Source organism: Salinivibrio sp. ML290 (assembly GCF_001995695.1).
Lineage (GTDB): Bacteria > Pseudomonadota > Gammaproteobacteria > Enterobacterales > Vibrionaceae > Salinivibrio > Salinivibrio siamensis.
Genome location: NZ_MUEY01000001.1, coordinates 57,672 through 113,739, shown reverse-complemented (window position 1 = coordinate 113,739; position 56,068 = coordinate 57,672). Strand labels below are relative to the sequence as shown.

The window sequence follows — 56,068 nt, the reverse complement described above, 5'->3', positions numbered from 1 at the left end:
ATGCATGCGCCCATGAAGCGACAATGCCATGTAAGCGACTATTGGCAAGACTATGCTTTGCCATTACCACCAAGCTAGGACCTGGCGACATCGCCCCTAGCATACAAACCAACGCGAGCGACGCCCAAATGGTAAGTGTCATCTGTGTATCCTTCTTATTTATTCGCCAATCGCGGCATAATGCCCTGCAGTTAATGACAGCAGATCATCCGGTGAGAGTTCGATTTCCAGTCCACGCCGCCCAGCACTGACGCAAATGGTCTCAAACTGCTGTGCGGAGCTGTCGACAAATGTCGGTAACCGCTTTTTCTGGCCTAGGGGGCTGATCCCGCCCACCAGATAGCCTGTTGTGCGCTGTGCCACTTGCGGATCGGCCATGGTCGCTTTCTTGCCACCCGCCGCTTTGGCAGCGGCTTTTAGATTGAGGCTGCCCTTCACCGGGACAACCGCCACCGCCAACTGCTTGCTGTCACCATTAATACAAAACAACAGTGTTTTGAATACCCGAGCAGGGTCTTGCCCTAACGCTTGGACAGCTTCTTCTCCAAAATTAAGGTTATTGGGATCGTGCTGGTACTGGTGAACTTCAAACGCAATGCTTTGTTTTTCTGCTAATTTGATTGCAGGCGTCATCGTCTTCCCACTTGTTTGTAAACCAGCCACTAATAATTACATAAAAAAAGCGGCACCGCATCGGTACCGCTTTTTATTCTGACAATCTTGCAGCCGTTTATTTGTAAACGATCTCGCCTTGTGGCGCATAGTCGTTGACATCGATTGGGCTGTTGTCTTCCAGATAGTCTTTCAGTACTTCTGCATCAACAAAGCCGGTATTGACGTTACCAGGGTGGTTAGTCAGTTTTGGATAGCCATCGCCGCCCGCAGCATTAAAGCTTGGCACGGTGAAGCGATAGGTTTTATCCATATCAATTGGCTCACCGCCAATCTTCACGTCATGGACTTTACCGTCTTCAACGACCATCGACAGACCCGCAAATTGCGCATAGGCACCCGAATCAACTGGCTTGGTTCCTACCACATTCAGGTAATCCATCACTTCTTTACCACTCATGTCGGTATAGGTGACCATATTGCCAAATGGCTGCACTTTGAGCACGTCTTTGTAGGTGATGTCGCCGGCAATGATTGAATCACGCACACCGCCTGAGTTCATGACCGCAAAGTCGGCTTTGGCGCGCTCCATGTGAGCGGTTGCAATCAGACGACCTAAGTTAGTCTGCTGGAAGCGCACAATGTTGCGATCGCCCACTAACTTGCCGTTGCTCTCGGCAATTTTCACGCTTAGTTTCTCTTGGCCTTTGTCTTGGTAAGGCTTCAAGAAATCATACAGCGCTTGGTCTTTTTCAATTTCATCTTGAATAAAGACGCGTTTTTTCTCGCCATCAACCTTAATTTTCTTCTTCAGGTTAACCGGGATCAGGTCATAGCTAACCAGGCTAAGGTCGCCGTTTTGGAATTCAAATTCCGCTTTACCGACGTACTTACCCCACTCGTGGGCTTGCATAATCCACGCGCCATTTTGTTGGTCCGGCGTACAGGCATCACCAGGCTCGAAGCTCTTGTTATACATGTTCGGGCCTTCCATACACACCGGCTCTTGTGAGTGGCCGCCGATGATAAGGTCTAGATCACCCTCATCCATGTAACGTGCTAGCGCCACATCGCCTGGGGCGTTAACACCACTTTTACCGTCTGCGTAGTGACCCATGTGGGTCGCCGCAATAATGATGTCAGGCTTCTCGGTTTCTTTGAGCTTGGCGATCACTTTTTTCGCTTCCGCTTTCGGGTCTCGGAAATCGAGCGAGCCAATGTATTCTGGGTTACCGATTTTGGCCGTGTCTTCGGTGGTCAGACCCACAACCGCAATTTTCAACCCATTGCGCTCAAACATCTCGTAAGCCTGATACTTACGCTCACCGGTTTCTTTGTCGTAAATGTTGGCAGAAAGCATCGGGAAGTCGGCCCACTGCATTTGCTGTTCAAGCACGCTAAGCGGGTTATCGAACTCATGGTTACCGATAGCCATCGCATCGTAACCAATTTGGGTCATCCCTTTAAAATCAGGCTCCGCTTGCAGCAAGTCTGACTCTGGTACACCGGTATTGATGTCGCCGCCCGACAGTAGCAGTACTTGGCTGCCTTCCGCTTTGGCTTCTGCACGCAGATCATCAATCAAGGTTTTACGTGCTGCCATGCCGTATTCGCCATAGCGGTTGTGCCAGAAACGACCGTGGTGATCGTTAGTATGAAGAATGGTGAGTTTATACGTGGTATCTGGCGCCCAGCCTTGCTCTTGTGTCTCTGAACCAGAGTTGGCACAGCCTGCCAATGATGCAATTAACGCAGCGCTGACCGCTGCCTTTAAACAAAGACGTTCCTTCATGATCATAGACCTTTTTAGCGATGGGTAAACCACCATCGACATCATTGTCGGTGGTTATAAAACGCTATCTAGTCTAAAAGAATTGATGCTATGGTGCTGAGTGATTTCATATTTTTGTTGCTGCGATCACCTTACAACGCCTAGCTAAGGCGACTTTGGTGATCGAGACAAAATTTCTAGAGCCTGCACTCTAGACGGTTCAAAAACGGCGCAGCCTTTGCTTACCTCTCTAGGCAAGAAAAGGCTGCACCGTTAGGTGCCCACAACCGCAATTAAGCGCGACGCACTTGCCACCATCGGCGACTAATCACCGCAATCACTGCGGACGCTGCGAGGAAGAAACAGTAGTAAGAGTGACTAACAATCACCAACGGCGACAAACCAAAGCTGGCACCAAGGAGCAAGATTTGTGCGCCATAAGGGATCAGGCCTTGTACCACGCAAGAAAAGATATCCAGCAAGCTGGCACTGCGTTTGGCCGGCACCGCGTGCTCACTGGCAATGTTTTTCGCCACTTGCCCAGAGACCACAATCGCGACCGTGTTGTTGGCGGTACACAAGTTGGAAAAAGACACCAACAAGGCAATACCAAATTCACTCGCACGGGAGTGATGCGATCCACGTTTTTTCTCAAAGCGGGCGATCACTCGATTGACAGCTTGGGTCAAAAAGCTCAGCCCGCCTTGGCAGCGCATCAGCTCGGCAATTCCGCCAATCATCAGCGACAGGACAAAGATTTCTTGCATGCTGGCAAAGCCTGCTTTGACCTCTTGGCTGAAAGTCAGCAGCGTGAAGTCTGGGGTGCTCATTAACCCCACACACAGCGCCAATGCAATCCCAGCGGTGAGCACCACAAACACGTTTAATCCCGCCAGCGCCAATACAATGATCGACAAATAGGGTAATACCGCCAGATAGTTAATACTCTCTGGTGCGTCAACGGGTGCGCTTTGGTTGTTAAACACAAACAGAATAATCGCGGCAACCGCGGCGGGAATGGCTATCCCCACGTTCTCTTTGAATTTGTCACGCATGCTACAGCCTTGTGAGCGCGTTGCAGCGATGGTGGTGTCAGAGATAAAAGAAAGGTTATCACCAAACATCGCCCCGCTTAGCAGCACACCGGCCATTACGGCTGGTGCCTGCCCCGTGGCTGTCGCCATGTTCAATGCAAACGGTGCTAATGCGGCAATGGTGCCCATTGAGGTGCCCATTGCCGTTGAGATGAAAGCGGCAATCACAAATAGCCCGGGTAAGATTAAGCTTTCTGGGATCAGGGTCAGTCCGAGGTTAACCGTGGCCTCTACCCCACCCGTGGCATCGGCAACCGCGGAAAAGGCGCCAGCGAGCAAATAAATCAAGCACATGGCAATAATGTCGCCGTGCCCCATACCGCGAATAAATTGTTCAATGGCGGTGTTCAGACGCTCACGGCTCAAGCCAATGGCCAAAATCACTGCTGGCAGAATAGCAACGTGCGCAGGAAGCTGATAAAACGCGTAGTCCGCACCTTCTAGGGTAAAATACACGCCCGCCCCGATAAAAAGGGTTAAAAATAAAAGTAGGGGGAGGAGTGCGAGCGCTGAGGGTCGCGGTGTGGTGTTTGCTGATGTTGTCATGGCAGTTTTTGTAATACCTCTTTTAAAACTGTGATCAAGGTTACAGACCTCTAGCCGTCCAGTCAACAAATGGACGTCTAAACATCTAAATATCTTGATTGCTTGTCTAGATTGCTGACGGGTTGCTCAGTTAATAACTCTGAATTCGTGCTTGGGTGCACGCGACCACCTCGTCATGCCTGCCATATCGTGTGTCCGCAGGTACAAAAAAAGCTGCCATTTCGGCAGCTTTAGTATCGGTATCGATCGACCGTCAATTAGCGAATATCGATCTCTTCAAAGTTTTTAATCACATCATCCAGCGCTTTCATTTGTGCCAGGAACGGCTCAAGCTTGTCCAGTGGCAGCGCTGACGGCCCATCACAACGCGCATTGTCTGGGTCTGGGTGCGCTTCGATAAACAAACCGGCAATTTTGGTGCCTAAACCCGCACGAGCTAGATCAACCGTTTGCTGACGGCGTCCACCCGATGCCGCGCCTTGTGGATCACGGCATTGCAGCGCATGGGTGACATCAAAGATGATCGGGCTGCCGTTAGAGGCTTTTTTCATCACATCAAAGCCGAGCATATCCACCACCAAGTTATCGTAACCGTGGCAGCTACCACGCTCACACAAGATCACCTTCTCGTTACCGCACTCGGCAAACTTATCGACGATGTTGCCCACTTGTCCAGGGCTCATAAACTGGGGTTTTTTAACGTTGATCACCGCATCCGTTTTGGCCATGGCCTCAACCAAGTCAGTCTGACGTGCGAGGAAGGCCGGCAGTTGGATCACATCTGCCACTTCCGCTACGGGTGCCGCTTGATATTGCTCGTGGATGTCAGTAATCACTTTGACGCCGAAGGTGCTTTTTAGCTCTTCAAAGATCTTAAGCCCCTCTTCCATGCCTGGGCCACGGTAAGAGTGCACTGACGAGCGGTTCGCTTTGTCGAATGAAGCTTTAAACACATAGGGAATGCCAAGCTTGTCGGTGACCTTGACGTAATGCTCACATATTTGCATGGCCAAATCGCGTGACTCCAGCACATTCATGCCAGCAAACAAGGTAAACGGGCGATCATTGGCAACCGGTGTATCGCCAATGTGGACGGTTTTTTGCGTCATACAGGTATCCTTAGTCATGCGTCATCACGCATCAATGTAACGTCGGTTGCTCTTCGTTAAGCGCTTTTACTTGCATTTTTAGCAGCTCTGCTGCCGGGTCATCCGGGCATTGCTCAATAAAATACTCGTAATCAGTCGCCGCCACACGATCGCAATCCAATTGTTGGAAAATATAGCCGCGGTCGCGAATTTCGTAAGGATCATCAGGGCTAAAGGTCAGCGCCAGCTCACTACAACGCAGCGCCATGGCATACTTTTCTTCCCTTAACAAAGCACTTTTCGCCACGGTCAGCCAACGGCCGATGATGGTGGGGTTGTCACTGGACTGCAAGTGCGACGCTTCAAGCTCGGCAAGTGGCCCTTGGCTCCCTTTGAGCCAGCCACGCAAAATACGCTCGTTAACACGCTCGCCGTTAAACGGGTTGATGAAAACGGGGGCGTCCTCTAATTCATCAATACGCAGTACGAGCTGGCTGGGAAACGCCATTGGTTTAACGGGCAACGACAAGCGCTCGCACAGGTATAAGAAGACGGCGCCCAATGAGGCTGGGATCCCAGTTTTACGCTCTAACACCTTATTAATAAAAACATTGTCAGATGAAAAGTACTGCTCAATGTCTCCTTTAAATTGCCACTGGTGATAAAACAGACGACACAGGCCATCTAGGCGTAACGCCATATCAGGCTCGGCACCAAGCTGATGCTCTGCTTCGTCGGCAAGACGGTCCAGTGACGCTTTCACTTGATGCACATCGACAGACGGGTCGATGGCATGGTTGAGGGTTGCAGCCCCTTCAGCCAGTGTCAGCGCGTCTAGTTGTTGATCGGTTAATGGCATCATGCTTATCCCATTAAGTGAGGAACTTTCATAAGGGCAAGGTTAGCCGCAGCATACGCCCACCCCAGCGCACCCAAGAAGGCCACGGTGCGGAATAACTTGCCTCGGCTGTAGTGTAAGGCGACAAAGCCCAAAGCAATGTAAGCTAAGACACAGGTCAGCTTTTCAGTCAGCCACGCGCCAGATTCGGTGAAGGGAATAAACCCGGTCACAAAAATCAGCGCAACACCGGTGCTTAGTAATAGGGTATCGACCACGTGCGGGGTGACCTTAACCCATTTTTTATTCATCATCTCACTGCCACGCATCACCCAGATAAATCGGATCACGAATAACGAAAGGCTTAACACCACGGTCAATAAGTGGGTGTGCTTGAGGGCCATGTAGATCATAACGATTCCTGCTTCCTATCAGTGTCAGTTAAAGTCGCTGTGCCAAGGTGACTCTATCGAGCCCAGCGTAGTCTTGTTGTGTTTTGGCATCGGGCCAGCCGGCGTCTTTCCATGCCGCCCGGACCGCTTCGCCTTGATTGTAACCATGCTCGACCATCAACCAGCCCCCATCGACCAGGTACGTGGACGCAATTTTACCGATATGACGAATCGCGGCTAAGCCACTTTCTTCGGCTACCAAGGCACTGGCAGGCTCAAAGCGGACATCGCCTTGCTGAAGGTGTGGATCATCGCCATCAATGTACGGTGGGTTACTCACAATCACGTCAAACCGATTCATATCACTGAGTGCGCTGAACCAGTCGCTTTGAATAAAATGTGCGTTTGAGAGGTGGTTGTCGTGCGCATTTCGGCTTGCCAAGGCCACCGCTTCAGGCATCAAGTCAACCCCCACGACAGTGATATCGGGGCGCTCGCTGGCAATGGCTAAGGCCACGGCGCCCGTCCCTGTACCTAAATCCAGTACACGACAAGGCGTCGGAGGTAGCACGGCCAGCGCTTGCTCCACCAGCAGCTCGGTTTCCGGGCGCGGGATCAAGGTCGCCGGTGAGACACTCAGTCGTAGCGTCCAAAAATCGCGATAACCCAAAATATACGCCACGGGCTCACCTTGGAGGCGACGAGCAAACAACTGACGAAATTGCGCCAATTGTGCTGCAGTGAGTTTGCGCTCTGGCCAGGTGTAAAGGTAACTGCTTGGCTGTCCTAACACATGGCAGAGCAACGCCCTGACGTCGACGCCTGCAGAGCCGCCCGATAAGGCGGTCAGCTCTGTGGTGCTATCGGCCAGTAATGCGCTGATCGTTGCTGTCATTACTGCTGCTCAGACAAAGCGGCAAGTTGGTCGGCTTGGTGCTCTTGAATCACCGGGTCGACCAAGCTATCCAGGTCACCTTGCATCACATCGTCGAGGCGATACAAAGTCAGGTTGATTCGGTGATCCGACACCCGCCCTTGCGGATAGTTGTAGGTGCGAATCCGGTCTGAGCGGTCGCCCGAACCCAGCAGATTACGACGGGTTGACGCCTCTTCTGCGGCGCGTTTTTCTTCTTCCGCTTTAATCAAGCGTGCTGCCAATACCGACATCGCTTTGGCGCGGTTTTTGTGCTGTGAGCGCTCATCCTGACATTCCACCACAGTGCCAGTCGGCAAGTGAGTAATACGAATCGCAGAATCTGTGGTGTTGACGTGCTGACCACCGGCACCGGATGCACGGAAGGTGTCAACTTTCAGATCGGCTGGATTAATCTCTGGCGCTTCCGCTTCTGGGATTTCTGGCAAAATCGCTACAGTACAGGCCGAGGTATGCACGCGCCCTTGTGACTCAGTGGCTGGCACGCGTTGTACACGATGGCCGCCAGATTCAAACTTCAGCACACCATACGCGCCTTCACCGGCAACACGGGCAATCACTTCTTTAAAGCCGCCGTGCTCCCCTTCACTGGCACTAATAATTTCCAGTTTCCAGCCGCGTTGCTCAGCATAACGGCTATACATGCGGAATAAATCCCCAGCAAAAATCCCAGCTTCATCTCCACCGGCACCGGCACGAATTTCCAGGAAGCAGTTGCGGTCATCGTTCGGATCTTTTGGCAGCAGCAGGATCTGGAGCTGATCGGTCAGTGATGCAATGGTTTGTTCAGCCTGCGCCACTTCTTCTTGCGCCATTTCACGCATCTCTGCGTCATCTTCGTTGGCCATCTCTTTTGCAGCCGCTAAGTCTTCTTGCGCTTGCTTGAACTCAGTGAAGCACTTGATCACCTCTTCCAGCTGCGAATACTCTTTCGACAACGCGCGGAATTTGTTCTGATCATTAATGATGTCTGGGGTGCCGAGCAGGTGCTGGACTTCTTCGTAACGCTCAGATAGCGACTCTAGCTTGGCTAATATTGATGCTTTCATATGTCTCTTCGTTAGTTGTCACTGTCCAGCCCCAGACAAACACGCATCACCGCCAGTTTATCTGGTTCACCATTTTGTGCAGCTTGCTGCATCGCCTGCGTGGGGGGGTGGATCAGTTTATTGGTCAGACGGTTACTCAGCTGGCGTAATACGCTTTCTGCGTCAGCGCCATTGGCTAGAGCCTGAATACTTTGCTCCAATTCCGCCTGTTTAATGTGTTCAGACTGTGTACGATACTGCTTGATACTGTCTACCGCTTCGCGTGAGCGCAGCCAGCGCATAAAATCAGCACTCTCTTCGGTCACAATCACTTCGGCTTGAATCGCCGCTAACTTTCGCTGCTCGCGGTTGTGCTCCACAATCGACTGTAAGTCATCCACGCTGTATAGGTACGCGTCAGCAAGATTGCCTACAGCCTCATCAATATCACGCGGGACAGCTATATCAATCAGCAACATGGGTTGGTGACGCCGCTGTTTCAAGGCTTTTTCTACCATCGCCTTTTCAATCAATGGCATAGGCGCCGCCGTCGAGCTAATCACAATGTCAGCGTGGCAGAGTTGCTCTTCAAGGGCATCGAGCCCCGACACTTTCGCGTCAAATTGCTCGGCAAGTGCCTGCGCGCGTGATTGTGTGCGGTTAGCAAAAATAATCTGACTGCATTGGTGCTCTTTTAAATGCCTGGCCACCAGTTCAATGGTCTCGCCAGCGCCCACGAGCAAGGTGGTTACGTCGGATAACGACTCAAAAATCTGGCGCGCCAATGTGCAAGCAGCAAAGGCCACTGACACCGCATTGCCGCCAATCTCGGTCTCGGTACGGATCCGCTTCGCCACCGCAAAGGCTTTATGAAACAATTTCTCCAATGAGCCAGAAATCATTCCCGCGTCACCGGCACTGGCGTACGCTTGCTTCACTTGCCCCAGTATTTGCGGCTCGCCTAACACCAAGGAGTCTAACCCGCACGCCACCCGCATCAAGTGCTTCACCGCAGATTGCTCTTCATGGTAATAAATGCTGGCCATTAGGCTGTCGCTACTGAGCTGATGAAAGCGCGTTAGCCATTCAACCAATACCCCGACACCCGGCTGGTTTAACTCAGCATAAATCTCAGTACGGTTGCAGGTTGAAACGATCACGCAACTGCGCACCTGCGGATGCTCGGAAAGCTGCCCTAACGCCTGCTCAAGTTGTTGCGGCGAAAAGGCGACCTTTTCCCGCAGCTCGACGGGGGCCGTTTTGTGATTAATTCCGAGAACTAACAGGCTCATGAAGCGTTGTTACCGACAGCACCAGTAAGGATTGGAGCGGAGGATTTTACTTGATGCCCCCCGCGAATTAAAGCGAACATTGTATCGCAGCATTTTCGTGGCACGGAAATGTGAAGCCTCGCGAGATCGATGTAAAGGTGTACAACCACAAACATTCCTTTCTTTCCTCCACACAACCAAGCGCTTGACTGGCTTCTCTCCATCCGGCGCTTGTGGCAAAGTAGCGTTACACAACGATTGGGGTCGACTAACGWCAACAACCGGTCGGTTGACGAAAACAAAAAGGATACTCGGTTTGATGTTCTCCTCTGTACGCGTGAGCGTCTTGGCACTGTTTTTAGCGCTACTCGCGGGGTGTGCCACCGCGCCAGCCCCGACCACGGAATGGCAAAGCCATCACGATGCCCTTGCGTCGATAGATAGCTACACGGCACGCGGAAAGGTCGCATTTATTGCCCCTAGCACGCGCTTTTCCGCCAATCTCTATTGGCAACATACCCCCGAGCAGTCTCAACTGCGCCTGACCAATTTTCTCGGGACTACCTTGCTGTCGTTAACCATGAATGAACAAGGTGCGGTCTTGATTGATGACCAAGGTAAGCGCTATCAAGATACCGATCCGGCCCGTTTGGTCGCCTATTTGACTGGTGCACACTTGCCTATCGACGCGCTTGCGCCTTGGCTCATTGGACTACCACGCGCACAAGATGGTTTTTCGCTGGGGCCAGACAACCGTGTCGCGATCCTCAAAGGGTCGCAAGGCTGGGACATTGACTATCAAGATTACCGTGCTGATACGCAGCCTGCGCTACCCACACGTATTACCCTGACCCGAGACCAGCAAACCGTTAAGTTGATGATTTCTGATTGGACGCTCGATAATGACTAAACCCACCTTTTGGCCCGCGCCAGCCAAACTTAACTTATTTCTCTACATCACTGGCCGTCGTGACAATGGCTATCATGAGCTGCAAACCCTGTTTCAGTTTCTCGACCATGGCGACACGCTGACTATTACGCCAAACACAAGTGGTAAGATCAGCCTCAGCCCCGCAATAGAGGGAGTCAGTGAACATGACAACTTGATTGTCAAAGCCGCGAAAACGTTGCAGCAGCATACCGGGTGCCAACAAGGTGCGCACATCGATGTAGAAAAACGCCTTCCTATGGGCGGCGGTCTGGGCGGTGGATCATCCGATGCCGCCACCACGTTAGTCGCGCTCAATCATTTGTGGCAAACCCAACTCAGCCAACAAACGCTGGCGCAACTGGGCCTGACGCTGGGCGCTGATGTACCGATTTTCATTTATGGCCAGGCGGCAGTGGCTGAAGGCATTGGAGAAGTCTTTACGCCGGTCACGCCACACGAGAAATACTACTTGGTGGTAAAACCTGACGTGTCTATTTCCACCGCTGCAATTTTTACTCACCCTCAGTTGCAACGAAACACGCCAAAGCGCACAGTTTCTGCGCTAATGGCACAAAAATACGAAAACGATTGCGAAAAGATAGCCCGTAAACAATTCCCCGAGGTTGATAAGGCTGTTTCGTGGCTGCTAGAATACGCGCCGTCTAGGATGACTGGGACAGGCGCGTGCGTGTTTGCCGAGTTTGACACCGCACAAGATGCCCAGGCCACACTCGACACTATGCCTAACTGGCTGACAGGGTTTGTTGCACGTGGGTTGAATCGTTCACCCCTACTTGATGCGCTGCAGCAACAAACCGTCGGTCAGTGACTACTAAATGGATGCAACCCGAGGTTTCCACCGTGCCTGATATGAAGCTGTTCGCTGGTAACGCGACACCCGTTCTCGCCCAACGTATCGCAAACCGTCTTTACATGTCACTGGGTGACGCCACTGTAGGCCGTTTTTCTGACGGTGAAGTGTGCGTTCAGATTAACGAGAATGTGCGCGGTAGTGACGTGTTCGTCCTCCAGTCCACCTGCGCCCCGACCAATGACAACTTAATGGAACTGGTCGTGATGATAGACGCGTTTCGACGTGCATCGGCTGGCCGCATAACCGCTGTGATCCCTTACTTTGGTTATGCCCGTCAAGACCGCCGCGTCCGCTCCTCTCGTGTTCCTATCACCGCAAAAGTCATTGCAGATTTCCTTTCTAACGTGGGTGTTGACCGCGTCCTTACCGTCGATCTCCACGCTGAACAAATCCAAGGCTTCTTCGACGTGCCTGTCGATAACATCTTTGGTACCCCTGTTCTGCTTGAAGACATGCTGGCGAAGAACCTGGAAGATCCCGTGGTTGTGTCTCCTGACATTGGCGGCGTGGTGCGCGCACGCGCCACTGCGAAACTACTGGATGACACTGACATCGCGATTATCGACAAGCGCCGTCCACGTGCCAACGTCTCACAAGTTATGCACTTGATTGGCGATGTTGAAGGGCGTGACTGCATCATCGTTGATGACATGATTGATACCGGTGGCACCCTGTGTAAAGCCGCCGAAGCACTGAAAAATCGTGGCGCTAAGCGCGTCTTCGCGTACGCGACTCACCCCGTTTTCTCTGGCGATGCTCCGAAGAATATCGCTGAGTCTGTGATTGATGAAATCGTGGTGACTGACTCTACTCCACTGAGCGCCGAGATCCAGGCCACAGGCCGCGTATCGCAATTAACGCTCTCTGGCATGCTGGCCGAAGCGATTCGCCGCATCAGCAACGAAGAGTCTATCTCTGCGATGTTTAACTCGTAAGTTAGCCACCAGGCATTGAGTTAACCACAGCAACAGCGCCTAAGCGCCCTGCCCTTGTGCAGGGTGTTTTTTTATCTGCCATTTGCCGGTGCTGGCTCGACCCTTTAGTCACAACAATGGTAGGATATGTCGCCTTTTTGCGTGGGCGCGATGCTCACCGGCTACGATGAGTAGACAGATAGCGAGAAACGTCGTGAGTAATCAGATCCGCTTACTAGTTGGATTGGCCAATCCAGGGCCAGAATATGCCCAAACACGCCATAACGCGGGCGCTTGGGTCGTGCAAGAGCTTGCGCGGATCCACAATGCGCCGTTGAAAGAAGAAAAAAAATTCTTTGGTTTGACGGGCCGTATCAATGTCCACGGACACGATCTGCGCTTGTTGATCCCAACCACGTACATGAATTTGTCCGGGAAAGCCGTGCAAGCACTGGCGAATTTTTACAATATTCCCGTCGACGCCATCATGGTGGCGCACGACGAACTAGACTTACCACCCGGTGTGGCCAAGTTTAAACAAGGTGGTGGGCACGGTGGCCATAATGGCCTGCGTGACATCATCAGCAAACTGGCAAATGATAAATCATTTTATCGACTCCGGATTGGTGTTGGCCATCCGGGTCACAAGGATAAGGTGGCGGGATATGTGCTTACCAAAGCCCCCGCCAATGAGCAAAGCCTGTTAGAACAGGCCACTGACGAGGCTGTTCGCAGCCTTGAAATACTGCTCAAAGACGATCTTGCTAAAGCGCAAAATCGTTTACATACCTTCAAAGCACAGTAATTTTGATTAAAGGGTTACCATCTCATGGGTTTTAAATGTGGCATCGTGGGCCTACCAAACGTAGGTAAATCCACACTATTTAACGCACTGACCAAAGCGGGCATTGACGCCGCTAACTTTCCATTTTGTACCATCGAGCCAAACACAGGCGTGGTGCCTGTGCCTGACTTACGCTTGGATGCGTTAGCCAAGATTGTGAACCCACAAAAAGTGCTACCGACCACCATGGAGTTTGTCGATATCGCCGGCTTGGTCGCGGGTGCATCACGCGGTGAAGGCCTGGGTAACAAATTCCTGGCTAACATCCGTGAAACCGACGCCATTGGCCATGTGGTGCGCTGTTTTGAGAATGACAATATCGTCCATGTGTCGGGCAAAGTCGACCCTGCTGATGACATTGCCGTGATTAACACCGAACTGGCGCTCGCCGATTTAGAAAGCTGTGAGCGCGCAATGCAGCGCAACGCTAAAAAAGCCAAAGGCGGCGATAAAGACGCCAAGTTTGAGCTGACGGTATTGGAAAAACTGCTGCCCGTGCTGGAAGAAGGCAACATGTTGCGCTCGGTCGAGTTGAGCAAAGAAGAAGCAGCCGCAGTGCAGTATCTTAACTTCTTGACGCTCAAACCCACCATGTACATTGCCAACGTTAACGACGATGGCTTTGAAAACAACCCTTACCTCGACAAAGTACGTGAGATTGCCGCGCAAGAAGGTGCCACTGTGGTAGCCGTGTGTGCGGAAATTGAGGGCGAAATTGCCGAGCTGGACGCTGAAGAAGCGGCCGCGTTCCTGGATGAAATGGGCCTTGAAGAGCCAGGCCTTAATCGCGTTATTCGCGCCGGTTACGAGCTGCTTACCTTGCATACCTATTTCACCGCAGGGGTGAAAGAAGTGCGCGCCTGGACAGTGCCGATTGGCTCTACCGCGCCACAAGCGGCAGGTAAAATCCACACCGACTTTGAAAAAGGCTTTATCCGCGCCGAAGTCGTTGGCTATGATGATTACATTGCTAACAATGGCGAAAGCGGTGCCAAAGATGCAGGTAAGTGGCGTCTTGAAGGCAAAGAGTACATTGTTAAAGACGGCGATGTCATTCACTTCCGTTTCAACGTTTAACGCGCAAGCGTTAAGCGCCATGGGTGTGTTGTCGAGACCCCACCCTGATGATCTTGAGCCAGCCTACGGGCTGGCTTTTTTGTCTTACAGCTGACCTCACCACTGTCCAGAGCAAGCCTTGTACGCATACTGTTGGCAAAATCAGCACAAACTGGTGAATATTGCAGCCAACGAGATGAAAATCATAAAAAAATGGGTAGCCATACTTGACGCTCAGGCTCTCGATCCGCATAATCCGTTCCGTCTTAAGGCTTTTGCCTTATAGCGTGGCTACGTAGCTCAGTTGGTTAGAGCACATCACTCATAATGATGGGGTCACAGGTTCGAATCCCGTCGTAGCCACCATGTATTTTTGTAATTTGGCAGCGTTTTTATTGCCGAGTTACCCACCTTTTGCGGAGGTGGCGGAATTGGTAGACGCGCTAGCTTCAGGTGCTAGTGTCCGAAAGGACGTGAGGGTTCAAGTCCCTCTCTCCGCACCAAGTTAGGCAACGCCTACTGGGGTATCGCCAAGCGGTAAGGCAACGGGTTTTGATCTCGTCATTCCCAGGTTCGAATCCTGGTACCCCAGCCATATTAAAAAGCCCACATCATGTGGGCTTTTTTGCGTTTAAAGGCTCATGTTGACCGCATCCACTACACCACGATCCCCAGCTTGGCCAGTTCTGCGCGACCTTGCTGTGCATCGGTAAAGGGGATGCCCGCCATGCCGAGTGCTTTCGCGCCTTCGACGTTCGCAACCCTGTCATCCAAAAACACACAAGAAGCTGGGTCGAGGTGGTAATCATCCAACAAGCATTGATAAATAGCAGGTTCGGGTTTTAAGTACCCTACTTCGGCTGACACAATCGCACCATCAAACAGTGACCAAAATGCGTAGTGCTGTTTTAAGAACGCCACGATTTCACGCACATTATCGGTTAACGCATAAACCCCGTATCCGGCCTCTTTGGCCGAGCGAAGCAAATCGACACTGCCGTAAAGACAAATTTGAGTCTGTTTAATGTAATAAAACAATGCCTCAAGTTGCGCGGGGCTAAGCGCCGTGTCATCGGCAAAACGCTGCTTGGCTTGCGCCTCGGTGAGCGTGCCACGATTCAGCGCTTGCCAAGTGTCACTCTGAAACACTTGGTTGGCATAAACGTCCGTACCCGCTGCTTCCCCTAAGGTTAAGCGGATAATTTCTTCTGGTGACCAACGCACGATCACATTGCCAATATCAAAAATAATATTCTGGTAGCCAGTCATTTCACCTCCTTGTCGCGAAGACTAGAGCCCAAGTGCATATTTCAACACCTGCTTTTTCACTGGGCCACTGTGTTCAGCCAGTTTAAACACCGCATTACGTGCCAGTTTTAAAGGCGTCACTTGGTTACTGAACGCGGTATAAAACACATCCATTCCGGTTTGCATCATCATGTTATCCGTACGGCGTGCTTTTTCGTATGCCTTTAACGTTGACGCCGCTTGCCATTGTGCGCCTGCATCCGCACACGCATCCAGCAATGCGGCGACGTCTTTAAAGCCTAAGTTCACGCCTTGCCCTGCCAGCGGGTTAATGGTGTGGGCGGCATCACCAATTACCACAACCCCATTGCGATGGTACTGCTGCGCATGACGGCGTGTCAGCGGGAATGCCCCCCAATTGATGGGAGTGACGTCGCCCACTTCCGGTGGGAAATGGCTCACGATCTCGGCTTTGAGCTGTTCGGCATTGAGCTGGCACAACTGTTGAATACGCGCTGGGCTGTCGTACCACACTAGCGAGGCATTGTGGCCACAAAGCGGCAACAGCGAGCGCGGCCCGGTGGGGAAAAACTGCTGCCAGGTAATGTCTTGTTGGGGGGCGGCCGTTTCAACATGGATGAGCATGCAGTGCTGGCGATAATCCCAGCTGGTAAGGCCGATTTGCGCGTAATCTCTCACTTTGGAGTGGGCACCGTCTGCGCCGATAAGCCAAGGAGCACTCAAGGTGTCACCACTCTCTAATTGGACTTGATGCAGCTCGCCCGCCTGCGTCATACCCGTGATCGAGGCCGGTGAGACGAGATGCAAATTGTCAAAACGAGCAAACTGCTGCCACAGGCCGAGTTGAATCAAGCGGTTCTCGACCATATATCCTAATTGTGGCAAGTCGAGTTGGTCGGCACTGAAACATACTCGGCTGTCTTCCGCTTCCCAGGTTTCTAGGCGGCGGTAGGGGCAAACACGCATGGTTTCAACACTCGCCCACGCACCGAGATCCTTGAGCAGGCTCACCGATGCCTGAGAAATCGCGGACACTCGCAGGTCCATCGGTTGTGAAGGTTCAAAAGGCTCTGGGGGCTGGCGCTCGATTAACGCCACCTGGCGGCCTTGGCGAGCAAGCCCGAGTGCGGCCGCGGCGCCAACCATGCCACCACCGACTATAATAACTTCAAATTGATTCATGACCGTCTCTTTGTGCCGTTGATGCAAGCATTCTACTGAAGGTAAACGAGAATTCGATATCAATCCGATCAAAGTGAGGGCAAATTCGCTTTTCCGAGTTGGCCTTTGTCGCATCCGCTCAAACGTTTAGCCGGATCGACACGATTTCTCCGAGCCTGTGATCTGGTCAGCGATATTGGAAAGCAGTACAATACGCGGCTTGCCAAGCTGATTGACTGATTAAAAACCATACAGCTTGAAAGGGTAATGTCGTCCATAAGATTAACAATGAGCGTGAAGTTACATGGCTAAGAAACTGCTGATCAAAACCTGGGGTTGCCAAATGAATGAGTATGACTCATCCAAAATGGCAGATCTGCTCAATTCTGCCGGTGGCTATGAGCTGACCGAACAACCAGAAGACGCAGATGTTCTCCTTCTCAATACTTGCTCGATTCGAGAAAAGGCACAAGAAAAGGTATTCCATCAACTCGGGCGTTGGAAAACCCTCAAAGATAAAAACCCAGAGCTGGTGATCGGTGTCGGTGGCTGTGTGGCAACCCAAGAAGGCGACCATATTCGTGAGCGTGCGCCTTTTGTAGATGTGATTTTTGGCCCACAGACCTTGCACCGTCTGCCAGAGATGATCAAGCAGTCACGCTCGGATCATGCGCCAGTGATGGACATTACGTTCCCAGAGATCGAAAAATTCGATCGTCTGCCAGAGCCCCGCGCAGAAGGACCAACCGCCTTCGTCTCGATCATGGAAGGCTGTTCAAAATACTGTACGTTCTGCGTAGTCCCTTACACCCGTGGCGAAGAAGTCAGCCGCCCGCTGGATGACGTATTGTTCGAAATTGCACAGCTGGCCGAACAAGGTGTGCGTGAAGTTAACCTGTTGGGACAAAACGTGAACGCCTACCGTGGCGACACCCATGACGGTGATGTATGCACGTTTGCGGAGCTGCTGCGTTATGTCGCGGCCATTGATGGTATTGACCGTATCCGTTACACCACCAGCCATCCGGTTGAATTTACCGATGATATTATTGAGGTGTATCGTGATACCCCTGAGGTTGCAAGCTTCTTGCACCTGCCGGTACAAAGCGGCTCAGATCGGATTTTGACCATGATGAAACGCCCGCACACGGCGATTGAGTACAAATCAAAAATCCGTAAGTTGCGTCAGGCGCGTCCTGATATCACTATCAGTTCTGACTTTATCGTCGGCTTTCCTGGCGAAACCGAGCAAGATTTTGAAGCGACCATGAAATTGATTAAAGATGTCGATTTCGATATGAGCTTTAGCTTTGTTTACTCATCTCGTCCAGGCACACCGGCTGCCGATATGCCTGACGATACGCCAGAGCAAGTGAAAAAAGAGCGCTTGTACCGCTTGCAACAACAAGTGAATAGCCAAGCCATGCGCTACTCGCGCATGATGCTAGATACCGAACAACGTATCTTGGTTGAAGGCCCATCACGCAAAAACCTGATGGAGTTGCGTGGTCGTACCGAGAACAACCGAGTGGTCAACTTTGAAGGCTCTGTCGATTTGATTGGCCAATTTGTTGACGTCAAAATAACTGAAGTGATGCCAAACTCGCTGCGCGGCGAGCTGGTTCGTACCGAAAAAGATATGGACTTGCGGGTCGCCGTCTCGCCAACCGAAATCATGGCGAAGACGCGCAATGAAAACGAGCTTGGTGTTGGTGTTTTCACGCCATAACGCGTTCATCAATTCAACGGCGCCGGATAGCCGGCGCCGAAAGCGAGGATAATCTTGTCTAAAATCATCTCTCTTGACCTGAACCTAGAACCTGCCGACAACACCCGTCTTGCCAACTTATGTGGCCCGTTTGACGATAATATCAAACAGCTTGAGCGCCGCTTGGGGGTGGAAATTAGTCACCGCCATAATGCATTTACTGTGATGGGTAAGCCCCATACAGCCAATGCCGCGGTTGATATTTTAAAACGCTTATACGTTGACACCGCCCCGGTGCGAGGCAGCTCTCCAGACATTGAACCAGAAGCGATTCATTTGGCGATCAAAGAGTCGGGGGTGTTGGAGCAAAACACCGAGTCGAGCATTCCTTACGGTAAAGAAATCAACATTAAGACCAAAAAAGGGGTGATAAAACCGCGCACGCCCAACCAAGCGCAGTACATCGCCAATATGGTCAATCATGATATCACCTTTGGTATTGGCCCAGCGGGGACGGGTAAAACCTATCTTGCTGTCGCCGCCGCGGTGGATGCACTTGAGCGTCAAGAGATCCGTCGTATCTTGCTCACGCGCCCAGCGGTTGAAGCCGGCGAAAAGCTGGGCTTTTTGCCCGGTGATTTAAGCCAAAAGGTCGACCCCTATTTACGTCCACTTTACGATGCACTGTTTGAAATGCTCGGCTTTGAGCGGGTCGAGAAACTGATCGATCGTAACGTGATCGAGGTGGCACCTCTGGCTTATATGCGTGGCCGAACCTTGAACGATGCCTTTATTATCTTGGATGAGAGCCAGAACACCACGGTCGAGCAGATGAAAATGTTCTTGACGCGGATTGGCTTCAATTCACGTGCCGTGATCACCGGTGACGTGACCCAGGTCGACTTACCGAGAAATGCACGCTCAGGCCTGCGCCATGCGATTGAGGTGCTCGCCGACGTTAACGAAATTAGCTTCCACTTTTTCCAAGCGGATGATGTCGTCCGCCACCATGTGGTGACGCGCATCGTCCAAGCCTATGATAAGTGGGAAGCGGAAGACGCCAAAGCGCGAAAAGAAGCAGAGGCTCGTCGTCGAGAAGCACGTGAAGCTCAGCAAGTTGCAGCGCAACCTGCCGTGCCAGGCTCACAGGAGCCGTCATGAGCTACTATGTCGATGTGCAAATTGCCTGTGAGAACGAACAAGGCTTGCCCGGTGACGATCAGCTCCAAGCTTGGTTTGAGCAGGCAGTGCGTGCCGCTCGCCCTCAAGCGGAAGTGACGATTCGTATTGTCGACGAAGGTGAGAGCCAAAGCCTAAATCGCGACTATCGCGGCAAAGATAAGCCTACAAACGTGTTATCTTTTCCGTTTGATGCCCCTCCTGGGGTGGAAATTGATTTGCTTGGTGATCTCATCGTGTGCCGTCAAGTTGTTGAACAAGAAGCCCAACAACAAGGCAAAGCACTGATGGATCATTGGGCACATATGGTTGTTCATGGTAGCTTACACTTACTGGGTTACGACCATATTGAGGATGATGAAGCCGAGCAAATGGAGGCATTGGAGCGAGAGCTTCTCGCCGCCATGGGGGTCAGTGACCCTTATGCTAACGACTTCATCGAGCGTTAACTAACTGAATGAAACTGAATGAACGACGATAATTCGCAAAACTCAGACGGTCCGAGTAGGAAGACCTTCTTCGAGCGGCTGGGTCAGTTTTTCCAAGCTGATCCAAAAGACAGACAAGAGCTGGTGGACGTGTTCCGAGACTCAGAGCAAAACGCCCTGATCGATCACGACACACGGGACATGCTGGAAGGTGTGATGCAAATCTCTGACATGCGTGTGAGAGATATCATGATACCCCGCTCGCAGATGGTAATCGTTGAACGATCGCAGTCATTGGAAGCGATCATTAATATTATTATTGATGCCCAACACTCTCGTTATCCTGTGATCAGTGATGACAAAGACCATGTTGAGGGCATTTTGCTTGCGAAAGATTTGTTGCGCTACCTGCGCCCAGATGCCGAAGACTTTGACATCGAAAAAGTGTTACGCCCTGTTGTGGTGGTACCTGAGAGTAAACGGGTTGACCGTCTACTCAAAGAGTTCCAAGAAGAGCGCTACCACATGGCGATTGTCATTGACGAGTTCGGGGGCGTGTCAGGGGTAGTGACCATTGAAGATATCTTAGAAGAGATCGTCGGTGAAATCGAAGACGAGTACGACGACGAAGAGGAGCAGGAAATCCGCCAGCTCAGCCGTCATACGTTCTCGGTCAAAGCCCTGACGACCTTGGAAGACTTTAATGAACACTTTGGCGCTCAGTTCCAAGACGATGTGGTCGATACCATCGGTGGTCTGGTAATGACCAGCTTTGGCCATCTCCCTGATCGCGGTGAAGAAGTCGATATTGGTGATTATCACTTTAAAGTGACGGCCGCCGATAGTCGTCGTATCATTCAGCTACAAGTCACCGTCCCAGACAGTAGCGAAACAAACAGTGAAAACGCCTAACCGTTTACGCCAAAGCGGGCAGTCATTACTGGCTGCCGCTTTTGGTGCCAGCGCCACCCTCGCCTTTTCTCCCTTCTCGTACTGGCCATTGATGCTGGTTGCCTTGTGGGGCTTATTCACCCTGCTACAAAACGCCTCGCCCAAGCGCAGTGCGTGGTTGGGATTTTGCTGGGGGCTGGGCCAATTTACTACCGGCGTTAGCTGGGTTTACGTGAGCATTGACCATTTTGGTGGCATGCCGGCCATTGCTGGCTTGTCATTAATGGGCCTGCTGATTGCCTATCTCTCCCTCTATCCGGCATTGTTCGGCGCATTGGTCAACAAACTGCCCAGTCGCCAGCCGGGTATTAAGTGGTTAATCCTCGCACCCGCCTTATGGCTTGTGATTGATTGGCTTAGAGGCTGGGTATTTACCGGCTTTCCTTGGCTTTGGCCTGGCTACAGCCAAATCGACAGTCCACTGGCTGGCATTGCCCCTGTGCTCGGCGTGCAGGGGATCACGCTTGTCTTGGCTATACTGGCTGGCCTACTCGCGCTCATCACACCTCGCTGGGGCCAGTGGCAAGGACAAGCACGCTATGGTGCCGTCGCCGCCGGGTTAGGGCTTATCGCGGTTAGCTATGGCCTCGGTACGATTCAATGGGTCACAAAAACCGACCAACAGCAGCAGATTTCGTTAATTCAAGGCAATGTGCCGCAAGCGCTGAAATGGCGTCCCGATCAGCGCTGGCCAACGCTGATGAAGTACCTAGATTTAACCCGCCAGCATTGGGACAGTGATGTCATTATTTGGCCAGAAGCCGCCGTCCCAGCCCTGGAGCGCGAACTGCCTCGCTTTTTCTCTCAGCTTGATCAAGCCGCCAAGCATAACCAAACCACGGTGATCACAGGCGCGCTCGACCAAAATGAACAGGGCGCGTACTTTAACAATGTACTGGCACTGGGTGCAGGGACCCCCGAGTATCGCTATCCGGCCCCCACCCAGTACAGCAAACATCATTTGCTACCGTTTGGCGAGTTTGTGCCATTTGAGGCACTATTACGCCCGCTCGCCCCGCTGTTTAACCTGCCGATGTCGTCATTTTCACCGGGCGAGCCGGTTCAACCTGCCCTGCCCGCCAACGGCTGGGACTATATCACCGCGCTTTGCTATGAAATTGCCTTTCCCGCGCAGATCCGCGACAACTTGAATGCCGACAGTGACGCCATCATTACACTGTCGAATGACGCATGGTTTGGTCGCTCGATTGGCCCTTGGCAACACCTTGAAATTGCACGCATGCGCGCACTCGAGTTTGGCTTGCCAGTGATACGCGCGACCAATAACGGTGTGACAGCCTTGATGGACGAGCACGGCCAGATTCAAACTACCTTGCCGCAATTTGAAACCCAGGTGCTCACCACGCAAGTCACCCGCACCCGAGGGGAAACGCCTTACCGCCAATGGGGCAATGCCCCGCTATGGCTTTGGATACTGATAAGCGGGTGTATCGGTTTCATTGCGTGGCGTCGCGATCCCAGCCGGCAAGCGAAAATATCGACAAACCTCTGACATTATCCGCGAGAAACTGACGTAACCTGATTGCGCTTTTGGTCATTTTCATTGACGCCATAAGGAGATCAAACATGTTACGTCTTTCTCATCACTGGTTAGCATTGGTCATTGTCGCATTGACGGCATTAACCGGTTGTGCGGCTAGCTCGCAGCAAGATCAGGTTCGTCAAGCCAACCTCGCGCGCGAACAATTTAAGCAGTACCCACAAACACAGCCCTTTTTTGATAACGCCTACGGCTATGCCGTCTTCCCTTCTGTCGGCAAAGGGGGTTTTTGGGTAGGCGGTGCCTATGGTAAGGGCGTCGTTTATCGTCAAGGCTCCCCAGTGAGTGCCGCGGAGCTCAAACAGGTATCGGTCGGGCTGACCTTTGGTGGTCAAGCGTTCAGTGAAATTGTTTTCTTTAAAGACAAAACAGCGTATGACCGCTTTATGCAAGGGCAAGTGGAGCTCGGCGCGCAAGCATCTGCCACCGCATTGACCGAGGGGGCATCGGCGCAAACTGGTACCTCTGGCACCTCAGCCTCCGCCAGTAACCGTCAGTCGAAAGCTTATTACGTCAATGGCCTGACTGTCTTTACCCATGCAAAGGGAGGACTGATGGTAGAAGCTGCCCTCGCCGGTCAACAGTTTAGTCCTGCCAACTGGTAGTCACTGACGCGTACAGAGCGTAAACGCCTCATCTGCCCATCAAAAAGGCTAGCCGTGTTGGCTAGCCTTTTTTAGATTGGGTTGTCACTGCACCGTTACGGCTGCCAAACAAACCACAGACGCTTTTCCGCCGACGGTTGTGGGTCGGGAACAAGCGTTTGTGTGCTATCGCTCTCCCCCTGTTCGCCCGCCCTCTCACCTTGTTCCAGCTCATCAGCCGGAAGTGTGGTATGTTGCGCATCGCTGGCAGTTGGCGATGTGTTCGCCGTATAAGCCTCTTGCTCCTGAGAAGTCATTAAACGCACTTCTCGGTTGGCAGTTAGCTCTTTAATCAGTGCTTGCTGTGACGCGGCCAACTGCGCATCGAATACCAGGGTGTCATCATTAAGCTTGCGTAAATGTACACCTTGTACCGCATTTAAGTTTGCCAGTGTTTTCTCGAGTGCGACATAATCATTGCCGTTATTAATACCACCGACCGCGATCACGACAGACGCACTGTCATCGTTTTGGTCGAGGATCACACCGGTTTGCTGCGCGTAATAATCAGCAAGTGAATGAATCATTGCGGCTGCGTCACGCGCCTGACCACGGGTTTGATTAGTTTGCATTTGGTTTGCTTCAGGGAAAAGCTGCCAACGAATGCCTTGGTCAGTCAGTTTGGCAATCACGATACCGTCTGGCTGGTAACGCTCACTGGCCTCTTCAACCGGCTGAATAAACCCGCCCCACAAATCACTGCTCGAAATCGCCATCAAATCATCAAAATCGCCCACAGGGATCAGAACAGGCAACCCACGCAATGCCGCCGCTTGGCGCAGCTTATCAATCACGGGACGCTCACTTTGCTCCCAAATAATTTGTCGCTCAAGGCCGCGGTCATCCACCAGCCACACCAGTACCGACGGGCGTGGGCTTCCCCACAAAGGTAGCCCCGCTTGACGCAAGATTTCCCGTACTTGTTGACTGTCAAACCCAACTTCTAACGTACGCGTCGGTGCTTCACCTGCCGTATCACTCTCGCCGTACCCAAGCTGGGTAATCAAGCTATCTACCTCTTGTAGCGCTTGTTTAACTGCCGGATTGTCGGACAGATTCCGCTGACCGGATACCTTGGTCAGTACCGCGCTTAACCCTTGTTTTTTGGCTGCTTGTTGCGAGGTTTGCGCGCCATTCTCGAGCGGAATGCTGGCGTGATAAAGATCGTTTGCCAGCGCACTTGGCAACCATAGACAGGCAATTAAGGCCAACACAAATCGATTCATAGTCTTTCCACATGGATAAATGGGCGTGGAGCGATCATAAGCTGACAGCTCTAGGTTCAGCAATCCTCATTTGTAAAAAAGATAGGGCAAACGCGATAAAGTGATAGTCGTCGCTGCAAAAAGGCGTATTTCACAATTACCCCTTGCCTATGAAATCCGTTACATCATTTATTTGCTACCGGTCTCACATTTAAAAACATGACAGGAATCACAGAAACGCTTTGTGCTAGCATTGCGCGATTTTTTTTGGAGGTGAGATCATGATGCAAGTTTTACAAGGGGCACAAATGCTGTTCGTCGCATTTGGAGCCTTGGTGTTGGTGCCGCTGTTAACCGGGCTTGACCCCAACGTCGCCCTCTTCGGGGCCGGGATAGGTACGCTAATCTTTCAAGTTATTACCCGCCGCTCTGTTCCTATTTTTCTCGCCTCTTCATTCGCCTTCATTGCCCCCATTCTGTACGGCGTTAACAATTTCGGTATTCCTGCCACCATGGGTGGACTGATGGCCGCCGGGGTTATCTACCTCATTATGGGAGGCATTATTCGCCTCAAAGGTGTCGACATTATTCACAAGCTACTTCCACCCGTGGTGGTTGGCCCTGTGATTATGGTGATTGGGCTTGGTTTGGCCCCCACCGCCGTCAATATGGCGCTAGGTAAAAGTGGCGACGGCAGTGAGCAACTCATCGCCGGTGATATCGCTATCTGGATTTCCCTGCTTTCATTACTGACCACCATCGCGGTCAGCGTCTTCGCCAAAGGCTTTTTCAAGCTGGTTCCGATTATGGCTGGCATTGCAATTGGCTATGTGGCGAGCCTAGTGATGGGGATTGTCGACTTTACTCAGGTGACAAACGCCAGCTGGTTGATGATGCCTGCCTTTACCTTGCCAGAATTTAACATCAACGCCATTTTATTTATGATCCCCGTGGCGATAGCGCCCGCGGTGGAGCATGTGGGCGATATGCTGGCCATTTCCAACGTCACTCGCAAAGACTACCTTAAAAAGCCCGGCCTTCATCGCACCATGGCAGGTGACGGCGCGGCCACTATCGCCGCATCAATGTTTGGTGCCCCGCCCAATACCACCTACAGTGAGGTCACCGGGGCGGTGATGCTTACCAAAGCATTTAATCCTAAGATTATGACCTACGCGGCGATCACTGCCATCGTGCTCGCCTTTGTGGGTAAACTGGGGGCACTGCTATTAACCATTCCTTTGCCGGTGATGGGCGGTATCATGATCCTACTGTTTGGCTCTATCGCCACCGTGGGCCTCAATACCTTGATTCGCAATCAAGTTGATCTCCACGACTCGCGCAACCTCGCGATTGTCGGCGTCACCTTGGTCTTTGGGATTGGCGGGATGGCCTTCGGCATTGGTGATTTCAGCTTACAAGGCATCAGCTTGTGTGGTTTAGTGGCCATCGTGCTCAATCTTGTCCTACCGCGAAAAATGGGCGAGAACCATATTGTTGATAGTGCGCAGATGGAAGAAGAGTCACATTAAGACAGGCGATGACAAACTAAAAAAGGGCGCCGCAGCGCCCTTTTTTGATTATGCCGCGGTGTCGCGACTTTTTAGCTTTGTGCGGCTCGAGCTTCAACCACTTTGATGGCTTGATCGATACGCGCCACCACACGGTCTTTACCAATCAGGTGCATCACCGCATCCACCGACGGAGATTGACCGCCGCCTGTAACCGCAACACGCAATGGCATCCCGACTTTGCCCATGCCCACGTCTAGCTCTGCACAGGTATCCGCAATCACCGCTTTCAGAGCATCAACCGTCCACTCGTCCAGCGCTTCAATCTTGCCTTTTGCCACTTGCAGTGGTTCAAGCGCCACTGGGCGAAGGTGTTTCTTGGCGGCGGTTGCCTCAATCTCATCAAAGTCTTGATAGAAATAACGGCTTTGCTCGGCCAGCTCAACCAGAGTGTCACAACGCTCACCCACCAGCTGGATAACCTGGGTCAAAGCAGGTCCTGTCGAGGCATCTATGCCTTGCTGATCCAGGTGCCATTGCAAGTGTAACGCGACCTCAGCTGGATCACCGTTTTTGATGTAATGGTTGTTCAGCCAACGCAACTTCTCCGTATTGAAGGCAGAGGCTGATTTACTGATCGCCTCTAGGGAGAAGAAATCAATCATTTCTTCCATCGAGAAGATTTCTTGGTCGCCGTGAGACCAGCCCAAGCGCACTAAGTAGTTACGCAGTGCTTGTGGCAAGAAACCTTGATCGCGATATTGCATCACACTCACCGCACCATGACGCTTAGACAGCTTGGCACCATCGTCGCCAAGGATCATCGAGCAGTGAGCAAACTCAGGCACAGGCGCGCCCAAGGCTTCATAAATATTGATTTGACGCGGGGTGTTGTTAATGTGGTCTTCCCCACGCACAACTTGGGTGATCCCCATATCCCAATCATCAACCACCACACAGAAGTTGTAGGTTGGGCTACCGTCAGTGCGGCGGATGATCAAATCATCCAGTTCGCTGTTGGCGATTTCAATCCGACCGCGGATCTTATCGTCAAACACCACCTTGCCCTCTTTGGGGTTGCGGAAACGAATGACGTGTGGGTCGTCAGCGTTTGCTTGGCTGTTGGCCGCAATCACCTTGGGGTGATTGGCATCATAACGTGCTTTTAGGCCATTCGATTTCTGCTCTTCGCGAATCTCTTCTAGCAGCTCTTTGGGGGCATAACACTTGTAGGCTTTGTCTTCTGCCAACAGCTGATCGACTAGCGCGTTGTAGCGGTCAAAGCGTTTCGTTTGGTAGTACGGCCCTTCATCCCAATTAAGGCCCAGCCATTCCATACCTTCTAAAATGGCATCAATCGCTTCTTGGGTTGAACGTTCAATATCTGTATCTTCAATACGCAATACAAATTGACCACCTTGGCTGCGTGCTGCAAGCCAAGAATAAAGTGCTGTACGCGCGCCACCAACATGCAAAAAGCCGGTTGGGCTGGGGGCAAAGCGGGTTTTAATCGTCATTAGGATCCCTATCCCAGTGCTGAGAATAATATGTAACGGTTAGTTTACCAGTACAGGTAAATTCCACAATCAGGCCATGCCCAGACACGGTACATGGCCATATAAACTATTGCGCCTGTGCGCGGTTATTCGCTTACACGGCGAAGCGCACAGCGTGATGGGTACAAGCTACTGATTGAGCATGGCAATCATCTGATCTTCATCGAGCACAGTAACGCCCAAATCTTGCGCTTTGGTCAGTTTGGAGCCTGCCGCCTCTCCCGCCACTAACATGTCGGTTTTTGCCGAAACACTGCCGGTTACTTTTGCGCCCAACGCCTGTAGCGCCGCTTTGGCATCACTGCGAGACATTTGCGATAAGGTGCCAGTCAGGACAATGGTTTTACCGGCTAACGGTTGCGCATCTGGCTCAGAGGGCGCACTGATTTCCGGCCAGTGGATCCCCGTATCCAGCAAGGCTTCTAGTACACTTTGGTTGTGCGGCTCGGCAAAGAAGCGGACGATGTGACCCGCGACGATCGCACCGACATCCGGCACGTTAATGAGTGCGTCTTCATCGGCCGCGCGCAACGCCTCAAGGGTGTGAAAATGCAAAGCGAGATTTTGCGCAGTTGCCTCGCCTACCTCACGAATCCCCAAGGCATAAATAAAGCGTGGCAAGGTGGTGGCTTTGGCTTTTTCCAATGCATCAACCAAGTTTTGGGCTGACTTTGGCCCCATTCTATCTAGCAGCGTCACCCGACCTGGCGTCAAGGTAAAGAGATCAGCAGGGGTTTCTATCAGCTCTTTTTCGATTAGCTGCTCGACGATTTTATCGCCCAAACCGTCAATATCCATTGCCTTACGTGACGCAAAGTGTTTGATCGCTTCTTTGCGCTGCGCCAGACAAATCAAACCACCGGTGCACCGTGCCACTGCCTCTCCCTCGATGCGAGTGACCGCTGAATCACAAACGGGGCACGCATCGGGAAACACAATCGGTTTCGCCTGCTCAGGGCGTCGGCTTTCCACCACACCCACCACTTGCGGGATCACATCACCGGCACGGCGGATCACCACGGTGTCACCAATATGAACGCCTAACCGTTCGATTTCATCACCGTTGTGCAAGGTGGCATTACTGACCGTGACGCCGCCCACGAACACAGGCTCAAGCTTGGCAACGGGCGTAATCGCCCCGGTACGGCCCACTTGGAATTCCACATCGTTAAGGGTGGTGATTTCTTCTTGCGCCGGGAATTTGTAAGCAATGGCCCAACGCGGTGCCCGCGCCACAAAACCTAATCGTTCTTGGCTGGTAATGCTATCAACCTTGATCACCACCCCATCAATTTCGTAGGGCAGCGCATCACGACGCGCCATAATGTCTTGGTAATAGGCTTTCACGCCGTCTAGCCCTTCCACCCGTTTCACTTCCGGACTGAGCGCTAGGCCCCATTTTTTCAGCTTTTGTAAGCGCTCACTTTGCCCTTGGCCAAACGGGGTCGACATGACACCCACCGCATAGGCATAGAAACTCAATGGTCGGTTGGCGGCAATTTTGGGGTCAAGTTGACGCAGGCTGCCTGCCGCCGCATTGCGCGGATTGGCAAAGGTTTTATCGCCTCGTTTCAATGCCGCTTCGTTGAGTGCTTCAAAGCCCGCTTTCGGCATGAAGACTTCACCGCGCACTTCGAGCCGCGTTGGCCAATCCCCTTTTTGTAGCGTGAGGGGAACATTGCGAATGGTTTTGACGTTGTGGGTGATGTTCTCGCCGGTAGTGCCATCTCCCCGCGTCGCCGCTTGCACCAGCTCACCGTTTTCATAAATCAGGCTCACCGCTAAGCCATCGAGCTTGGGTTCACAGGTGTAGGTCACCGCTTGCTCAGCGTCTAGCGATAGGCGCTCTTTCAAACGACGTTCAAACGCATCCAAATCAGCGGGTTCAAAGGCATTATCAAGTGACAGCATCGCCAGCTCGTGAGTCACGGTTTCAAATGCACTCAGGGGCGCGCCCCCTACCCGTTGGCTTGGCGAGTCACTGGTTACCCATTCGGGATGCTCGGCCTCGATGGCCAATAGGGTTTGCATCAGGCGGTCGTATTCAGCGTCGGGCAGCTCTGGGCTGTCTTCTACATAGTAGCGATAGGCATGATAGTTGAGCTGATACTTTAAATCATCGAGTTGTTGTTTGCTGTAAGCCATGTTTGATTCGTCGTCTGAGCAGAGTCGGTTGCGGGCAAGTATATCTATAAATCACATACAGCGGGAGCCATGTCCCGCTGTATGCTTAAACCGTGGTCGCGTTAGCGCAGGCTATTTGGCCATGAAGGCTTTGACGCGCTCGCGATATTCATCCAATCGTGATGGCGTCATCATCGTGCGTGAGTCATCCAGCACTAATCCACCTAACTCATCCGCGATTTGCTGGGCCGTTTGCAGCATAAGCTTAAAATTTTGCTCTGGCTCACCGTAACACGGCAGCGTCATAAAAAAGCTAATGCCAGGCGTTTCAAAGCTTTCGCTATGACTGACATCGAACGTACCGGGTTTGACCATATTGGCCACACTGAACAAGACTTTTCCGCTCCCCGATAGATCAGAGTGACGGTGATAAATGCCCATATCACCAAAACGGAGGCCATATTGCTCAAGGGTCGGGATCAGCTCAAGACCACTGAACACGTCGCTATTGTTCGCATGCACATGCAACACAAGTACTTCGGTCTCATCCGCGGGTTCATCTGCCTTTGGTGGTTCATCACTGGGTTGCGGTTCGCCCTGTTCAGCCGTCTCTGTATCACCTTGATGCACGCTTGGCGCAGGGTCTGATGGCTCATCATCGGCCACCGTAGCGTGTGCCTGCGGCGCCTCTGGTTCTTCGTGAGCTTGACCGGTTACGTGCGGAGTGGCGGCTGAAAGCGAAGGCTCATCATCAGTCGCAGACATTGAAGGATACAGGGTCTGTTCAGATTCAGACACGGTGCCAGTTTGCCCTGCGAACAAGGGATCCACATCAGGTTTATCACCAAAGTTCATCGCGGGCTCTTGGCGCGCAGGCTTATCGCTCTCGCTTTTAGCGCGACTGACAACTCTGACGGCACCAATACCATCTTGGTCAAACTTTTGTTCGTCACTGTCGTCATCCAGTTTTCCCAACGGCTTTTCACCAAACTTGGTCGTCTTTTCTTTCTTGTTTGTCCAGAGGCCATGCAAAAGCAAAGCTGCGATTGCTAGTGCTCCCAACACAATCAGTACAAGGCGCAATTCCTGCATCATCGATTCTCAAATCTATCTATGTTCAGCGTTTTGATTCGCTTATGTCACAACGCCAACCAGTTTGCAAAGGTTTGTGTGATCATAAGCGGGGCCCGTTGGCTGACGCAATGCGTTAATGGTCAACTTAGTTAACTGTATCAAAAGTTGGGGAGAATTTAACGAATCAAGACACACAAATCGTTAAACTTTCCCATTATTGGGTCGTTGTCATCGCAAGGATTCCCCCCGTAATATAGCGCACACCGTTATTTTTGTATCGACCGCATGCATGCGGATTGTTGTGACCTACATTGTTCTCAAGGAGATATCATGGCGAATAATGCTCGCCCCCGTCCCCAAAGTGGTGCTGGCTACCTGTTCCAAGGCTTTTCTCTGATGATGGCCCCCGGCTTACGCCGGTTTGTGATCATTCCTATTTTGATCAATGTGTTGCTGCTTGGCGGCGCGTTTATCTATTTGCTTTCACAAGTTGGTGACTGGATCGATCATTGGATGGCCAGCTTACCTGAGTGGTTGTCCTGGCTCTCTTTTTTGATTTGGCCTTTGGTGGTGGTTGCTATCTTGGTCGTGTTCTCCTATGTGTTCAGCACATTGGCCAACTGGATAGCGGCGCCGTTCAATGGTCTATTGGCCGAACACGTGGAGGCAAAGCTGTCGGGAACGCGTGCGCCTGATGATGGCTTGGCTGGCATCCTTAAAGATATCCCGCGGGTGATGAAACGAGAATGGCAAAAACTCGCTTACTACATCCCCAGAGCAATAGGTTTTTTGTTACTGCTGTGGATACCAGCGGTCGGACAAACTGTGGGGCCAGTGATCTGGTTTTTGTTTAGCGCGTGGATGATGGCGATTCAATACTGTGATTACCCGTTTGACAATCACAAGGTGTCGTTTCCCGCCATGCGCCAGACCTTAAATCAACAGCGGGGCGCATCGCTTGGCTTTGGCGCCGTGGTGATGCTATTTACCATGACCCCTTTTCTCAATCTACTGGTGATGCCTGCGGCCGTATGCGGCGCGACCGCCATGTGGGTGGATAAGCACAAAGCGTCATTGGGACGCAATTAGTCTGTGATCGTCTACGCGAACGTTCACATCATCGGTGTGGGCTTTTTTCGGTTAACCAATCAGTTATTGGTTAATGTCACAATAAGATATAACCAACCGATCCTTTCAAAACCAAGCAGCAGAGATATGCTTGGAGTGTGATTAAAATCGGTGTCATGAAGGAACGATACAATGGGCAAGATTTACGAAGACAATACACAAACCATCGGAAACACACCGCTAGTTCGCCTAAACCGCGTGGCGAAGCCAAACGTGTTAGCCAAAGTTGAAGCACGCAACCCAAGCTTCAGCGTCAAGTGCCGTATCGGCGCCAATATGATCTGGGACGCAGAGAAAAAAGGCACCCTCAAACCCGGTATCGAATTGATTGAGCCAACCAGTGGTAACACGGGGATCGCACTCGCCTATGTCGCGGCGGCACGTGGTTATAAGCTGACCCTTACCATGCCGGAGTCAATGAGCCTTGAGCGCCGTAAACTGCTTAAAGCCATGGGCGCAAAGCTGGTGCTCACCGAAGCGCCAAAAGGCATGAAAGGGGCGATTGCCAAAGCCGAAGAAATCATGGCAGCAGAGCCAGGCAAATACCTGATGCTGCAACAGTTTGATAACCCCGCCAACCCTGAGATCCATGAAAAAACCACAGGGCCTGAAATCTGGGAAGACACCGACGGTGAAATCGATGTATTTGTTGCCGGTGTTGGCACAGGTGGCACCCTAACCGGTGTTAGCCGCTACATCAAAAACACCAAAGGCAAAGCCATCACCACGGTCGCGGTCGAACCTGCTGAATCGCCAGTGATTGCACAAACGATCGCGGGCCAAGACGTGCAGCCTGCCCCTCACAAAATTCAAGGTATTGGCGCGGGCTTTGTGCCAAAAAACTTGGATGTCACGCTTGTTGACCAGGTGGTCTCTGTCAGCTCAGACGAAGCCATTGCGATGGCTCGCCGTTTGATGGAAGAAGAAGGCATCTTGGGCGGGATTTCTTCAGGTGCAGCCGYGGTTGCGGCAAACAAAATTGCTGAGCTTCCCGAGTTCGCAAATAAGAAGATCGTCACAATTTTGCCAAGTGCAGCAGAGCGTTATCTCAGCTCGCCACTGTTTGCTGGGATGTTCACCGAGCTGGAAACCGAGCAGTAACAGCAGGTTAGCCAACCAGCCTCCATAACCCCCTATTCGCAAAGGCCCAAATTGGGCCTTTTTTGTTTGATTTTTATATTAAGCTTTAGTAAAACACGTCTGCCTTTTTATTTTCCGCATCAAAATAAAAGCCCTCGCGCCTAATGAGTGGAAGGTCAAAAATGGCAAAAAGATGACACGAAATTGACATGGATTAAGCTATCGGGTCGATTTCTTGGTTAGGTTAGCGTCAACGGATAGCGAAGTCGCCCGTTAGCGGTTAAGCTAACCTTATATTTAATACATAGATTTAAAAAAATAGAGAAACGGGGTGAATCATGTATCAGAAGCAAGTTGAGATTACTGCAGAAAACGGCCTACACACTCGTCCAGCGGCGCAGTTCGTCAAAGAAGCGAAAAGCTACGACGCTGACATCACTGTTGAATCTAACGGTAAGAGCGCGAGCGCAAAAAGCCTATTTAAACTTCAAACCCTTGGCTTGACCAAAGGCACTAAGGTGACTATCTCTGCTGAAGGTGCGCAAGCACAACAGGCCGTTGATCACCTAGTAAAACTGATGGACGAGCTGGAGTAATCCGGCTCTTTTTCTATCGGTTTTAAGTTGGATAAACGTAAGGTAAAGCTATGATTTCAGGCATCCTGGCATCACCTGGTATTGCTTTTGGTAAAGCACTGCTGCTGCAAGAAGAAGACGTTGTCATCAATAAAGATAAGATTGCTGCGTCTCAAATCGACAAAGAAATTCAGCGCGTATTGGATGCTCGCGAACAGTCTAAGACGCAACTTGAAGCGATCAAAGACAAAGCAAGGGAGACCTTTGGCGAAGAGAAAGAAGCTATCTTCGAAGGTCACATCATGCTGCTTGAAGATGAAGAGCTCGAAGAAGAGATCGTCAGCTTCATTAAGTCAAACCTAGCAACCGCTGATCACGCAATCTACAGCGTTATCGAAGAACAAGCGGTGACGCTTGAGTCACTCGACGACGATTATCTGAAAGAGCGTGCCGCGGATATCCGTGATATCGGTTCACGCTTCGTCAAAAACGCACTTGGCATCAACATGGTGTCGTTGAGCGCTATCAACGAAGAAGTGATCCTGGTTGCAAACGATCTGACGCCTTCAGAAACAGCACAGGTTGACCTGAATTATGTGCTTGGTTTCATCACCGACATTGGTGGTCGCACTTCACACTCTTCAATCATGGCGCGCTCGCTTGAGCTACCAGCGATTGTAGGCACCAATGATGCAACCAGCAAAGTAAAAAACGGCGACATGCTGGTGCTTGATGCGATTAACAACCAAATCGTTATCAACCCATCAGACCAAGAGCTCAGCAAGTTCAAAGCGATTCGCGATCAACATATCGCCGAAAAAGCGGAACTGGCTAAGCTTAAAGATCTGCCAGCCATCACGCTGGACGGTCACCAAGTCGAAGTGTGCGGTAACGTGGGTACAGTCAAAGACTGTGACGGCGTGAACCGTAACGGCGGTGAAGGTGTCGGTCTTTATCGCACCGAGTTCCTGTTTATGGATCGCGACTCGCTTCCTACCGAAGAAGAGCAATACCAAGCTTATAAAGCGGTAGCGAAAGCGATTGATGGTCACCCAGTGATCATCCGCACCATGGATATCGGCGGTGACAAAGATCTGCCTTATATGGACTTGCCGGAAGAAATGAACCCATTCTTGGGTTGGCGTGCAGTCCGTATTAGCCTCGATCGTCGCGAAATTCTCCGCGATCAGCTTCGTGCCATTCTTCGCGCATCGGCACACGGTAAAATCCGTGTGATGTTCCCGATGATTATTTCTGTGGAAGAAATCCGAGAGCTGAAAGAAGCGATCGAGACCTATAAAGCAGAATTGCGCCAAGAAGGTCACGACTTCGACGCTGATCTGGAAATCGGTGTGATGGTTGAGACGCCAGCCGCGGCTGCGATCGCTCACCACCTCGCAAAAGAAGTGGAATTCTTCAGCATTGGCACCAACGATTTGACCCAGTACACCTTGGCGGTCGATCGTGGTAACGAGCTGATTTCGCACCTGTATAACCCACTGTCTCCTGCTGTATTGACGGTTATCAAGCAAGTGATTGATGCCTCACATGCGGAAGGTAAATGGACGGGTATGTGCGGAGAGCTTGCAGGTGACGAGAAAGCAACGTTACTATTGATGGGAATGGGTTTGGATGAGTTTAGTATGAGTGCCATCTCTATCCCTCGCATCAAGAAGATTATCCGTAATGCCAACTTTGCTGATGTGAAAGCGATGGCCGACAAAGCACTCACTCTGCCAACTGCGGCAGAAATCGAGGCCTATGTCGAAAAATTTATTGCGGAAAAAACCGCTTGCTAATATACAATCAGCAAAGAATCACTGCTTAGGAGCAACACTATGGGTCTGTTCGACAAACTGAAGAAGTTGGTGTCTGAAGACAGCAACGACGCTAGTGCCATTGAAATTATCGCCCCATTGTCGGGTGAGATCGTCAACATCGAAGACGTGCCTGACGTTGTGTTTGCTGAGAAAATCGTCGGTGATGGTGTTGCGATTAAACCATCGGGCGACAAGATGGTTGCGCCAGTAAACGGCACAATCGGTAAGATTTTCGAAACCAACCACGCTTTTTCAATTGAGTCTGATGACGGCGTAGAGCTGTTCGTGCACTTTGGCATCGACACTGTCGAGCTGAAAGGCGAAGGCTTTAAGCGCATTGCGGAAGAAGGTCAAACGGTGAAAGCCGGTGATACCGTGATCGAATTTGATTTAGGCATGCTCGAAGAGAAAGCCAAATCAACGCTAACGCCGGTTGTTATCTCTAACATGGACGAAATCAAAGAGCTGACTAAGCTCTCTGGTGCCGTCACTGTGGGTGAAACATCTGTATTGCGCGTTACTAAGTAATTAGGTTTACTTAGTGAGGAAAAAACGCAGCCTCGTGCTGCGTTTTTTTATGCCCGGCGTTGCCCAGTCTATGTGAACTGATAAAAAAAGCGCTTTACGCGCTGGCTTCTCAGCCAATAAAGGCTCGCCCACACTAACCAAAGCCCGTGCAAGGCAAGCAACCAATCAAACCGTCCCCCCGTCATCGTGAGCGTATGCACCACTTGATAGGCTTCCCACGTCCACAATAGCCACACCCACCAATAACCTAAATGCCAATGCTGTGTTAACCATTCAGGCGCCTTGTCGCAGTTCCCCACCAACAGTAATAGCCCAAGCGGCACCAGGCCAATCCCTAAACTGAGATAAAACGCAGCGGTGTCCGGATAAACCAGCGCAAGCAGCTCGCTGCCCTGCTCTCGGCTGACACCGGCCATCGCCAGTAGCCACCATGCGCGACTTAACAGTAGCAGGCACAGTACGGCGATCTGGGGGGCCTTGATATACCCTTTGTCGTCGAAATGATGAAACGTGTCCATAAGATTTTTGATTGAGAAGTCACGCATTTACCATGGCGACATGCGATAAAAACTGCAAGCGCAAAAGCAAAATTTGTTATCCTAGGGACGAGCCATTTATTTAGCGTTACATGGAGCCCTCATGGCCAAAACAAAAGCCAAAGCAACGATTTCGCCAGAGACGCAACAAGACGCCATGCGCGTTGCCAAAGCCACGCAAAAGCCTGGACAAACCAAGGCTCAGACGAAACTGATCGCTCAAGGGATTGAGAAAGGGATTGCGCAGTACAAAAAAGAACAAAAAGCAAAGGCGCGGGCGCAGGACAAAGCGCGCAAGAAACAGCAAAAACCGACACCGGCTGTCGACCAACTCAGCGAGCCTGCCTCTTCACCGCAGCCTACTGCACAAGATAAAGGGCACAGCCGTTTACCTTGGCTTTTACTCGTCGTAAGCTGGATAGGGTTTATTGGTTACACGCTCGTGGGGGCATAATGGGAAAAAATCTGCTCGGCCTCATTGTACTTTTTACACTGTTCGGCTGCTCGAAAGGAGGCCCCATGGCAAAACAACCGCCTGTCACTGCCTGTGGTGACAGCCCTAATTGTGTTTCAACAGAAGACACGCGCGCGACATTTCAGTTAGCGCCCTTACCGCTGGCTAACACCGATGTTGCCTTGGCGACCATTGTTGAGAAAATTGCCTCAATGCCAGGTGCTCAAGTGGTTTCAGCCCAAGAAAACTACGCACACTTACGCTTCACCACCCGGGTGCTGCGCTTTGTCGATGATGTTGAAGTCTCACTCAGTGATAACCAGCTCGCGCTTCGCTCTGCCTCTCGTATTGGCTATTACGACTTTGGCGCAAACCGTCGGCGTGCTGATGCCATTCGACGCACACTGGTCGAGGCGAAACTGGTCCGTCCCTTAGGCGATCACTAGTTGATATACGAGCGAATGTCTCGCTTTTTATCCTCGACCCAATCGCGACGAAACGGGCCCCAGTCTTTTAGCTGGTAATAACCATCGTTGTGGCGCTTGCCATCTTGGATAAATGTCATATCAATGCCTAGCCCTGACAAAGATTTGAGCACATCCTGGATAGTGCGACGCGGCCAGCCTGTTGCCTCAATCAAACGCGGAACATTTGGGCGCTCCATCTCTTCTACCAGTGCGGCGAGATACAAGCGCCGAGCGAATACCGGGTTGAGTTCCATACGAACCTCCAACAATTACGAATGATCCCATTATTCATGGCGCCTGCTAAGAGGTTTTGCGTTTGATCAAAACGCCATCAAATCGACGTGCTGCAGGCGCATTTACCCACGCATTTCACACGGTTTTGCGCCATCACATGGCGTACATCCCTGCCGCGCCAAGTATTGCGTTCATTAACCAGTGGTGTCACTCTTAAACCTTTGCCAACAATCACGATAAGACCATGACAACTGTATTTGGGATTAAAAACTGCGACACCCTAAAAAAAGCCCTAAAGTGGTTGGATAACCAAGGTATCGACTACCAATATCACGACTACCGGAAAGATGGCTTAGACGCACAAATGCTGCAAACTTTCGTTGCCGAACTGGGCTGGGAAGCGTTAATCAACAAACGTGGCACCACCTACCGCCAACTAAGCGATGAGCAAAAAGCCCATTTAGACCAAGCCAGCGCTATCGCAATCATGCTCGACAACCCAGCGATCATTAAACGCCCATTGCTCGTACACAAAGGTAGCTATTACCTCGGCTTTAAAGAGAACCAATACGCTGATATTTTCGCGTAATGTGATAGTCGATTCATTTTTGTTGTAAGGAAACCCCGATGACTGACTCTGCCACGCTGGCTTTAGCGAAAGATCTGATAAACCGAGAATCGGTCACGCCGGAAGATGCCGGCTGCCAAGATCAAATGATTGCGCGGTTAGAAGCCTTGGGCTTCACCATTGAGACCATGGTGTTTGAAGATACCACTAACCTTTGGGCCAGGCGGGGGACGGAAGGCCCTCTGTTTGCTTTTGCCGGCCACACTGACGTGGTTCCCTCAGGGCCGCGCGAACAATGGCATACACCGCCGTTTGAAGCGACAGTGATTGACGATCACCTCCATGGACGTGGCGCCGCGGATATGAAAGGCTCATTGGCCGCCATGGTTGTCGCGGTTGAGCGTTTTATTGCCCAGCACCCTGACCACTCTGGCTCTCTCGCGTTTTTAATCACCTCGGATGAAGAGGGCCCGTTTATTAATGGCACTACCCGCGTCGTCGATACCCTAATGGCGCGCGGCGAGAAGATAGATATGTGTATTGTTGGCGAGCCGTCTAGCACACACCATGTCGGTGATGTGGTGAAAAACGGCCGTCGCGGGTCAATCACCGGGGATCTCTACGTCAAAGGGACACAAGGCCATGTCGCCTATCCGCATCTTGCCAACAACCCAGTGCATCAGGCGATGCCAGCGCTCACCGAGCTTGCGCAAACACTCTGGGACAAAGGCAATGCGTTTTTCCCCCCCACAAGCTTCCAAATTCCCAATATCGAGGCTGGCACAGGCGCGGCCAATGTCATCCCAGGGGAATGCCATGCGCAGTTTAACTTCCGCTTCAGCACAGAGCTGGACAGTGAAACCATCAAAAAGCGGGTTTACTCGATTTTAGACGCCCATGGGCTCGACTATACCCTTGAGTGGACGCACAGTGGTGACCCTTTCTTAACCGATAAAGGTACGTTGCTGGACGCGGTGGTGGCGGCGGTGGAAGAGGTGAATCATCAAACACCGGAACTGCTGACCACTGGCGGCACCTCCGACGGACGTTTTATTGCGCAAATGGGTGCGCAAGTGATTGAGCTGGGCCCGGTGAATGCCACTATCCACAAGGTGAATGAATGTGTCAGTGTCCCGGATTTAGAAAAGCTGACGGACATGTATCAAAAGGTGTTGGAGAAAGCACTCCCTTGACCCCAACGTCCGCACAGCTCACTGGCCAAGACGGCTCAGTGCTCGCACCGATCAACAACCAACCTAATGCACCATGCTTGCATCAGGCTGTACTGGCTGATTTTGCCGCCTTACAACAGGCGGCATCACAAGCGGGCTTTACCCTAATGGTCGCCAGCGGCTATCGCTCGTTTGCCCGTCAGTTGGCTATCTGGAATGGTAAATTTAATGGCGAAAAACCGGTGCTAGATGCCGACAGCCAGCCACTGGATATCACGCAACTGTCTGATGATGCGCGCGTCAAGGCAATATTGCGTTGGTCAGCTTTGCCTGGGGCAAGCCGCCATCATTGGGGAACAGATTTAGACGTGTATGACAAGCGTGCACTGGCTCCACATCAAAGGTTGGCGCTCACCCCACCGGAATATGATGATGGCCCTCAGGCCGCGTTTTCTCAGTGGCTTAAAACCCACGCCCCGCAATGGGGGTTCTTCCTTCCTTATGCCGAGGATAAGGGCGGTGTTGCGAGGGAGCCTTGGCATATCAGCCATATCGCCACCAGCGCCACCCTTTTGTCAGCATTTAGCCAAGACATGCTTGCCAACGCGATCGGCAATGCGCCTATTTGTGGTAAACGTACTATTCTTGACCAATTGGATTGGATATATTCAACCTACGTCACCAATCTCTGCGAGGTGGAACAATGGAATGGCTAACCAACCCTTATGTCATTATTGCCATCGTGGTTGCCGTGGTGGTCAGTAATATCATGGCACTCAAGTACACCGCCAACGCAAAGTTTGGCCTTAAGTACAAAGATAAGCCGGATAAACAGTCGTCATCCAAAGAAAGCGATGCGGGGAATGATCAAGCGCAATCAGACGAGCATAAAGAGTAAATAGCGCCATATTGATGGCGCTATTTTTCGCGCGCAAAAAGCAAACGTTTGCTTTTTAACACCAAAAATTACAAGGTAAGGCCGATACGCTTTGCCACCTCGATGTAAGCATCCACAACACCACCTAGGCCTTGACGGAAACGGTCTTTATCCAGTTTTTCTCGGGTATTGGCATCCCACAATCGGCAACCGTCAGGACTAAACTCGTCACCCAGAACAATATTACCTTGATGATCAACACCAAACTCAAGTTTATAATCGACCAACAACAGCTCTCCTTCCGCAAACAGCGCTTTGAGGACATCGTTCACCTTGTAGGTCAGTGATTTCATCGTCGCCAATTGCGCTTGCGTGGCGTAGCCCAAAGACTCACACAAGGATTCATTGACCATGGGATCGTGCAGCGCGTCGTTTTTTAAAAACAACTCAAAGGTGGGCGGCGTCAGTGCCGTCCCTTCCTCGACGCCAAGGCGACGGCAAAGTGAACCGGCTGCAATATTGCGCACCACACACTCTACAGGGATCATATCTAGCTTTTTCACCACACACTCGGTATCGGACAACAATTGGTCCATTTGGGTGGGGATGCCCGCCTGCTCAAGCTTTTGCATGATGAAGTGATTAAATTTGTTATTCACTTCGCCTTTTCGCTCAAGCTGCTCAACACGCTCGCCATCAAAAGCCGACGTGTCATTGCGAAAGTGCAGAACAAAGCGGTGCTCATCATCTGTGGCATAGACAGATTTTGCCTTACCGCGATACAACTCAGCACGTTTTTCCATTACCTATACTCTCCATTAGGCGCTAAAAGTAAGGGACGCTCACCGCGTCCCTATAAAATTACTCTGATGCTTGGTTCACTTGGGCAATGACCGCTTTGAGCGCTGGGCTCAGCGCTTCTAACGTCGCCTCATCGACAGGCTTACCATCGCTGTTGGTCACGTTAAGTGACGTGCGGTTGCCTAGATCGCCCAGCAACAAGGTATAGCTGTTGTCCGGGAACGAAATCGGATCAACGCCAAGGGATTGCCAACGCTCATCATTTGGCGCGACGTGACGGGTTTTCACCGTGCCTTGCGACTGGTTACGACTTTCTACCGTGAACCCTAAAGGCTTGATGATAGCAGGCAGCTTTTCCCAAACCACGTCATATGGGGCGCGCGCGATGATGACCGGCAACCCACTGCGATCGGTACCAAAGCTAATCGGAATATCAGACTGGCGCTGCTCCGCCAAACGGCGCGCTTCGGCACGCAATGCCGCATCGTGACTCACCGTGATAAGGTTAGTCATCAGGGTGTTGTAGCGCTCACGCAACGCAGGGGTGAGCGGTTCATCGCTGGCTTTCGCACGCGAGTCAATCATATTCACCCCTAACGCAAAGCGGCGACCTTGCTCAAGGCGCGATAGACGGAAGCGTGCTTGATGGGCGCTGTCTTCTTTTTCCCAAGCAATCCAACCGGTTTCTACTTGGTCTGCCGTTTGCGACGACACTGGGATGGTCTGCTCGCTGACCAAACGCTCTACCGTTTGCCATACTTTATCGAGTTGCTTTTCATTGGCAACGGCAAGGGTGACGCCACGGCTATCACGTTGTATCCGTGCGCCCGGGATCAGATCCAGCACTTGGCGCGGCGGACGAATATCAACGTTCTGACCGACTTCACCATTAAAATCTTGTGTCGGGATCTGATAATTGGTGGAAAAATACGGCGCTTGATCCGGCAAGGTTTGCCATGGCGACAACGGGGTTGTTTGCAAATAGTCAAAGTCATCTTTGGCTTGACGGCGCTGCTCGACGCCACCACTGCAGGCCACCACACTGGTGGCCATGATGGCACATAGGCCGAGCTTAAATACTGGTTTCATTGACACTCCAACGGCTTAAACAGCACCTGCGACACGCAGTGCCTCACGAACATCTGGACGCAAGTGCTCGCTTAACTCAGTTAATGGCAGACGAAGGTGCCCATCCGCAATCAAGCCCATCTCGCGGACTGCCCACTTCACAGGGATCGGATTGGCTTCGTCAAACAGGTGACGATGTAGGGGGATCAAGGTTTCGTTAATGGCATGCGCTTGCTCTGCTTCACCTGCGCGCGCCAGTTTGATCATTTTAGCCATTTGCGCAGCCGCCACATTATTGGTTACAGAGATAACGCCGTGCCCCCCGGCCAAGACAAAATCCAAGCCCGTTAAATCATCGCCACTGAATAAGAGGAAATCGTCGCCACAAAGTTCCCGATGAATCGCCACTCGGCTTACATCAGCGGTGGCATCTTTCAGACCAATGATGTTGTCGAATGCCGCCAGTCGCGCCACTGTCTCAGGCTGAATATCGACCGCGGTACGACCGGGAACATTATATAAAATCTGTGGCAGGTCCGTGGCTTCAGCAATGGCTTTGTAATGCTGGAACAAACCTTCCTGGGTTGGTTTATTATAATAAGGGGTCACGCTTAGGCAGGCGGCCACACCTGAGCCAGCAAACATTTTGCTGAAAGTGATTGCTTCATGGGTGGCATTGGCGCCAGTTCCCGCAATAACCGGAATACGCCCGTTAGCAAATTCCAAGGTTTTCAGCACAACTTTAATGTGCTCATCCACGGTTACTGTCGACGACTCACCCGTCGTGCCCACTGCGACAATCGCATCAGTGCCCGATTGGATATGAAACTCGACCAGTTTTTCCAGGCTAACGTAATCAACTTCGCCGTGTGCATCCATTGGTGTGACGAGCGCCACAATGCTTCCAGAAACCATGTTCGTCTCCCTTATTAGTGATGCTTGCAATGTTACTTTTGGCGCTGGGCAAACACAAGAATAACCCTGCGTCTAGGCATGTCTTAATCGACATTTTTTCATCGATAGACAATGTGTCTTATCGTTATAATCGAGGAAGGGGTGAGTCTGCGTCAATGGGCAGTCAAATCCTGTCAAGTCAGTGATCCTATTATCAAAAACTTGCGTAATCGCGAACACCCTCTATCATCGTGAATTCGGTTTACCGACAAAAAGGAAACGCAGCGCATGCAAACAATCACCGAAGGCGCACAAGCGCCCGATTTTTCACTGCAAGATCAAAATGGCGACACCGTCACGCTTAGCCAATTCAAAGGCGACAAACGTGTTCTGGTTTATTTCTACCCAAAGGCGATGACACCGGGTTGTACAACGCAGGCCTGCTCGCTACGCGATACGAAAGCCGAGTTGGATGCACTTGACACCGTGGTGCTTGGCATAAGTCCAGATCCGGTGAAAAAACTGGCCCGTTTTGTTGAACGCGACGCACTTAACTTCACGCTGTTGAGCGATGAAGATCATGCCGTCGCCGATGCGTTCGGAGTCTGGGGACCGAAAAAATTCATGGGCAAAGAATACGATGGGATTCATCGTCTAAGCTTTTTGGTTGGCAAAGACGGTAAGATAGAACATGTGTTCAATAAGTTTAAAACCAAGGATCACCACCAAGTGGTGCTTGATTACTTAAACCAAGCGTAACGTCAGTCCACGTTAGCTTTGGCGACAAAGCAGCCTACATGCTGCTGACTAAAAGCGCACGTACACCGTGCGCTTTTTTGTATGATTAGCCGACAGGCTTTGCCAACGCCTCAGGGTATCCGCGGCGTGTCGCAAGCTCGCAAGCGGTATCGATTATCTTCGCGGTGTTGGGGCGAGACAATGGCTGATAAGAGGTAGGAGATATCCAACCTGAATCTTCAAATTGCGTCAGTACTTTATTGATGGCCGTCAGCGCCGACGATGCTTTGACAATTTCCAAACGCGCATAACGTTCACCATCAAACGACACATCCGAGGCACGTAACGAAGGATCATCCCCGGGGATTTGCTGTGCACCACACAAGGGTTTGCCACCTACTTCGGCCTGTTTAAATGCCGGTAACCACTGGCCAAAATGGTCAATCGCACGATCAGTGCGTTCACACACTTCTTGCCAGTCCCAGCCTTTATCGATGTTTTTCACATAACGTGCATCTACAGTCGGTTGCGCCGACTCCGCAGAGCTTTTCACTAAACCACGCTCAAACAAGGTGACGTCTTGAGTCATACCGTGCAGCTGGAAAAAACCATCCGGGTAAGGAGTCAACTGCGCCATTCCCTGTGGGGTGCCCCGTTGACCGTGGACAATGATTTCCGGCCACTGATACTCAGTCCGTGTCCAATGTGCGATATACGCGGCTTTGTATTCGACCAAACGCTCGCGACCAAACCCGGCCATATCATCGATTGTCCCCGTGCGGAATCCGGCCGCATTGATAAGATAGTCAACGTCGGTGGTCTGTATCTGGCCTGACTGGTCTTGATAGGTTACCCGCCACCCTGACGAGATGGGCTGAGTGTCCATCACTTTGTGATTGAAATTAAGCTGACAATGAGGCGCGTCGGCAAGGGTCAATTGCGCTTCCGCCGCCAAGCGAAACACGCTAAGCCCGTATTCTTGCACCAGGACCAGAGGGTATTTCATTGCACTTAAATCGAGCGATTGCGCCACGGGCCACATCCATCGATCGGCAGCATCGATCACGCTGTGGTAGTCTTGAGCGCGCAATGCTTCCAGTTCCTCTTGCTGATACAAACGGAAATAATCGCTCGGCTCACCCATGACTTTATTATCGCTATCGATCTCAACCAATTGCGCATAACGCTCACGCAGGGTTTCTAAACGTGCAATCACACTGTCTAATGAGCCTGGGTCTTGCTGAGGAACGGCAAGGACAGTCGGTCGACGATTGACCGAATGCGGATACATGCGCACCGTGGCCACCGACTGTTCGAGTAAGGTCAGGCATTGATCGAGTGAAATTTCACGATACAAATTGCCGCCCGCGTGCAGATGGCAAATTGGCGGCCCACTCACCAAGCCGGTGCCCGCCTCAAACACCTGGGTGTCCACCCCGCGCTCAGCCAATCGCATTGCCGCTGTGGTTCCCGCAACACCGCCACCTATCACCGCGACGCGAAACTTTTCTACTTGCGTTTGTTCTTGCCTGTGTTGTGCCATGCCAACCCTGTTTTCATTACTACTTCTGTGGGCCAAACTGATCACGACGTGTCGATGTTTACCTGCCGCTCAGCCCCTTTTATTAGGGGCGTGAAAACAAGATGGATCACTCAATATCTGTCTTGGGATCGTCATCCAGCTCAATCACTGGCAGCGCTTGCCACACCGCTTTCACTAAGGTCGCCAATGGAATAGCAAAAAATACCCCCCAAAAGCCCCAGAGTCCACCGAAAACCAGTACGGCTATTATGATGGCGACTGGATGTAAATTCACCGCTTCTGAAAAAAGTACGGGGACGAGCACATTGCCATCTAGCGCTTGGATAACGCCATAGGCGATCATTACATACCAAAAACCAGGCTCAAGCCCCCACTGGAACAAGGCAACAATGGCTATCGGGACGGTGACAATCGCCGCGCCAATATAAGGCACCAAAACAGAGAAGCCCGTCGCCACACTGAGTAGGACCGCATAGCGAAGGTCTAACAGGCTAAAGGTCAAATAACTGGTCACCCCGACGATAATGATTTCAGTCACTTTGCCCCGGATGTAGTTGGAGATCTGCTGATTCATCTCATGGCCGACTCGAGAGGCAAGACGACGGTTGCGTGGTAACAAGCCTTTGAACATCGCCAACATTTGTGCTTTGTCCTTGAGCAAAAAGAACACCAGCAGGGGCACTAAAATCAGGTATACCGCCACCGCGACTAAGTTCACCAAAGACGCCAATGAACCTTTTACCAATGTTTCGCCAAGGTTGAGCACTTTATTTTGCAAGGTATCGACAAAGGTATTGACCATATGGGGATTGATCAGCTCTGGGTAGCGTTCTGGCAAACTCAGCATCAGTGCTTGCATGTTATTAAACATATTTGGCACATCGGCCACCAAGCTGACCCCCTGGTTCCATATGGTCGGCACCAACCCGAATAACGCCATCAAGGTTAAGCTAACAAACACAGTCAGTACCACCAGCACTGACAAAATGCGGGGCAAACCCAGCCGGCAGAGACGATTTACCGGCCAATCAAGTAGATAGGCCATCACGATCGCGACCAATAATGGGGCGAGCAAATTGCCAAAAAAGTAGATGGTAATAAAACCAAAAAGAAGGATCGCCACCAGGCTCACGGCATGTGGGTCAGAAAAACGTCGCCGATACCAGCGATGTAACATATCAAACATAAAAAGCCCGCTATTTCTTTGTGATGAGTAGCCGCGAAGCTGGCGTGTCTAACCACCTCATGCTGAAGCCTTCGCGTTTAAAATACTTGGGGATATCGTCTTTCGCCCCTTGATCACCGAGTAAAATCACCAATTGCTCACCTGACTGCAATAACGCGGCGGCGCGCTTTGCCAGCAATAGCGCCATTGGACAAACATGTTCTCGCAAATCAAGTGTTTGAGATTCCATTCTGGCTCACCGGTCGGTATTATCGTCAGTATTGTAATGGACATTAGATAGAACGCCAACGAAACCCTAACGGGTTTTATCGGTCTGTACCTAAGTACACCCTGCATTTAAAGGTCATCATACTTATGTCATCTCGCGCACTTGGCTCTCACAAAGGCAACAACGCTCGCCGCCTGCTCTGTTATGCACTAGCGGGGGTTTTAGCGAGCGCACCTGTGTCGGCACGTGTTGAGTCATATCAAAGTGACTTACCTGATATCGGTACCGCCGCCGTCAGTACCTTATCAGTTGCCAAAGAGAAAGAGTTTGGTGATGCCTACATGCGGATGCTAAGAGCCAGCAAGCCCATCATCAGCGATCCTCTACTCAACGAGTATATTAATGGCTTGGGCCATCGACTGGTGGCGAATGCCAACGATGTTCGCACACCCTTTCGTTTTATTTTAATTGATAATCAGGCAATCAACGCCTTTGCCTTTTTCGGTGGCTACGTGGCCATGCACTCTGGGCTGTTCCTCCATGCAAAAACGGAAAGCGAATTGGCATCGGTGATGGCCCACGAAATCGCCCATGTCACCCAGCGTCATCTTGCAAGAAGCATGGAGGAGCAAGCGCAAACCTCGCCGCTGACCGTCGCCGCCTTAGTGGGATCGTTGATGCTCGCGATTGCCTCTCCCGAAGCCGGGATTGCAGCGGCACACGCCGCGACAGCGGGCAGTATGCAAAACCAAATAAACTTCACCCGTCGCAATGAAGAAGAAGCCGATCGGATCGGCATTGAAACCCTCGCACGTGCTGATTTTGACGTGCAAGCCATGCCGCGATTTTTCTCACGATTGGCGGATGAGTACCGTTACGCCAGCCAAATGCCCGAGTACTTCAGCACCCACCCTTTACCGGCTTCACGGATCACTGACTCTCGCGCTCGTGCCCGCCAATACCCACAAAAACGGGTACCTGTCTCGCCCGATTATCAACTCGCGCGCGCCCGTATCGTCGCGCGATATAGCGGCATCGCCAGCCGCTCGGCGATGGATTGGTTTGAACGGCGTCATAAAGAGGCCTCGCCGGCCGAAAAGCAAAGCCTCAACTACGGGATGGCGTTGCTTGATATTGATGCACGTCGTTTTGACGATGCGCGAGAAAAATTAACCCCACTTATCAAGGCGCAACCAAATAATCGATTTTTCCTTGATGCGATGACCGATTTAAACATCGGTGAGAAACAGTACGACAAGGCATTGACGCGCCTTGAAAACGCATTGAACCATCAACCTAATAACCGCGTATTATTGCTCAATCGTGCCTATACCCTCGTCAAAGCCAAGCGAGGAGGCGAGGCGATCTCCATGCTGGAGCGATATACACACCAGCATCCAGATGACAGCAACGGTTGGTTTTTGTTACAACAAGCGTACGAAAGTACCGGGACGCATCGAGACGGTGAGCTGGCCGCCCAAGGTGAGCGTTATGCCTTACGCGGACAATGGGACAAAGCCATTCGCAATTATACCCAAGCCGCCCAGATCGCAGAACTAGGTAGCTTGGCGCAGGCACGGTATGATGCGCGTCTTGATCAACTTCGTCGCCAACAAGCCCGCTTTAAAGCGCTTAGCGACCGTTAATTCACTCAAAAAGGATCATTGTTGTGACCGCTATAACCCTCTACCACAACCCCCGTTGTTCAAAAAGTCGTGAAACCCTCAAGTTGTTGGAGTCCAACGGTGTCACGCCGACCATCATCAAGTATCTCGACACCCCTTTGTCTGCTGAGGCGTTGACGATGTTAAAACAGCAACTCGGACTCAGCTCGTTTCGGGAGATGATGCGAACCAAAGAAGCAGACTATAAAGCGGCAAACTTGGGCGATGCCTCCGTGGACGAAGCGCAATTACTCGACGCCATGGTTAACAATCCCAAATTGATCGAACGTCCAATCGCCGTCAAGGGCGAAAAAGCGGTCATTGGTCGTCCACCTGAAAACGTCCTCGCGCTAATAAAATGACGAAAGTATTAGTGCTCTACTACAGCCGCTCGGGGAATACACGCAAACTCGCCCAGCAAATCGCCCGTGGTATCGAGGCGCAAGGCGCTGAAGCGGTATTGCGCACGGTGCCCGAGCTGCCCGCTTACCCTGATGGCCAAGTGCCAGACACAACCGCGAAAGACCCGTTTGTCACTCGGCAAGATTTGCTGGACTGTCATGGCCTAGCCCTCGGCAGTCCGGTGCGTTTTGGCAACATGGCCGCGCCTTTGAAGCAATTTATCGACAGTACCAGTGGGGAGTGGCTATCAGGCGCCCTGATTGATAAACCTGCAGCCGTGTTTGGCGCCGGATCAATGCTGCATGGCGGACAAGAAACCACCCTGCTCACCATGACAGTGCCACTGCTTCATCATGGTATGGTGTTGCTCGGTGTGCCACATAGCGAACGGGCGCTACATACCACGCAAGGTGGCGGCTCGCCTTATGGTGCGTCGAGTGTGGCAGAGCCGAACCTGCCTTTAATCGCAGACGAGAAACAAATCGCCAAAACCTTAGGTCAACGTCTTGCACGTTTTGCACAAACCTTTCACCACCACTTGGGACAATAGGATAGTACTGTGACTGACTCTCGGCTTGCATTAATGCGTAGGCTCTCGCTATTGAGTAACCTCGGCCTGATTGGTTGGGTAATAATCTGGCATGCGTCTTTATCGCCCCACCCACACCTCAATGCTTGGGCGGTAACGATCGGCTGGACCATCCCGCTGCTCCTTCCGCTACCGGGGATCTTGAAAGGAAAGGCCTTTACTCATGCGTGGGCGAACTTTATTTTGATGTTTTACTTTTTGCACGCATTGACCCTTATTTATGTCGATGAGGGGGAACGCTGGTTGGCCGCTATCGAGCTTGTCTTGGTCGCCTGTGCGTTCGCCAGCAATATCGTCTTCGCGCGTTGGATGGGAAAATCACAAGGGCTAAAACTGCCACGCCTGTCTCAAGTGGAACGCGAAGAGCGCCAACGCTTTGAGGGCAAAGATAACGCCTCGTCTGACTGATAACTGACCGTTATCCTCGCCCTTGGTATCTTAACCGCCTCGGCTAAGCCAAGCACCGTGCTTGGCTTACACCGGGTACGGGCGGCGAGAGAAATACCGGTGGCCACACTTGCTACAAGGCGCAATCACATCCACCCGGCTGTGGCGTGACTGGTGGTGGCACTGCTCACATTGCAATACGCCCAGCCCAACAATTTCACCCGCTTCATACACGCCATGGTGCTGAAGGTCGTCAAACACTTCACGCCACTCTAGCTGAGTGCGATCGGTGATTTCTGCCAGCTGTTCCCAAATAGAGTTGGCAATCAGATCGTTAAACACCTGACTGTCCATGTCTTCGCCTTGAGATTTGTCGTACTGCTCACCAAAGGCTTTCACATCGCGCTTGAAGTAAGCCTCAATCAGCGCCCACTCATCTTTGGTAAGATCCGCAGCTGCTTTGAGATATTGATCAGACAACTCGACCCAGCGAGACAAAGCCTCTGGACTGTTTTCCAGTGCCTCTTTTACCCGCTCAATGATACTTTGTTGCGGTTCTTTCTCTTTATTCATGGTTCTGTCCTGATTCAAGTGTTGTTGCGGTCTCTGCCTTTCGTTATTCTATGACGATATTTCTCTTTCAGGTTTTACCTTTCTCACAGAATCTCGGAAGCCATCGATGCAAGAACAATATAGCCCGCAAGATATTGAACAAAAAGTTCAAGCCCATTGGGACGACAATAAAACCTTTGTGGCTCATGAAGACCCTAACAAAGAAAAATTCTACTGTCTTTCTATGTTCCCTTACCCCAGTGGCCGACTTCACATGGGGCATGTCCGTAATTATACCATCGGTGATGTGATCTCGCGTTATCAGCGCCTGCAAGGCAAGAATGTGATGCAACCTATTGGTTGGGACGCATTTGGTTTGCCGGCCGAAGGGGCCGCTATCAAAAACAAAACCGCCCCTGCACCTTGGACATATGAAAACATTGATTACATGAAAGGCCAGCTGAAAATGCTGGGCTTTGGTTACGACTGGGATCGCGAAATCGCAACCTGTAGCCCTGATTACTACCGCTGGGAGCAAGAATTCTTTACCACGCTTTATAAAAAAGGCTTGGTATACAAAAAAACCTCGTCAGTGAATTGGTGTCCACACGATCAAACCGTGTTGGCGAACGAGCAGGTGCATGAAGGCTGCTGCTGGCGCTGCGATACCCCGGTTGAGCAAAAAGAAATTCCACAGTGGTTTATCAAAATCACCGATTATGCAGAAGAGCTGCTGCAAGACATCGACAAACTGGATGGTTGGCCAGAGATGGTAAAAACCATGCAGCGCAACTGGATTGGCCGTTCAGAAGGCGTTGAGCTGACCTTCGATGTTGAGGGCGATCACCCTGCGCTGGGCGTCTACACCACCCGCCCTGATACCCTGATGGGGGTGACTTATGTCGGTATTGCCGCCGGTCACCCACTGGCCGATGCCGCGGCCAAGAACAACCCAGCCTTGGCGGAGTTTGTGCAAGAGTGCCGTAACACCAAGGTAGCGGAAGCTGAGCTGGCCACCATGGAGAAAAAAGGCATGGCGACGGGCTTGTACGCCACGCACCCATTAAACGGCCGCCGCGTACCTATCTTTGTCGCCAACTTCGTGTTGATGGATTATGGGACGGGCGCGGTCATGGCCGTGCCTGCACACGACCAACGCGATTTTGAATTTGCCAGCAAATATGGCCTCGATATTGAGCCTGTGATCCTGGATGAAAATGGCAACGCACCTGATTTGTCTGAGCAAGCACATACCGAAAAAGGCAAGCTATTTAACTCTGGTGAATTCGATGGCTTAGACTTTGATGCCGCGTTTGGTGCGATTGCCGCTAAGCTTGAGTCTTTGGGTAAAGGGCAAAAAACGGTCAACTTCCGCTTACGTGACTGGGGCGTTTCTCGTCAGCGTTATTGGGGCGCACCTATCCCAATGCTGAACACCGAAGACGGTGACGTGGTCCCTGTTCCGACGGATGAGCTACCGGTTATCCTGCCAGAAGACGTGGTAATGGACGGGGTGCAAAGCCCGATTAAAGCCGACAAACAATGGGCACAAACCCAGTATCAAGGCAAGCCTGCGCTGCGTGAAACCGACACCTTCGATACCTTTATGGAATCGTCTTGGTACTATGCACGCTATTGCTCGCCGCAGGCCGATCAGATGCTCGACCCAAGCGCTGCCAACTATTGGCTGCCTGTCGATCAGTATATTGGTGGGATTGAGCACGCCTGTATGCACCTGCTTTACTCACGCTTCTTCCACAAGTTGCTGCGTGACGAAAACATGGTCGATAGCGATGAACCCTTCAAGCAACTGCTCTGTCAAGGCATGGTACTGGCTGATGCCTTCTACTATACCGATGACAAAGGCGTGCGCGTGTGGGTCTCGCCAACCGACGTCACCGTTGAGCGTGACAGCAAAGGACAAATTGTTAATGCGGTAGACAGCCAAGGCAATGCGGTGACCCATGCGGGCATGACCAAGATGTCGAAGTCTAAAAACAACGGCATTGATCCGCAGCTCATGGTCGAGAAGTACGGGGCTGATACGGTGCGCCTGTTCATGATGTTCGCCGCGCCTGCGGATATGACGCTGGAGTGGCAAGAATCAGGGGTTGAAGGGTCACACCGCTTCTTGCGTCGCGTCTGGAAACTGGTTTACGAGCATAGCCAACAAGGACCTGTCGTGGCACTGGATGCTAGCGCGCTCACCAATGAGCAAAAAGCGCTGCGCCGCGAGGTGCACAAAGCCATTGCGAAAGTCAGTGATGACATGGGGCGCCGTCAAACCTTTAACACCGCCATCGCGGCGATTATGGAGCTAATGAACCGATTGGTGAAAGCCCCACAACAAAGCGAACAAGACCGCGCGGTGCTCGACGAAGCCCTCAAAGCGGTGGTGCTAATGCTTTACCCCATTACCCCACATATCTGCTTTAGCCTGTGGAATGCATTGGGTGAGAGCCACATTGATGACGCAGCGTGGCCAGAGGCAGATAAAGAAGCCATGGTTGAGGACGAAAAGCTGATTATCGTCCAAGTCAACGGTAAGCTACGCGCCAAGATCACCGTCGCCGCAGATGCGGAGAAAGACGCAGTGGAAGCCCAAGCGATGGCAGATGAAAACGTGGTGAAATTTACCGAAGGCAAAACCGTGCGCAAGGTGATTTATGTACCTGGCAAGCTGGTTAACATTGTTGCCAACTAACAAGGAGCGATGGAGTGAATCTGTTTAAGACAATGCTTCGCTCCCTGCTTGTCGCGATGGTCTGTTTGACCATCGCGTCTTGCGGGTAATCTGTAAGCCCAAGCGATGGCAGATGAAAACGTGGTGAAATTTACCGAAGGCAAAACCGTGCGCAAGGTGATTTATGTACCTGGCAAGCTGGTTAACATTGTTGCCAACTAACAAGGAGCGATGGAGTGAATCTGTTTAAGTCAATGCTTCGCTCCCTGCTTGTCGCGATGGTCTGTTTGACCATCGCGTCTTGCGGGTTTGCCTTGCGTGGCAGCTACAACCTGCCCGATGAGGTTGATAAGGTGTCGTTAACGAGCTTTGACCCTTATGGTGAGCTCACCCGGCAAATGCGAAATGCCTTACGTCAACACAAGGTCGATCTTGTCTCCCCTTCCAAGGACGTGGCCAATATCCACTTGCTCGGCGAGAGCAATAGCGAACAGACGTTATCGCTTTATCAAAACAGCCGCGTGGCGGAGAAAGAGTTTCGCTATGTCGCGCGCTATCGCGTCACCGTGCCTGATAAAGGCAGTTATACCTACAACACCACCTTAAGCCGTAATTTCCTAGATAACCCGCTGACAGCGCTGGCAAAATCGGTGGAAGAAGATAAGTTAGTCGCTGAGATGCGTACAGAAGCCACTCGGCAAATTATGCGTCAACTTTCCCAATTAAAAGGCGATATCGCCGAGTTTGAACGCCAACAGGCCGAACAAGCGGCCATGGAGAAGCTCGAGCAAGGTGAAACGCCAACAGAGCCCAACGTGATCATCGAAACGCGACAAACCGAGACGAATACCGCGCAATGATGAGAACCTATCCCGACCAATTGGCGCAGCAGCTCAATCAACCGCTGCGCCAAACTTACTTGGTCTTTGGCTCCGACCCATTACTCAAACTCGAAGCGCGTGACGCCATTACAAGCGCGGCACGCACCCAAGGTTTTGAAGAGCATCATAAATTTGTCATCGATGGGCAACTAGATTGGCAAGAGGTTATCGACTGCTGTCAAGCGCTTAGCTTGTTTGCTTCTCGGCAAATTATTGAACTTTCCTGCCCTGATAATGGCCTCACCAGCACGCAAGCCAAGCAGCTTACCGAGCTGGCCGCTTATCTGCATCCTGATATCCTCCTATTGGTGCAAGGGGAAAGACTCAATAAGAAGCAAGAAAGCGCTAAATGGTTTTCAGCGCTCGCCCAACACGGCTTATACGTGGTGTGTAATACCCCGGATGCCCGTCAACTCCCGCGTTTTATTGAGCAACGGTGTCGCCAGTTAGGGCTAAAGCCAGACCAACCAGCGCTACAGTTGTTAGCACAATGGCATGAAGGAAACCTATTGGCATTGGTACAAAGCCTGCACATTCTACAACTGCTCTATCCGGATGGCGCCTTAACCCTGCCACGCATAGAGAGTGCCCTGTCACGCCACCATCACTTTACACCCTTTCAGCTCACCGATGCGCTGCTAGCAGGAAAGGCACAACGCGCGCAACGGATACTTGAGCAACTGCATGCTGAAGGTGAAGAGCCCACTCTCCTTTTACGACTGATCCAAAAGGAGCTCAAACAGTTGTATACCATTCACGAGCAGGGGCAACAAGGCAGGCCGCTGAATGCCATCTTTGACCAACTTCGTGTATGGCAAACACGTCGTCCCATGCTCACCGCCGCTCTCAATCGGCTCAACAAAGCCCGATTAACCGCACTGCTACGCCGCTTAGCACAGTTAGAGATCAGGCTAAAAACGGACTTTGGTAGCGACCCTTGGCCAGATCTGCATTATTTTTGTGCACTCATGTGCCAAGCGTCCGAACCACTCACGCCCTAGCGTGTCCAACGGGTTAGCAAATGGTATACTGGCCTAATAAGACCATCAGCAACACATAGAGGTTTTCTTTGCAAGCTAACGAGTTAAAACAGTTTGTGACCGATAAGGTCGATGAGTTAAAAGCCAGCGATATTGTGACTCTGGATGTACGCGACAAATCATGTATTACCGACTTTTTAGTGCTGTGCACCGGCAACTCTCGCCGTCATGTTGCCTCCATTGCCGAGCATGTGTGTGAACAGGCCCAAGCGGTCGATATCGACTCTCTCGGCACGGAAGGACAAGATGACAGCGAATGGGTTGTGGTCGATTTAGGTGACGTTATGGTGCATGTCATGCAAGAGGAGCAACGCCAACTCTACCAATTGGAAAAACTCTGGAACTAAACCATGAAAATCCAATTGATTGCGGTGGGTAATAAAATGCCCAAATGGGTGGAGCAAGGCTTTGAAGAATATCAACGCCGCTTTCCAAAAGACATGCCACTCGAGCTGGTAGAGGTACCTGCTGGCAAGCGGGGCAAAAATGCCGATATCACCCGTATCTTGCAAAAAGAAGGGGAAGCGATGTTGGCGGCCGTCAACCGTGGTAGCCGCATTGTGACACTCGATATTCCCGGCAAGCCTTGGGACACACCGCAATTGGCTAACCAGTTGGAAAAGTGGAAACTTGATGGCCGCGATGTCGCCATTTTGATCGGTGGGCCAGAGGGGCTAGCACCACAGTGTAAAGCGGCCGCGGAGCAAAGCTGGTCGCTATCGCCACTGACCCTCCCCCATCCGCTGGTACGCGTCATTATGGCCGAGAGCCTATATCGAGCGTGGAGCTTGACCACCAATCACCCGTATCATCGAGAATAAGCAAAGATGAAGCGCCAACGAGTTGAAATCCGAGACCACAGCGCCGAGGCGGCCTTGTTTGTGCGACGCGCTATCGTCTGCTTTGTCGGTATCATGGCGTTGGTTGGGGTGCTGCTAACCAACCTTTATCATATTCAGGTGACCGAACACCAAGACTACCAAACCCGCTCGAACGATAACCGCATTAAAGTCGTCCCGGTGGCGCCTAACCGTGGCCTCATTTATGACCGCAATGGGAAATTGCTGGCTGAAAACCGCCCCGTTTATCACTTAGAAGTGACGCCTGAGCAAGTCGATGATATGCCGGCAACCCTCGCCCAGCTAAAAGACTTACTCTCATTGACCGACAAAGACATTACGCGCTTTCAAAAAGAGCGTCGCCGCTCGCGACGTTTTAATGCCGTGGCATTGAAAACACAGCTCACCGATAAAGAAGTCGCGATTTTTTCCGCGCACCAGCATCAGTTTTCTGGGGTGGAAATCAAAGCCTACTTAAAGCGCCATTACCCTTACGGCGATGCACTGACCCATGTACTCGGGTATGTCGCCAAAATCAATGATCGCGATATTGCCAAACTCAGGCAAAAAGGGGTGCTCAATAACTACAA

59 protein-coding genes, 3 tRNA genes and 1 pseudogene (2 of these 63 only partly in view) are annotated in these 56,068 nt (G+C 51.6%); 37 read left to right on the top strand and 26 right to left on the bottom strand.

Annotation, left to right across the window (positions count from 1 at the left end):
• The 10 genes from BZG23_RS00595 to hemA form a co-directional block, all read right to left on the bottom strand.
• Nucleotides 1–142, bottom strand: partial view of a LysE family translocator gene (locus BZG23_RS00595; protein ID WP_077605845.1) — the start only. 476 nt of this gene lie to the left of the window's left edge; the window shows 142 of its 618 coding nt (coding positions 1–142); its start codon is at nt 140–142; its stop codon lies off the left edge, out of view.
• Nucleotides 143–159: 17 nt separating this feature from the next.
• Nucleotides 160–633 (bottom strand): Cys-tRNA(Pro) deacylase, encoded by a 474-nt coding sequence (gene ybaK / locus BZG23_RS00590; protein WP_077485376.1) that lies wholly within the window; start codon nt 631–633, stop codon nt 160–162.
• A gap of 97 nt (nt 634–730) precedes the next feature.
• Nucleotides 731–2,404, bottom strand: coding sequence for a bifunctional UDP-sugar hydrolase/5'-nucleotidase UshA (gene ushA, locus BZG23_RS00585; RefSeq protein ID WP_077605844.1), 1,674 nt, complete (start codon nt 2,402–2,404; stop codon nt 731–733).
• A gap of 272 nt (nt 2,405–2,676) precedes the next feature.
• The gene (locus BZG23_RS00580) at nt 2,677–4,023 is read right to left on the bottom strand and encodes a Na+/H+ antiporter NhaC family protein (protein WP_077605843.1); all 1,347 of its coding nucleotides are present in this window, start codon (nt 4,021–4,023) and stop codon (nt 2,677–2,679) included.
• A 257-nt stretch (nt 4,024–4,280) separates the two neighbouring features.
• Nucleotides 4,281–5,132, bottom strand: coding sequence for a 3-deoxy-8-phosphooctulonate synthase (gene kdsA, locus BZG23_RS00575; protein ID WP_069361079.1), 852 nt, complete (start codon nt 5,130–5,132; stop codon nt 4,281–4,283).
• Between the two features lie 31 nt (nt 5,133–5,163).
• Nucleotides 5,164–5,973 (bottom strand): SirB1 family protein, encoded by an 810-nt coding sequence (locus BZG23_RS00570; protein ID WP_077605842.1) that lies wholly within the window; start codon nt 5,971–5,973, stop codon nt 5,164–5,166.
• A 2-nt stretch (nt 5,974–5,975) separates the two neighbouring features.
• A complete protein-coding gene (locus tag BZG23_RS00565; protein WP_077606005.1) occupies nt 5,976–6,359 on the bottom strand; it encodes a SirB2 family protein in 384 nt (127 codons plus the stop codon).
• 31 nt (nt 6,360–6,390) lie between these two features.
• Nucleotides 6,391–7,236: a peptide chain release factor N(5)-glutamine methyltransferase gene (prmC, locus tag BZG23_RS00560; protein WP_077605841.1), complete on the bottom strand. Its 846-nt coding sequence runs from the start codon at nt 7,234–7,236 to the stop codon at nt 6,391–6,393.
• Nucleotides 7,236–8,324: a peptide chain release factor 1 gene (gene prfA / locus BZG23_RS00555; RefSeq protein WP_077605840.1), complete on the bottom strand. Its 1,089-nt coding sequence runs from the start codon at nt 8,322–8,324 to the stop codon at nt 7,236–7,238. The genes prmC and prfA overlap by 1 nt, the downstream gene beginning before the upstream one ends.
• Nucleotides 8,325–8,335: 11 nt before the next feature.
• Nucleotides 8,336–9,595, bottom strand: coding sequence for a glutamyl-tRNA reductase (hemA, locus tag BZG23_RS00550; RefSeq protein WP_077605839.1), 1,260 nt, complete (start codon nt 9,593–9,595; stop codon nt 8,336–8,338).
• A 298-nt stretch (nt 9,596–9,893) separates the two neighbouring features.
• Here hemA and lolB point away from each other — a divergent pair, with 298 nt between their 5' ends.
• The 8 genes from lolB to BZG23_RS00515 all read left to right on the top strand — a co-directional run bounded on the left by lolB (nt 9,894) and on the right by BZG23_RS00515 (nt 14,788).
• The gene (lolB, locus tag BZG23_RS00545) at nt 9,894–10,484 is read left to right on the top strand and encodes a lipoprotein insertase outer membrane protein LolB (protein ID WP_077605838.1); all 591 of its coding nucleotides are present in this window, start codon (nt 9,894–9,896) and stop codon (nt 10,482–10,484) included.
• Nucleotides 10,477–11,334 carry a 4-(cytidine 5'-diphospho)-2-C-methyl-D-erythritol kinase gene (gene ispE, locus BZG23_RS00540; RefSeq protein WP_077605837.1) on the top strand — a complete coding sequence of 286 codons (858 nt, stop codon included), beginning with the start codon at nt 10,477–10,479 and terminating at the stop codon, nt 11,332–11,334. The genes lolB and ispE overlap by 8 nt, the downstream gene beginning before the upstream one ends.
• Nucleotides 11,335–11,366: 32 nt before the next feature.
• Nucleotides 11,367–12,314 carry a ribose-phosphate pyrophosphokinase gene (locus BZG23_RS00535; RefSeq protein WP_046073862.1) on the top strand — a complete coding sequence of 316 codons (948 nt, stop codon included), beginning with the start codon at nt 11,367–11,369 and terminating at the stop codon, nt 12,312–12,314.
• 193 nt (nt 12,315–12,507) lie between these two features.
• Nucleotides 12,508–13,098, top strand: a complete 591-nt coding sequence (pth, locus tag BZG23_RS16630; protein WP_077771035.1) for an aminoacyl-tRNA hydrolase — start codon at nt 12,508–12,510, stop codon at nt 13,096–13,098.
• A gap of 24 nt (nt 13,099–13,122) precedes the next feature.
• Nucleotides 13,123–14,214, top strand: a complete 1,092-nt coding sequence (ychF, locus tag BZG23_RS16625) for a redox-regulated ATPase YchF (protein WP_077599572.1) — start codon at nt 13,123–13,125, stop codon at nt 14,212–14,214.
• 268 nt (nt 14,215–14,482) lie between these two features.
• Nucleotides 14,483–14,559: transfer RNA gene (locus tag BZG23_RS00525), tRNA-Met, on the top strand.
• Between the two features lie 50 nt (nt 14,560–14,609).
• Nucleotides 14,610–14,696: transfer RNA gene (locus BZG23_RS00520), tRNA-Leu, on the top strand.
• Between the two features lie 17 nt (nt 14,697–14,713).
• Nucleotides 14,714–14,788, top strand: a tRNA-Gln gene (locus BZG23_RS00515).
• 62 nt (nt 14,789–14,850) lie between these two features.
• On the opposite strand, the gene BZG23_RS00510 is transcribed toward BZG23_RS00515, so the two are convergent.
• Both BZG23_RS00510 and BZG23_RS00505 read right to left on the bottom strand, forming a co-directional pair.
• Entirely contained in the window at nt 14,851–15,462 is a 612-nt protein-coding gene (locus BZG23_RS00510; RefSeq protein WP_077605836.1) for an HAD family hydrolase, read from the bottom strand.
• Nucleotides 15,463–15,483: 21 nt separating this feature from the next.
• Nucleotides 15,484–16,644, bottom strand: coding sequence for a 2-octaprenyl-3-methyl-6-methoxy-1,4-benzoquinol hydroxylase (locus tag BZG23_RS00505; RefSeq protein ID WP_077605835.1), 1,161 nt, complete (start codon nt 16,642–16,644; stop codon nt 15,484–15,486).
• Nucleotides 16,645–16,927: 283 nt separating this feature from the next.
• Between BZG23_RS00505 and miaB the strand changes: the two genes are divergently transcribed.
• The 6 genes from miaB to BZG23_RS00475 all read left to right on the top strand — a co-directional run bounded on the left by miaB (nt 16,928) and on the right by BZG23_RS00475 (nt 23,055).
• Entirely contained in the window at nt 16,928–18,352 is a 1,425-nt protein-coding gene (gene miaB, locus BZG23_RS00500; RefSeq protein WP_077599575.1) for a tRNA (N6-isopentenyl adenosine(37)-C2)-methylthiotransferase MiaB, read from the top strand.
• A 54-nt stretch (nt 18,353–18,406) separates the two neighbouring features.
• A complete protein-coding gene (locus tag BZG23_RS00495) occupies nt 18,407–19,492 on the top strand; it encodes a PhoH family protein (RefSeq protein ID WP_077578592.1) in 1,086 nt (361 codons plus the stop codon).
• Nucleotides 19,489–19,959 (top strand): rRNA maturation RNase YbeY, encoded by a 471-nt coding sequence (gene ybeY, locus BZG23_RS00490; protein WP_077605834.1) that lies wholly within the window; start codon nt 19,489–19,491, stop codon nt 19,957–19,959. The genes BZG23_RS00495 and ybeY overlap by 4 nt, the downstream gene beginning before the upstream one ends.
• Before the next feature lie 18 nt (nt 19,960–19,977).
• Nucleotides 19,978–20,850: a CNNM family magnesium/cobalt transport protein CorC gene (corC, locus tag BZG23_RS00485; protein ID WP_046073703.1), complete on the top strand. Its 873-nt coding sequence runs from the start codon at nt 19,978–19,980 to the stop codon at nt 20,848–20,850.
• Complete coding sequence (gene lnt, locus BZG23_RS00480) at nt 20,837–22,402, top strand: apolipoprotein N-acyltransferase (protein WP_077605833.1); 1,566 nt, start codon at nt 20,837–20,839, stop codon at nt 22,400–22,402. The genes corC and lnt overlap by 14 nt, the downstream gene beginning before the upstream one ends.
• 74 nt (nt 22,403–22,476) lie before the next feature.
• The gene (locus BZG23_RS00475; protein WP_077605832.1) at nt 22,477–23,055 is read left to right on the top strand and encodes a YSC84-related protein; all 579 of its coding nucleotides are present in this window, start codon (nt 22,477–22,479) and stop codon (nt 23,053–23,055) included.
• Nucleotides 23,056–23,150: 95 nt separating this feature from the next.
• Here the strand turns inward: BZG23_RS00475 and BZG23_RS00470 are convergent, their stop codons facing one another.
• Entirely contained in the window at nt 23,151–24,320 is a 1,170-nt protein-coding gene (locus tag BZG23_RS00470) for a DUF2066 domain-containing protein (RefSeq protein WP_077605831.1), read from the bottom strand.
• Between the two features lie 260 nt (nt 24,321–24,580).
• On the opposite strand from BZG23_RS00470, the gene BZG23_RS00465 reads away from it, so the two are divergent.
• Nucleotides 24,581–25,831, top strand: coding sequence for a uracil-xanthine permease family protein (locus tag BZG23_RS00465; protein ID WP_046073706.1), 1,251 nt, complete (start codon nt 24,581–24,583; stop codon nt 25,829–25,831).
• 71 nt (nt 25,832–25,902) lie between these two features.
• On the opposite strand, the gene gltX is transcribed toward BZG23_RS00465, so the two are convergent.
• The 3 genes from gltX to zipA form a co-directional block, all read right to left on the bottom strand.
• Nucleotides 25,903–27,327, bottom strand: a complete 1,425-nt coding sequence (gltX, locus tag BZG23_RS00460; RefSeq protein ID WP_077605830.1) for a glutamate--tRNA ligase — start codon at nt 27,325–27,327, stop codon at nt 25,903–25,905.
• Nucleotides 27,328–27,495: 168 nt separating this feature from the next.
• Nucleotides 27,496–29,511, bottom strand: coding sequence for an NAD-dependent DNA ligase LigA (gene ligA, locus BZG23_RS00455; RefSeq protein ID WP_077605829.1), 2,016 nt, complete (start codon nt 29,509–29,511; stop codon nt 27,496–27,498).
• A gap of 111 nt (nt 29,512–29,622) precedes the next feature.
• Nucleotides 29,623–30,585, bottom strand: a complete 963-nt coding sequence (gene zipA, locus BZG23_RS00450; RefSeq protein WP_077605828.1) for a cell division protein ZipA — start codon at nt 30,583–30,585, stop codon at nt 29,623–29,625.
• A 309-nt stretch (nt 30,586–30,894) separates the two neighbouring features.
• Here zipA and cysZ point away from each other — a divergent pair, with 309 nt between their 5' ends.
• From cysZ to crr, 5 genes are all read left to right on the top strand, one after another.
• Nucleotides 30,895–31,653: a sulfate transporter CysZ gene (gene cysZ, locus BZG23_RS00445; protein WP_077605827.1), complete on the top strand. Its 759-nt coding sequence runs from the start codon at nt 30,895–30,897 to the stop codon at nt 31,651–31,653.
• Between the two features lie 171 nt (nt 31,654–31,824).
• Entirely contained in the window at nt 31,825–32,793 is a 969-nt protein-coding gene (gene cysK / locus BZG23_RS00440; protein ID WP_077605826.1) for a cysteine synthase A, read from the top strand.
• A gap of 317 nt (nt 32,794–33,110) precedes the next feature.
• Nucleotides 33,111–33,368 (top strand): phosphocarrier protein Hpr, encoded by a 258-nt coding sequence (gene ptsH, locus BZG23_RS00435; RefSeq protein ID WP_046073712.1) that lies wholly within the window; start codon nt 33,111–33,113, stop codon nt 33,366–33,368.
• A gap of 50 nt (nt 33,369–33,418) precedes the next feature.
• On the top strand, nt 33,419–35,146 hold the full coding sequence (gene ptsI / locus BZG23_RS00430) for a phosphoenolpyruvate-protein phosphotransferase PtsI (protein ID WP_077578600.1): 1,728 nt from the start codon (nt 33,419–33,421) through the stop codon (nt 35,144–35,146).
• A gap of 39 nt (nt 35,147–35,185) precedes the next feature.
• Nucleotides 35,186–35,695, top strand: coding sequence for a PTS glucose transporter subunit IIA (gene crr, locus BZG23_RS00425; RefSeq protein ID WP_046073714.1), 510 nt, complete (start codon nt 35,186–35,188; stop codon nt 35,693–35,695).
• 68 nt (nt 35,696–35,763) lie between these two features.
• On the opposite strand, the gene BZG23_RS00420 is transcribed toward crr, so the two are convergent.
• Nucleotides 35,764–36,213 (bottom strand): DUF2919 family protein, encoded by a 450-nt coding sequence (locus BZG23_RS00420; protein WP_158011352.1) that lies wholly within the window; start codon nt 36,211–36,213, stop codon nt 35,764–35,766.
• Nucleotides 36,214–36,334: 121 nt separating this feature from the next.
• Between BZG23_RS00420 and BZG23_RS00415 the strand changes: the two genes are divergently transcribed.
• Nucleotides 36,335–36,685 (top strand): DUF2956 domain-containing protein, encoded by a 351-nt coding sequence (locus tag BZG23_RS00415; protein ID WP_046073715.1) that lies wholly within the window; start codon nt 36,335–36,337, stop codon nt 36,683–36,685.
• Nucleotides 36,686–36,750: 65 nt separating this feature from the next.
• Entirely contained in the window at nt 36,751–37,131 is a 381-nt protein-coding gene (locus BZG23_RS00410; RefSeq protein WP_158011351.1) for a DUF1499 domain-containing protein, read from the top strand.
• Here BZG23_RS00410 and BZG23_RS00405 read toward each other — a convergent pair.
• Nucleotides 37,128–37,406 (bottom strand): winged helix-turn-helix domain-containing protein, encoded by a 279-nt coding sequence (locus BZG23_RS00405; protein WP_025740011.1) that lies wholly within the window; start codon nt 37,404–37,406, stop codon nt 37,128–37,130. The two genes, BZG23_RS00410 and BZG23_RS00405, sit on opposite strands and share 4 nt — an antisense overlap.
• A 224-nt stretch (nt 37,407–37,630) precedes the next feature.
• On the opposite strand from BZG23_RS00405, the gene BZG23_RS00400 reads away from it, so the two are divergent.
• The 4 genes from BZG23_RS00400 to BZG23_RS00385 are packed head-to-tail and all read left to right on the top strand — an operon-like array spanning nt 37,631 to nt 40,024.
• Nucleotides 37,631–37,975, top strand: coding sequence for an ArsC family reductase (locus tag BZG23_RS00400; protein ID WP_046073717.1), 345 nt, complete (start codon nt 37,631–37,633; stop codon nt 37,973–37,975).
• Between the two features lie 38 nt (nt 37,976–38,013).
• Nucleotides 38,014–39,147, top strand: a complete 1,134-nt coding sequence (dapE, locus tag BZG23_RS00395; RefSeq protein ID WP_077605824.1) for a succinyl-diaminopimelate desuccinylase — start codon at nt 38,014–38,016, stop codon at nt 39,145–39,147.
• Nucleotides 39,075–39,842 (top strand): M15 family metallopeptidase, encoded by a 768-nt coding sequence (locus tag BZG23_RS00390; protein WP_077605823.1) that lies wholly within the window; start codon nt 39,075–39,077, stop codon nt 39,840–39,842. The genes dapE and BZG23_RS00390 overlap by 73 nt, the downstream gene beginning before the upstream one ends.
• On the top strand, nt 39,830–40,024 hold the full coding sequence (locus tag BZG23_RS00385) for a DUF2897 family protein (RefSeq protein ID WP_077599589.1): 195 nt from the start codon (nt 39,830–39,832) through the stop codon (nt 40,022–40,024). Before BZG23_RS00390 ends, BZG23_RS00385 begins: the two co-directional genes overlap by 13 nt.
• 68 nt (nt 40,025–40,092) lie before the next feature.
• Here the strand turns inward: BZG23_RS00385 and purC are convergent, their stop codons facing one another.
• From purC to dapA, 3 genes are read right to left on the bottom strand one after another with little or no spacing between them, the layout of a single operon-like run.
• Entirely contained in the window at nt 40,093–40,806 is a 714-nt protein-coding gene (gene purC / locus BZG23_RS00380; protein ID WP_046073721.1) for a phosphoribosylaminoimidazolesuccinocarboxamide synthase, read from the bottom strand.
• Nucleotides 40,807–40,864: 58 nt separating this feature from the next.
• Nucleotides 40,865–41,893: an outer membrane protein assembly factor BamC gene (gene bamC / locus BZG23_RS00375; RefSeq protein ID WP_046073722.1), complete on the bottom strand. Its 1,029-nt coding sequence runs from the start codon at nt 41,891–41,893 to the stop codon at nt 40,865–40,867.
• A gap of 15 nt (nt 41,894–41,908) precedes the next feature.
• Complete coding sequence (dapA, locus tag BZG23_RS00370; protein WP_046073723.1) at nt 41,909–42,787, bottom strand: 4-hydroxy-tetrahydrodipicolinate synthase; 879 nt, start codon at nt 42,785–42,787, stop codon at nt 41,909–41,911.
• Nucleotides 42,788–43,054: 267 nt separating this feature from the next.
• Between dapA and bcp the strand changes: the two genes are divergently transcribed.
• Complete coding sequence (gene bcp, locus BZG23_RS00365; protein ID WP_046073724.1) at nt 43,055–43,525, top strand: thioredoxin-dependent thiol peroxidase; 471 nt, start codon at nt 43,055–43,057, stop codon at nt 43,523–43,525.
• Nucleotides 43,526–43,610: 85 nt separating this feature from the next.
• Here bcp and BZG23_RS00360 read toward each other — a convergent pair whose 3' ends face one another.
• The 3 genes from BZG23_RS00360 to BZG23_RS00350 form a co-directional block, all read right to left on the bottom strand.
• Nucleotides 43,611–45,047 (bottom strand): FAD-dependent oxidoreductase, encoded by a 1,437-nt coding sequence (locus BZG23_RS00360; protein ID WP_077605822.1) that lies wholly within the window; start codon nt 45,045–45,047, stop codon nt 43,611–43,613.
• A gap of 106 nt (nt 45,048–45,153) precedes the next feature.
• Nucleotides 45,154–46,233 (bottom strand): AI-2E family transporter, encoded by a 1,080-nt coding sequence (locus BZG23_RS00355; RefSeq protein WP_046073726.1) that lies wholly within the window; start codon nt 46,231–46,233, stop codon nt 45,154–45,156.
• Nucleotides 46,234–46,243: 10 nt separating this feature from the next.
• Nucleotides 46,244–46,462, bottom strand: coding sequence for a sulfurtransferase TusA family protein (locus tag BZG23_RS00350; protein ID WP_046073727.1), 219 nt, complete (start codon nt 46,460–46,462; stop codon nt 46,244–46,246).
• Nucleotides 46,463–46,587: 125 nt separating this feature from the next.
• Here BZG23_RS00350 and BZG23_RS00345 point away from each other — a divergent pair, with 125 nt between their 5' ends.
• From BZG23_RS00345 to BZG23_RS00330, 4 genes are read left to right on the top strand one after another with little or no spacing between them, the layout of a single operon-like run.
• Nucleotides 46,588–48,087: a beta-barrel assembly-enhancing protease gene (locus BZG23_RS00345; protein WP_077605821.1), complete on the top strand. Its 1,500-nt coding sequence runs from the start codon at nt 46,588–46,590 to the stop codon at nt 48,085–48,087.
• Nucleotides 48,088–48,110: 23 nt separating this feature from the next.
• Nucleotides 48,111–48,467 (top strand): arsenate reductase (glutaredoxin), encoded by a 357-nt coding sequence (gene arsC / locus BZG23_RS00340; RefSeq protein WP_046073728.1) that lies wholly within the window; start codon nt 48,111–48,113, stop codon nt 48,465–48,467.
• On the top strand, nt 48,464–49,057 hold the full coding sequence (gene wrbA, locus BZG23_RS00335; protein ID WP_077605820.1) for an NAD(P)H:quinone oxidoreductase: 594 nt from the start codon (nt 48,464–48,466) through the stop codon (nt 49,055–49,057). The genes arsC and wrbA overlap by 4 nt, the downstream gene beginning before the upstream one ends.
• A 33-nt stretch (nt 49,058–49,090) precedes the next feature.
• A complete protein-coding gene (locus tag BZG23_RS00330; protein ID WP_046073730.1) occupies nt 49,091–49,504 on the top strand; it encodes a DUF2069 domain-containing protein in 414 nt (137 codons plus the stop codon).
• Between the two features lie 66 nt (nt 49,505–49,570).
• On the opposite strand, the gene BZG23_RS00325 is transcribed toward BZG23_RS00330, so the two are convergent.
• Nucleotides 49,571–50,056, bottom strand: coding sequence for a zinc ribbon-containing protein (locus BZG23_RS00325; RefSeq protein ID WP_046073731.1), 486 nt, complete (start codon nt 50,054–50,056; stop codon nt 49,571–49,573).
• Between the two features lie 106 nt (nt 50,057–50,162).
• Between BZG23_RS00325 and leuS the strand changes: the two are divergent.
• Nucleotides 50,163–52,721 (top strand): annotated as a pseudogene (gene leuS / locus BZG23_RS00320) (leucine--tRNA ligase); the annotation flags it as partial.
• Between the two features lie 42 nt (nt 52,722–52,763).
• Here leuS and mobC read toward each other — a convergent pair.
• Entirely contained in the window at nt 52,764–52,943 is a 180-nt protein-coding gene (gene mobC, locus BZG23_RS16905) for a plasmid mobilization relaxosome protein MobC (protein WP_108743690.1), read from the bottom strand.
• 11 nt (nt 52,944–52,954) lie between these two features.
• Here mobC and BZG23_RS00315 point away from each other — a divergent pair, with 11 nt between their 5' ends.
• The 5 genes from BZG23_RS00315 to mrdA form a co-directional block, all read left to right on the top strand.
• Nucleotides 52,955–53,578, top strand: coding sequence for an LPS-assembly lipoprotein LptE (locus BZG23_RS00315; RefSeq protein ID WP_077605818.1), 624 nt, complete (start codon nt 52,955–52,957; stop codon nt 53,576–53,578).
• A complete protein-coding gene (gene holA / locus BZG23_RS00310; RefSeq protein ID WP_077606004.1) occupies nt 53,578–54,600 on the top strand; it encodes a DNA polymerase III subunit delta in 1,023 nt (340 codons plus the stop codon). Before BZG23_RS00315 ends, holA begins: the two co-directional genes overlap by 1 nt.
• Before the next feature lie 68 nt (nt 54,601–54,668).
• Nucleotides 54,669–54,986 (top strand): ribosome silencing factor, encoded by a 318-nt coding sequence (gene rsfS / locus BZG23_RS00305; RefSeq protein WP_046073734.1) that lies wholly within the window; start codon nt 54,669–54,671, stop codon nt 54,984–54,986.
• A 3-nt stretch (nt 54,987–54,989) separates the two neighbouring features.
• Entirely contained in the window at nt 54,990–55,460 is a 471-nt protein-coding gene (rlmH, locus tag BZG23_RS00300; protein WP_077578611.1) for a 23S rRNA (pseudouridine(1915)-N(3))-methyltransferase RlmH, read from the top strand.
• Nucleotides 55,461–55,466: 6 nt separating this feature from the next.
• Nucleotides 55,467–56,068, top strand: partial view of a penicillin-binding protein 2 gene (mrdA, locus tag BZG23_RS00295; RefSeq protein ID WP_046073736.1) — the 5' portion only. 1,279 nt of this gene lie beyond the right edge of the window; 602 of the gene's 1,881 nt are visible here — the first part of the coding sequence; its start codon is at nt 55,467–55,469; its stop codon lies beyond the right edge, outside the window.

What these genes read in the sequence shown, in the direction of transcription:
- BZG23_RS00505 (WP_077605835.1), bottom strand. Translation starts at nt 16,644, where the DNA reads ATGAATCAATTTGAAGTTATTATAGTCGGTGGTGGCATGGTTGGCGCC.
- BZG23_RS00420 (WP_158011352.1), bottom strand. Translation starts at nt 36,213, where the DNA reads ATGGACACGTTTCATCATTTCGACGACAAAGGGTATATCAAGGCCCCC.
- BZG23_RS00325 (WP_046073731.1), bottom strand. Translation starts at nt 50,056, where the DNA reads ATGAATAAAGAGAAAGAACCGCAACAAAGTATCATTGAGCGGGTAAAA.
- BZG23_RS00465 (WP_046073706.1), top strand. Translation starts at nt 24,581, where the DNA reads ATGATGCAAGTTTTACAAGGGGCACAAATGCTGTTCGTCGCATTTGGA.
- dapE (WP_077605824.1), top strand. Translation starts at nt 38,014, where the DNA reads ATGACTGACTCTGCCACGCTGGCTTTAGCGAAAGATCTGATAAACCGA.
- BZG23_RS00400 (WP_046073717.1), top strand. Translation starts at nt 37,631, where the DNA reads ATGACAACTGTATTTGGGATTAAAAACTGCGACACCCTAAAAAAAGCC.
- BZG23_RS00360 (WP_077605822.1), bottom strand. Translation starts at nt 45,047, where the DNA reads ATGGCACAACACAGGCAAGAACAAACGCAAGTAGAAAAGTTTCGCGTC.
- prmC (WP_077605841.1), bottom strand. Translation starts at nt 7,236, where the DNA reads ATGACAGCAACGATCAGCGCATTACTGGCCGATAGCACCACAGAGCTG.
- BZG23_RS00580 (WP_077605843.1), bottom strand. Translation starts at nt 4,023, where the DNA reads ATGACAACATCAGCAAACACCACACCGCGACCCTCAGCGCTCGCACTC.
- BZG23_RS00350 (WP_046073727.1), bottom strand. Translation starts at nt 46,462, where the DNA reads ATGGAATCTCAAACACTTGATTTGCGAGAACATGTTTGTCCAATGGCG.
- crr (WP_046073714.1), top strand. Translation starts at nt 35,186, where the DNA reads ATGGGTCTGTTCGACAAACTGAAGAAGTTGGTGTCTGAAGACAGCAAC.
- BZG23_RS00345 (WP_077605821.1), top strand. Translation starts at nt 46,588, where the DNA reads ATGTCATCTCGCGCACTTGGCTCTCACAAAGGCAACAACGCTCGCCGC.
- BZG23_RS00330 (WP_046073730.1), top strand. Translation starts at nt 49,091, where the DNA reads ATGCGTAGGCTCTCGCTATTGAGTAACCTCGGCCTGATTGGTTGGGTA.
- BZG23_RS00470 (WP_077605831.1), bottom strand. Translation starts at nt 24,320, where the DNA reads ATGAATCGATTTGTGTTGGCCTTAATTGCCTGTCTATGGTTGCCAAGT.
- gltX (WP_077605830.1), bottom strand. Translation starts at nt 27,327, where the DNA reads ATGACGATTAAAACCCGCTTTGCCCCCAGCCCAACCGGCTTTTTGCAT.
- holA (WP_077606004.1), top strand. Translation starts at nt 53,578, where the DNA reads ATGAGAACCTATCCCGACCAATTGGCGCAGCAGCTCAATCAACCGCTG.
- prfA (WP_077605840.1), bottom strand. Translation starts at nt 8,324, where the DNA reads ATGAAAGCATCAATATTAGCCAAGCTAGAGTCGCTATCTGAGCGTTAC.
- BZG23_RS00415 (WP_046073715.1), top strand. Translation starts at nt 36,335, where the DNA reads ATGGCCAAAACAAAAGCCAAAGCAACGATTTCGCCAGAGACGCAACAA.
- wrbA (WP_077605820.1), top strand. Translation starts at nt 48,464, where the DNA reads ATGACGAAAGTATTAGTGCTCTACTACAGCCGCTCGGGGAATACACGC.
- cysZ (WP_077605827.1), top strand. Translation starts at nt 30,895, where the DNA reads ATGGCGAATAATGCTCGCCCCCGTCCCCAAAGTGGTGCTGGCTACCTG.
- ptsH (WP_046073712.1), top strand. Translation starts at nt 33,111, where the DNA reads ATGTATCAGAAGCAAGTTGAGATTACTGCAGAAAACGGCCTACACACT.
- BZG23_RS00510 (WP_077605836.1), bottom strand. Translation starts at nt 15,462, where the DNA reads ATGACTGGCTACCAGAATATTATTTTTGATATTGGCAATGTGATCGTG.
- BZG23_RS00475 (WP_077605832.1), top strand. Translation starts at nt 22,477, where the DNA reads ATGTTACGTCTTTCTCATCACTGGTTAGCATTGGTCATTGTCGCATTG.
- bcp (WP_046073724.1), top strand. Translation starts at nt 43,055, where the DNA reads ATGCAAACAATCACCGAAGGCGCACAAGCGCCCGATTTTTCACTGCAA.
- hemA (WP_077605839.1), bottom strand. Translation starts at nt 9,595, where the DNA reads ATGAGCCTGTTAGTTCTCGGAATTAATCACAAAACGGCCCCCGTCGAG.
- ychF (WP_077599572.1), top strand. Translation starts at nt 13,123, where the DNA reads ATGGGTTTTAAATGTGGCATCGTGGGCCTACCAAACGTAGGTAAATCC.
- purC (WP_046073721.1), bottom strand. Translation starts at nt 40,806, where the DNA reads ATGGAAAAACGTGCTGAGTTGTATCGCGGTAAGGCAAAATCTGTCTAT.
- lolB (WP_077605838.1), top strand. Translation starts at nt 9,894, where the DNA reads ATGTTCTCCTCTGTACGCGTGAGCGTCTTGGCACTGTTTTTAGCGCTA.
- kdsA (WP_069361079.1), bottom strand. Translation starts at nt 5,132, where the DNA reads ATGACGCAAAAAACCGTCCACATTGGCGATACACCGGTTGCCAATGAT.
- rlmH (WP_077578611.1), top strand. Translation starts at nt 54,990, where the DNA reads ATGAAAATCCAATTGATTGCGGTGGGTAATAAAATGCCCAAATGGGTG.
- corC (WP_046073703.1), top strand. Translation starts at nt 19,978, where the DNA reads ATGAACGACGATAATTCGCAAAACTCAGACGGTCCGAGTAGGAAGACC.
- ushA (WP_077605844.1), bottom strand. Translation starts at nt 2,404, where the DNA reads ATGAAGGAACGTCTTTGTTTAAAGGCAGCGGTCAGCGCTGCGTTAATT.
- BZG23_RS00355 (WP_046073726.1), bottom strand. Translation starts at nt 46,233, where the DNA reads ATGTTTGATATGTTACATCGCTGGTATCGGCGACGTTTTTCTGACCCA.
- BZG23_RS00385 (WP_077599589.1), top strand. Translation starts at nt 39,830, where the DNA reads ATGGAATGGCTAACCAACCCTTATGTCATTATTGCCATCGTGGTTGCC.
- dapA (WP_046073723.1), bottom strand. Translation starts at nt 42,787, where the DNA reads ATGGTTTCTGGAAGCATTGTGGCGCTCGTCACACCAATGGATGCACAC.
- ispE (WP_077605837.1), top strand. Translation starts at nt 10,477, where the DNA reads ATGACTAAACCCACCTTTTGGCCCGCGCCAGCCAAACTTAACTTATTT.
- BZG23_RS00405 (WP_025740011.1), bottom strand. Translation starts at nt 37,406, where the DNA reads ATGGAACTCAACCCGGTATTCGCTCGGCGCTTGTATCTCGCCGCACTG.
- ybaK (WP_077485376.1), bottom strand. Translation starts at nt 633, where the DNA reads ATGACGCCTGCAATCAAATTAGCAGAAAAACAAAGCATTGCGTTTGAA.
- BZG23_RS00410 (WP_158011351.1), top strand. Translation starts at nt 36,751, where the DNA reads ATGGCAAAACAACCGCCTGTCACTGCCTGTGGTGACAGCCCTAATTGT.
- BZG23_RS00390 (WP_077605823.1), top strand. Translation starts at nt 39,075, where the DNA reads ATGTGTCAGTGTCCCGGATTTAGAAAAGCTGACGGACATGTATCAAAA.
- ptsI (WP_077578600.1), top strand. Translation starts at nt 33,419, where the DNA reads ATGATTTCAGGCATCCTGGCATCACCTGGTATTGCTTTTGGTAAAGCA.
- BZG23_RS00570 (WP_077605842.1), bottom strand. Translation starts at nt 5,973, where the DNA reads ATGATGCCATTAACCGATCAACAACTAGACGCGCTGACACTGGCTGAA.
- miaB (WP_077599575.1), top strand. Translation starts at nt 16,928, where the DNA reads ATGGCTAAGAAACTGCTGATCAAAACCTGGGGTTGCCAAATGAATGAG.
- ligA (WP_077605829.1), bottom strand. Translation starts at nt 29,511, where the DNA reads ATGGCTTACAGCAAACAACAACTCGATGATTTAAAGTATCAGCTCAAC.
- zipA (WP_077605828.1), bottom strand. Translation starts at nt 30,585, where the DNA reads ATGATGCAGGAATTGCGCCTTGTACTGATTGTGTTGGGAGCACTAGCA.
- bamC (WP_046073722.1), bottom strand. Translation starts at nt 41,893, where the DNA reads ATGAAACCAGTATTTAAGCTCGGCCTATGTGCCATCATGGCCACCAGT.
- ybeY (WP_077605834.1), top strand. Translation starts at nt 19,489, where the DNA reads ATGAGCTACTATGTCGATGTGCAAATTGCCTGTGAGAACGAACAAGGC.